Below are 57,671 nucleotides of genomic sequence, written 5' to 3'. Positions count from 1 at the left end.
AGTAGACGACCGCGTCGACGCGCACCGTCACGTTGTCCCGGGTAATGCCCTCCTGCGCCGGCACGGGCGCGGTGACGATCTGCATATTGACCTTCTGGAGCCGGTCGACACCGGGCACGATCATCGTGAAGCCAGGGGTCCGCACCCCCTCCCGCAGCCGCCCCAGCCGGAAGACGAGCCCCCGCTCGTACTGCCGCACGATCCGCGCGCTCGCGAGGGCGTACAGGACGGCGAACGCGAGCACTGCGGCAATCACTTCGATGACCATGGGGAACCTCCTGCCGCGCGGAACCGCACGGCCGTCCGACGGGCTTCCGGGGAGCTGCGTCAACCACCCCTGAACCAGGAGATACCGGGCATCACGGGGCGAACGCGGCTCACGGTAACCCCGTACCGCACCGCTCCCCGGCCCGGCTCGCCCTGACCCCCGCTCACCACCCCCGCCCCGCCCCCGCGGCCCTCACCCGTCGGACCGGACGGCCCGCTCCCCGGCCGGGACCCCGAACGGCAACCGGTTCCCCGGCGGCGGGAAAGGACACAGGAAGTGGTCGGTGAACGCACACGGCGGCAGCACCAGCCGGTTGAAGTCCACCGTGACGGCCCCCGCCGCATCCGGGGCCCGGGTCTTCAGAAAGCGGAAGCGGTAACTGCCCTCGCTGCCCTCGACCCCGCTCGTCCGGTCCGCGAGCACCGCCCACAGCCCGCCGTCGTGCTCCACCGCCACCTGGAGCGCCGCCTCCTGCTCCTCGTGCCCCGGCGCCGTGAACGCCAACTCCCCGGAGAGCCCCAGCCCGCGCTCCCGTCCGTCCGCGTTGCCGACCAGCACGCTGCGCTCCCCCTCGCCGTAGGGACGGAACAGCCCCGCGCGCACCCACTCCTGGTCGTACGGGAAGACGTCGATCCCGGTGAAGCCCTCCCGGGCCGGCGCGGCCGGATCGAAGACCCGCACCGCCCACTGGCCGTCCCGCCGCAACAGCACCAGCCGGCGCTGCCCGTGCGCCGCACGCGAGGCGCCCGGATAACCCTCGTCGTCCTCCCCCAGCGCCGTCCTGCCGTCGAGCACCGCACCGTCGACGGTGACGCCCTCCTCCGCCGACGCCGCCAGCAGCACCTCGTCCGTGCCCGGGGTCAGCGACCAACTGCCGGGCAGCCCCTCGACACGTCCGCCCGTGCCCGCCTCGGCGAGCCAGTGAGTGCCCGTCACCGAGAGCGGCCCGTAGGGAGCTTGGACGGTGCGCTCCCGCCGCCGGCACCAGCTCTCCCACTCGCCCCTGTCGTACGCCGCGCCCGCCGGGCCCGCTGTCGTATCCGTCATACCGGTCAACCTACGAGCGGGCCGGATGCCCCCGACGGACGGGAAAGGGGCCGAGGGCGCTCACTCACTCGGATGTCGTCGGCGGCCACCCGTCCGGACGGAACGGGGCAATACGGCTCATCCGTCACACCGTCACCGCCCAGGCAGGGCAAGCTCCCTGATCGTGCGCCACATGTTCTGCACCAGTCCCGTCACGAATCCCCTGCGCGACGGGTATCCGCTTGGCGCATCATCAGCATCATGGACGACCATAGGGTTTGCGGACCCGACGCGGAGCGCTGAACGGAAGAACGTGTGGGAACCCGCGCAGAGGAGAGGAGGCGTCCATGGGATCGGTGCGCAAGGCGAGTGCCTGGCTGGGCCTCGTCGACGACAGCGAGATGCGTTACTACGACTATGCCGACGGGCCGGATGACGGGCCCGGAGGGCAGGAACCCGCAGACGCCGCGCGCGACCCGTGGGTCACCGACCCCCGGGTGCGGGTCACGGCCGAGACGGCCCAGGACCAAGGCACCAAGATCGCGACGGTCACCCCGGACTGCTTCCGGGACGCCCGCGGCATCGGCGAGCTGTTCCGGGACGGCGTCCCGGTCATCGTCAATCTGACCGCCATGGAGTCCGCCGACGCCAAGCGCGTCGTCGACTTCGCCGCGGGGCTCACCTTCGGGCTGCGCGGCTCCATCGAGCGGGTGGCGAACCGGGTGTTCCTGCTCACGCCTCCCGACTACAAGATCGTGAGCAACGAGGAGCGCCGGGAGCCCGGCGGCTTCTTCAACCAGAGCTGACGGAGGGGTGTGGGGCAGGTCCGGAACCTCCCCACACCCCTCCGCGGCGACGGCCACGGCCCGCCGCCCGGTCCACGTTCAGCCGCGGAAGGCGTCCAGGCCGGTCAGGGCCTTCCCCAGCACCAGCTGGTGCATCTCGACGGTGCCCTCGTAGGTGAGCACCGACTCCAGATTCGTGGCGTGCCGCATCACGGGATACTCCAGGGAGATCCCGTTCGCGCCCAGCACGGTGCGCGCCGTGCGGCAGATCTCCATCGCCTCCCGCACGTTGTTCAGCTTGCCGAAGCTCACCTGCTCGGGACGCAGCCGACCGGCGTCCATCCGCCGCCCCAGATGGTGCGCCAGCAGGATCCCCTTGTGCAGCTCGACCGCCATGTCGGCGAGCTTCGCCTGGGTCAGCTGGAAGCCGGCGACGGGACGGCCGAACTGCTCGCGTTCCTTCGCGTAGCCGAGCGCCGACTCGAAGCAGGAACGCGCCGCGCCCATCGCGCCCCACACGATCCCGTACCGGGCGTGGTTGAGGCAGCTGAGCGGGCCGCGCAGCCCGGACACCTCCGGCAGTACCGCGTCGGCGGGCAGCCGCACCTCGTCCAGCACCAGCTCGCTGGTGACCGAGGCACGCAGCGACCACTTGTGCTTGATCTCCGGCGCCGAGAAGCCGGGCGCGTCGGTGGGGACGACGAAGCCGCGGACGCCCTCGTCGGTGCGGGCCCAGACCACCGCGACGCCGGCCACCGAGCCGTTGGTGATCCACATCTTGCGGCCGGTCAGCACCCAGTCGCCGCCGTCGCGGCGGGCCCGGGTGCGCATCCCGGCCGGATCGGAGCCGTGGTCCGGCTCGGTCAGCCCGAAGCAGCCGATGACCTCGCCGGCGGCCATCGCCGGCAGCCACCGCTGCCGCTGCTCCTCGCTGCCGAACCGGTGGATCGCGTACATCGCGAGGGAGCCCTGCACGGAGACCAGCGAGCGGATGCCGGAGTCGGCGGCCTCCAGCTCCAGACAGGCGAGCCCGTACTGCACGGCGCTCGCACCGGCGCAGCCGTAGCCGGTCAGCGGCATGCCCAGCGCGCCGAGGGAGCCCAGCTCCCGGGCCAGCTCGCGGATGCCCGGCAGCTCCCCGTTCTCGTACCACTCGGCGATGTGCGGCAGGACGCGGTCGGCGGCCCAGGAGCGGACGGTGTCGCGGACGGCGCGGTCCTCGTCGCCGAGCAGGTCGTCGATCCCCAGCGGGTCGGACGCGTCGAACGCGGGCAGCGGGCTCATCGGGGCGCCTCCGGCGGTGGAACGATCACGGCAGTGCGCCTGACGCTACGACTGGGTAACGCCCCGCGACAAGAGCTGCCCCGAGCCGCCGTGCCCCTCCGGACCGGTGGGGCGCTCCGCGCCGTCCGGCTCCTGCGGCTGGCCGTCCATCCGGCGCGGCAGACGCAGCGCCGCCAGCGCACCGACCAGCAGCAGACCGGCGCTGACCAGCAGCGTCGCATGCAGCCCGGAGACGAACGCGCCGCGCGCCGCCTGCCGCAGGGCCTCGCCGGAGGGCCCGCCGTACTGCGCGGCGACCTCGTACGCCTCGCCCAGCGAGTGGCTGGCGTCGTCGCCCGCGGTACTGGGCAGCCCGGAGTCGCCCGCAGCGCCGCGCACGCCCGGCCCGTAGGCCGCGTTCATGACGCTGCCGAGCAGCGCGATGCCGATGCCGGCACCGAGCTGGTAGGCGGTCTCGCCGACGGCGGCGGCACCGCCGGACTGCTCCGGCGGCGCCTCGCTGAGCATCGACTCGTAACAGCCGAACAGCGTGGTCTCCAGGCCGAAGCCGAGCAGGACGAAGCCGCCGATCAGCAGGCCGGGGCGGTCCTCCTCGCCGACGCCGGTCAGACACAGCACGGCCAGCGCGGTGACGACGAAGCCCAGCGAGACCATCGCCCGGGGCCCCATCAGCGCCAGCAGCCGGGAGCCGGCCAGCCCGGCCGCGATCGCCGCGACGGACAGCGGCAGCAGCCGCATACCGGTCTGCAACGGGGAGAGCCCCAGCACGAGCTGGAGGTACTGGGCGGCGATCAGCGCGAGCCCGACGAGCGCCAGCACGGTCAGCACGATGCAGCCGACGGAGGTGCCGAAGCCGGCCCGGGTGAGGGTGCCGACGTCGACCAGCGGGTGCGGGCGGCGGCGCTGGCGGCGGACGAACCAGGCGATGAGCACGATCCCGGCCAGCAGCGGCAGCCAGGTGCCGACCGAGAGCAGCTCCCCGCTGCCCGCCCGCTTGACGCCGAAGATCGCCCCGCACAGCCCGGCGGCGGCCAGGACCGCGCCGAACACGTCCCAAGGCCCCTCGGCGTCGCTGACCGACTCCGGCAGCAGCCAGCGGCCGATCGGCAGGCTGGCCGCCATCAGCGGAATGTTGATCAGGAAGACCGCGCCCCACCAGAAGTGCTCCAGCAGCAGCCCGCCCACCAGCGGGCCGACCGCGGCGCCCACGGCGGCGACGGCGCTCCAGATGCCGACGGCCAGGGCCCGCTCGCGCCGGTCGGGGAAGACCTGCCGCAGGATCGAGAGCGTCGCGGGCATGATCATCGCGCCGCCGACGCCGAGCAGCGCGCGGGCACCGATGAGCACGGCGGCCGAGGGCGCGTACGCGGCGACCGCGGAGGCGACGGCGAACAGCGTGTACCCGAACAGCAGGACCCGTCGTCTGCCGACGCGGTCGCCGAGCGTGCCGAAGAGGATGAGGAGCGAGGCACACATCAGCGGATAGGCGTCGACGATCCACAGCAGCTGGATCGACCCGGGCCGCAGATCCTCGGTGACGGCGGGGACCGCGACGTGCAGCACCGTGGCGTCGATCGCCACCAGGAGCAGACTCGCGCACAGCACCGTGAGCACGACCCAGCGGTTGACGTGCGCGCCCCCGGAACGCCGGCCGGGTACGGGCGCGTCCGCCTGCTGCGACCCGGCAGTGGTCGTCCCGGACATCTACGCACCTCCTCTTGCTCTCGCACCCGCGGGCCGCATCGGGGGAGTGGGAGGCCGCGGGGAGTCCGGCGGCCGGAGCGGTGTTCGGCCCGGTTCACAGGGGGCGAGTGGGCGCTAGCGTACGCGAGTCGTCGGGGCGTCCGGCCCGGCCCCGTCACACGGAAGCGCAGTTCACCGGCCATATGTCCGATACCTCCCGGACTTCGGCGGAGGGGCTCGCCCCGCTTGTCCCGGGGCCGGTCCGGTGCCCAATAATCGGCCGGATGACCGGCTCCGCCTCGCCCCACGACGCGCCCCCCGCGACCGACCCCGGCCCGCCGTCCCCCGCGGACACCGGCCGGCCGGCCTGGCGCCGGGCCGCGCCCGCGCTGCTGGCGTACGCCGGGGTGCGGGCGCTCGGGCTGGTGGTGCTGGCCGTCTGGAGCGCGGCAGCCGGGAAGAGCGCACACCAGCTGCTGACGGCCCGGTGGGACTCGCTCTGGTACGCACGGGTCGCCGAGGGCTGGTACGGCTGGTCGGTCCGGCTGCCGGATGGCACGGTCCACTCGGACATGGCCTTCTTCCCGCTGCTGCCCGCGCTGGAGCGGGCCGGCTCGGAGCTGCTGCCGCTCTCCCCGGGCGAGGCCGGAGCCGCGGCCGGCTGGATCGCCTCGCTCGGCGCGGCCTGGGCGCTCTTCCTCGTCGGGGAGCGGCTCGGCGGACGCCGGGCCGGGATCTGCCTGGCCGTGCTGTGGGCGGCCGTGCCGGTCGGCATCGTGCAGTCGATGGCGTACAGCGAGGCGCTGTTCACCGCGCTCGCCGCTTGGGCGCTGTGGGCACGGATGAACGGCCGCTGGGTGTGGGCCGGGACGCTGGCCGCCCTCTCCGGACTGACCCGCCCGGTGGGCGCGGCCGTCGTCGCCGCGCTGTGGATCTCGGCCCTGTGGGAGTGGCGCCGCACCCGGAACCGGCCGGGGTGGCGCACGGTCGCGGGACTGCTGCTCGCCCCGCTGGGCTGGTTCGGCTACGTCGCCTGGGTCGGGGTGCGCACCGGCAGCGTCACCGGCTATCTGGACGTCCAGGGGCAGTGGGGCAACGGCTTCGACGGCGGCTGGGCCTTCGCGGGCTTCATCTGGCAGAACCTGACCGGTTCGGTGATCGGCGGGCTGGGTCTGCTCGCCGGGGTGGCACTGGTGATCTGGCTGTGCGTGCTGTGCGTACGACAGCGGCAGCCCGCGGAGTTGCTGGTGTACATGGGCGTCGTGGTGGTGCTGGCGCTGTGCGCCAAGGGCTATTTCGGCTCCAAGCCGCGCCTGCTGCTGCCGGCCTTCCCGCTGCTGCTGCCGCCCGCGGCCGCGCTCGCCCGCCGCTCCCCGCTGCGCGCCGGGATCGTGCTCGGCGCGCTGGCGGTGGCCTCGGCGGTGTACGGCGCCTGGTGGCTGAACGGCTCGGGCCCGCCGTGATGTTCACCACCCGCGTCCCGCGCCTCCGGGGGCCGGAATACGCGGCGGCGGCCAACAACGGCACGGAAATGGGGAAATCGTCTCGCGCACCGGGACGGCCTTTCGGACGAGTCGCCGCACCGCGGTAGGGAGACCGCCGTTGGGACGGCGTTATCCGGGCGGCCCCGGCAACCGCCGCAATGAGCGCAATGACGGTGTGGACTTCCGGTGCGGAATCGGTCGTGATAAACACCGGTCGCGGGCGCCGGAAGTGCATTTGTACATCACATCGCCATCACGAAGACGGCGCCATCGACGGACGCGGTCTTCACGCGCGGTAATCTCGATTGGGTGCGTACCGACCGAATCTTCTCCCGGCTGGAGCAGGAGCCGCACCGCCCGTGCCTCCCGCCCCCGCGGATGAGCCGAACGCGGCTCGGCCTGTTCGGCGTCACGGTCGCCTTCTATGTGGCGATCGTGGTCGCTGTCCTGGGCACGAGCTGGCTCGTGCGGCTCGACTGGCAGGTCATGCTCTTCCGTCCGTACAAGCAGTGGCCCGACATCCACGGCTTCCTGGACATGTTCGTCGTTCTCGGGCAACGAGGCCCCACGGCGGTGCTGGTGGCCGCCTGGCTGGGCTGGCGCTCCTGGCGTCAGCGCACCCTGCGCCCGCTGCTGGCACTGGGGTTCTCGCTCCTGCTGCTCAACGCCACGGTCGGCGCCGTCAAGATCGGCCTGGGGCGGCTCGGGCCGCACTACGCGACGGAGGTCGGCTCGGCCGAGCTCTTCGCCGGCGGCGATATATTCCCTTCGGGTCACACCGCCAACGCCGTGGTGACCTGGGGGATTCTCGCCTATCTGGCCACCACGCCGCGGGCCCGCCGGGTGCTGTCGATCGTCTCCGGCGTCTTCGCGCTCGGCGTCGGGGCCACCACCGTCTATCTGGGTACGCACTGGGTCAGCGACGTACTGCTGGGCTGGGCAGCGGGGTTGCTCATCCTGCTGGGGCTGCCGTGGTGCGAGCCGGCCATCGCACGCTCCGAAGCCTTCATCTTCGCGCTGCGTGAACGGTTCACCACCGAGGGCTCGTTGCTCGCCCCCAAGCCCGCCGGGACGACGGCCTCCTCCCGGCATCCGCTCGTTCCCCCGCGCTCGGCGAGCCCCGAGAGGACGGCCTCCGGCGCCGCGTATCCCCCGGCGCAGCGCACACCGGACGAGGCGCGGACGTCCGGTGACACGGTCGTCTCCCGCGCCACCGGCTCGGCCTCCCGGCACACGTGGGCCCCCAGCTCCCGGTACTGAACGGCCCGTCAGCGAGCGGCCCGTCCGGCCGGGCCGTCCGCCACCGGGTCCGCCACCGGGCCTTCCGCTCCGGCCACGGGACCGACCGGCCGCGGGACGGCCGGGAGCCGTGCCCTCCGCGCCCGCCGTGCGGCGGGCCGCCGGGAGCGGCCCCGGCGGCCGTGACCGCCGGGTTCAGCCCTTCCAGCAGCGCACGACCTCACCCGCGTCGACCGCGAGGTTCAGCCGGCCTGCCACGTACTCCATGGTGATCACCGCGTCCGGTGCGAGCCGGCGCACGGTGTGCCATCCCTGCTCGCGGGCGCGCTGTTCGGCGTCGTCCGCCGCGAGCCCCACATAGCGCGCGGGCTCGTCCTGTTCGCTCTGTCCTTCGGGGGATTCGGGTGCCATGCGCCCCACCGTAGGCCGCGGCTCCGCACCGCCGGAAGCCGCGCCGTCCGGGGCCGGCACGGCTCGCACACCCTGGCGTCCGCCGCGCTCCTGCCGCAGGCCCGCGGCAGTTCCACCGCGGTGCGGTTGCGCCCGTCGCATCCCGGTGTCCGGGGCGTACGGCAGCCCCGTCACACTTGTGTCACAACGCTCGGTGCACGACGCACGACCCGGGCCTCACTCTTCCGTGGCTTCCGGACGGCGTGAATTCGACGGTCGGACGGATTTCCCCCGGGCCCGTGAATTCCCCCTCGGCGGGCCCGGCGACGAAATGCGCGGCAGAATACCGGCGCCGCCCGAATTCCCCCTCAAGGCCGCCTTAAGAGAGCCGTAACAACGGCTGAACATCCGTCTGTTTCCGGCCGCGGTGCGCCAACTGCGGGGATCTGCCGGACCGTCCGTGATGCACCGCCCCGGGCACCCGGTACGCGAGGGAATTGGCGGGCCGTCCGCATCTCGTCGCACCGTGGGCCGGCGCCTCCCGGCGTCTCGGAGCGACGCCGGGTTCGCGCTCACGCGGACACGGGGTCGACGCGTACGGCCAGATCGTTGTTGAGCGTGTAGTACGGCGTCGCCGTGCACGGCTCCGGCTCCTCGGCACCGGGCGGCAGCTCGATGCGCTGGGCGGGGTAGGTGAATATCCGCTTCTTGTCCGGGATGTCGTCCAGGATCCTGGCGACCCGTACCGCGTCGACGCCCTCGGCCGGGCGCAGCCACAGGTCCCACAGCCGGTGCGCGGCCAGCGGTGGATACGGCAGCTCGGCCGTGAACTCCTCGCCGTCGACGGCGACCTCGACGTGCACCGTCCCGGCGGCACCGCCGGCGCGCCGGGGCCGGGCCTCCAGCCGGGCGCCGGTGTCGAGCCGGGCGCCGTGCAGCCGGCCGTTGAGCACGAGGCCGTTGTCGACCACCCGCAGGGTGCCGGCCTCGGCGTGCGGCCAGCGCTGCCAGGCGCGGACGCTGAGATTGCCGTGCTTGGTGGCGTACGGGATACGCACCCCCAGCCAGGTGCGTCCCTCGCGCGGTGTGCGGTCGACCAGCGAGCGCAGATCGTTGAGGCCCGGGGCGAGCCGGCGCGGCTCCTGGCCCTCCAGGGCGAGGAAGACGTTCCAGCGCCCCTCGGTCATCTGCACGGTGCTGGGCAGCGCGGCACGCAGGACGAGGCCGGTGCCCTCGCGCGCGGGCCGGGCGTCCTCGACGGGGGCGAGGGGCAGCCGTATCTCCTCCGTCTCGCCGGAGAGGTCCGGGCGCCGGCGCAGCAGCAGGCCGGGGGACTCCTGCCCGGCCGCGGCGTCGTCGGAGAGCCGGACGTCGAAGGTGAGCCCGCCGGCGATGTCCGCGGTGCAGTCGGCGGTGGGCCCGCGGCGGTCCTGGGAGGCGGTGGAGATGCGGGGCTCCTTTCGGGGCCGGTGCGGTGCGGTGGTGCTCGATGCGGCCGGCTGTGTGGCCACGGGGGTCCCGGTGATGCCGCTCATGCTGTCCGTCCTGACTGGAGAGCTCCGTGTGCGGTGTTCCTGAGTGCGTCCTTGACGGCGTACGCGCCGCTGAGCAGCGAGCCGCGGGTGCGGTGCAGACCGCGCCCGGTCCGGCCCGTCAGCTCCTGCATCAGCGACTCGTACCGGGCGCCCACGTGTGCGGGGTCGAAGCGCGCGGCGTCGGCGAGCGCGGCGCGGCCCATGCGCCGGCGCAGCTCGTCGTCGTTGATGAGCGTGAGCAGGGCCGAGGCGACGGCGTTCTCGTTGCCCGTCGGGACGAGGGTGCCGTCGACGCCGGACCGGATGATCTCGGCGGGGCCGTGCGGGCAGTCGGTCGCGACCACGGGCAGTCCGCAGCGCATGGCCTCGACGATGGTCATGCCGAACGACTCCAGGCTGGAGGTGACGGCGCCGATGGAGCCCTTGGCCCACTCGGGCTCGATCGGGTGCGTGGGCCCCATCAGGAAGACGTGGTTGTAGAGCTTCCGTTCGTCGATGAGGGCACGGAGCTTGTCGTGCTCGCGCCCGCCGCCGTATATCCGCAGCCGCCAGTCCGGACGCTCGGCGACGACCTGGGAGAAGGCCCGTATGAGCAGGTCGTACCGCTTGGCCGGGGCGAGCCGGCCGGCGGCGACGACCCACTTGCTGGTGCCGTCCGAGGGGCTGACGTCCGGCTCCGGCACGCTGTTGGGCACGGACTCGACGTGCACGCCGGGGAGCCGGAACAGCCGCCGGTAGTCGCGGGCGTCCGCCTCGGTGACGGTGGTCAGCGCGTCGAGCTTGGGATAGGCGGCCCGCAGCACCAGCTTGAGCCGGCGCGAGTGCGTGGCCAGGGTGAGGTGTTCCTGGCCGAGCCGGGCCGGGCCGCGCCGGGTCTGGCGGGCCAGGTGGATGTTGAGGCCGGGCCGGGTGCCGATGACGACGTCGGCGTCGGTGGTGGCCAGGTGTTCCCCGATGAGGCGGTCGGTCAGCTCGCTGTACATCGGGTACTTGCCGTCGGCACGGGGGAAGACCTGTGCGGGCAGGGCGTGTTCGGGCGCGATGTCGGTCGGCGCCCGCATACCACGGGTGTCCACAAGGTGGCGCAACCGTACGCCCGGTCCCGGATCGAAGACGGGCCGCTCCCGCGTCCGGAAGACGGAGACGACCTCGACGTCGTGCTGCTCGGCCAGGCAGCGCGCCAGGTTGTAGGTGGTACGGACGGTTCCCCCGATGGCGTACCCGTTGTGAAGCAGAAACGAAATGTGCATTTTTCCCCGAGTTTCACGGAGTCCCGCGGGTCCTTGCGGTCAGTCCCCCTCTGTCCGCCTGTCACCTACGTAGACCCTTATCGACCGGGGAGGGTTGGGTGTCGTGCGCATCTTGTTTCAGAAGAGTTCTGAAGAGTTTCACAATTGTGATGACTGAGCGGGAATAAGTCCGCGAGCCGTTCCGTTCTGGCCACCCCACGGACGCCCGCCCGCCCCAGGAACCTCCGTACACCCCGGGGAAGAGCGCGGAACCCCACGGGAGGGCGCACACGCGCACACGCACACGCACACGCGCACACAGCAAGGGCCCCGCCCCCGGCACACCGATGCGGTGCGCCGCGGACGGGACCCGAGGCCGCCTCGGCGGCGGCTCAGCCGAGCTGTAGCCGCTGCCCCGGCAGCAGAAGATCGGGATCGTCGCCGATCACCTGCTTGTTGGCCGCGTAGAGCGCACGCCAGCCGGTGCCGTGCGCATCGGCGATCGCGCCGAGCGTGTCACCGCTGCGGACGGTGTAGTCGCCCGTCCCGCGGCCCCCGTCCCGGTCGGCTCGCGGCGCAGGCCGCTCGTCGCCGCCCGGTGTCCGCGCCCCGTCCGGCTGCCCGGAGGACTGCGGCGCGGGCTCGGCGGCCGGCTGGGGCGTACCCGAGGCGCCCGCCTGCACCGAGCAGTTGGGCCAGGCACCCCAGCCCTGCGCGGCCTGCACCTTGGTGGCGACGGCGATCTGCTGCTCCCTGCTCGCCTTGTCGGCGGTCGGCGCATAGGCCGCACCGCCGTGCGCACGCCAGGTGGAGGCGGTGAACTGGAGCCCGCCGTAGAAGCCGTTGCCGGTGTTGATGTGCCAGTCGCCACCGCTCTCGCACCGGGCGATGCGGTCCCACACGTCACTCGAAGCGGCCGAGGCCGTCGGAGCCGTGGCAGCGAGCAGCGCGAGCGGAGCGACGAGGCCGGCGCCCGCGAGCACCGCTGCCGTACGACGGCTGGACCGGGTGGACCGGTCGGATCGGTCGGATCGATCGGACAAAGGAAACCCTCTCCACGCTCCCGGGAGCCCCCGTTCGTTCTCCCCCGTGCGGACGGGTCACGCTGCGCGTCCGGCGCCGTGCCCCGCTCCGCCTGTCCCGGGTGGTGCGCTGTGCACCGCCGGGGAATCTAGGAAGCGGCTCGCCCGGCTTTCAACCGAATCCCCGTCCTTCCAGGCCAGTTGCCGGTTACTCGCTATAACCGCACTTTCAGGACACCCCTCATAACGGCCTATGTCAGGACAACGCCGTGCGTCGAGCGCGCGCTCTGTGGCCCACCTCACGGGATCCAACTTCCGCCGCACGCCCCTTTATTGACGGAGCGTGAGAACTTTCTCGCTCCTGGTCACACCCCGTACACGGTGCGGAATGCCCCTGCCCGCCCCCGCGTGACCGTGACCACAACTCCTCCGTTGTCCACACGAACAGGAACCGAAAGCCAGGAGCCTTGCGTGTCCGTGTCCTCCACCTCCTCCACCCCTTCCGTCCCTCCCCTGCCGCCCTACCTCGACGTCAGCGACGCCGTGCGCGCCGAGATCGGCGACGAGGAGGCCGAGCGGCTGCTCGCCGGTGAGAACGCCCCCGGCCCCTACGACTGCACCTCGTGCCGCACCCCCGGCAACACCCACCAGGAACGCACCAGCACCGTGCTGTTCGTCGGCGAGGAGACGGCCGTGCTCGCCTTCGCGCACGCCGCCTGCATCCCGTCCCAGGTCGTCACCGTCTCCGAGGACCAACTCCAGGGCGCCGTCCGCACGATCACCGCGACGGAACCGCAGCAGCCGCAGCCCGTGCCCGCGCAGCAGACCCACGCGCCCGCCGGCCACACCCCGGCGGAACCCGGACCCCGCCAGGCCGTGCTCGGCGTCACCTGCGGGCAGGTCCTCATCGGCGACAGCCTCCAGGCCGCCGTGGTCGTCGAGCCCACCGGCCCCATCGCGCGCCCCGGCTCGGACGGCCCCGGCGACGACTTCCTGCCGCTGCTCATCGAGCAGGGCTTCATGCCGGTCACCGATGTGTCCCGGCAGCCGTCCCCGGTCACCGGCTGGTCCGTGCTGATGGCCATGGGGCAGCTGCACGCGATCCTCCAGCCGCCCACCGCGCCCGGCTCCCAGCCGGTGGCCTGGTGGCAGGCGCACCAGCCGCTCGTCGTCACCGACGGCTGGCGGCAGGCGGCCTCCCGGCACCACACCGTCATGGTGTACGCGGCGCCCGCCGGTTCGATCGGCCAGCAGCCGCGCGAGGATCTGCTGCGGGACGCGCTGGAGAAGGCCGCCGCGGGCGGTGTGCTGGTCGCCGCCGCGATGCCGCTGGCCGGCACCTGATCCGGCCGCGGCCGGTGGGCCCCCTGCCCGGCGAACCGCTCAACTCGCCGGTGCGGCCCGTGCGATCAGGTCAACCGGCGCACGGGCCCGCATCCGGTGCGCGGCTGGTTCGTTGGGCAGACGTGCAGCCTTACGATTCCTCCCGCGCCCACAACGCCCACCTCAACCAGGGGCAGATCCCCGGTATGCGACCGCCGCGCGGCGGCTCCTCCCACGGCTCGGCCACCCCGATCTACGACTCGCTGTACGCGGAGTACCGCCGGCTCTTCCGTGCGCTCCCCGGGGACCGCACGGGCGAGGAGGATCTGCGCTTCGTCGGCTTCGGCGTCGGCCACGGCGGCCCGGCCCACCCCATGGACGACCACCTCTCCGTGGTCGGCTCCTGGCAGATCCCCGCCTGGCACGTCCCCGCGCTGCCCCCCGCGCCCCGCGACGGACACGGCAGGCACTGAGCCGGGCCCGTCACCGCCGGCGCCGCCACCACGGGCGCCGACGCCGCGGCCCGGCCGCCCGGCTCACTTCTTCCTGCCGCGCTTCTCCCGCACCCGCACCGAGATCTGCACGGGCGTGCCCTCGAAGCCGAACTCCTCACGCAGCCGCCGCTCGACGAACCGCCGGTAGCCCGCCTCCAGGAAGCCCGAGGCGAACAGCACGAACCGCGGCGGCTTCGTGCCCGCCTGGGTGCCGAAGAGGATGCGCGGCTGCTTGCCGCCGCGCACCGGGTGCGGGTGCGAGGCCACGATCTCGCCGAGGAAGGCGTTCAGCTTGCCGGTCGGCACCCGCGTCTCCCAGCCCGCCAGCGCCGTCTCGATCGCCGGGACGAGCTTCTCCATGTGCCGGCCGGTGCGCGCCGAGACATTGACGCGCGGGGCCCAGCGCACCTGCTGGAGCTCCCGCTCGATCTCCCGCTCCAGGTAGTAGCGGCGCTCCTCGTCCAGCGTGTCCCACTTGTTGTAGGCCAGCACCAGCGCACGGCCGGACTCGACGGCCATCGTGATGATGCGCTGGTCCTGGACGCTGATCGACTCGCTCACATCCAGGAGCACCACGGCGACCTCGGCCTTCTCCAGGGCGGCCGCGGTACGCAGCGAGGCGTAGTAGTCGGCGCCCTCGGCCATGTGGACGCGCCGCCGGATGCCCGCCGTGTCGACGAACTTCCAGGTGCGGCCGCCGAGTTCGATCAGCTCGTCGACCGGGTCGCGGGTGGTGCCGGCGAGGTCGTCGACCACCACGCGGGTCTCCCCCGCCACCTTGTTGAGCATCGAGGACTTGCCGACGTTGGGACGCCCGATGAGCGCCACCCGGCGGGGGCCGCCCGGCGCACCGCCGAAGGTCTGCTCGGGCGCCTCCGGCAGGGCCTTGAGCACCTCGTCCAGCATGTCCCCGGTGCCGCGGCCGTGCAGGGCCGAGACCGGGTGGGGCTCGCCCAGGCCCAGGGACCACAGATAGGCGGCGTCGGCCTCGCCCGAGGGGCCGTCGACCTTGTTGGCGCACAGCACGACCGGCTTGCCGGCCCGGCGCAGCAGCTTCACGACGGCCTCGTCGGTGTCGGTGGCGCCGACCTGCGCGTCGACGACGAAGACGACCGCGTCCGCCGCCTCCACCGCGAACTCGGCCTGCGCCGCCACGGAGGCGTCGATGCCGAGCACGTCCTGCTCCCAGCCGCCGGTGTCCACGACCTTGAAGCGCCGGCCGGCCCACTCGGCCTCGTAGGTCACCCGGTCCCGGGTGACGCCGGGACGGTCCTCGACGACGGCCTCGCGGCGGCCGATGATCCGGTTCACCAGCGTCGACTTGCCGACGTTGGGACGGCCGACGACCGCCAGGACGGGCAGCGGCCCGTGGCCGGCGGCGTCCAGGGCGCCCTCGACCTCCTCCGCGTCGAAGCCCTCCTCCTCGGCCAGCTCCATGAACTCGGCGAACTCGGCGTCGCCCAGCTCACCGTGCTCGTGGCCGTCCCCGGCGGGGTGCATCTGGTCGTTCATGACGTCTCGTCCTCGTTCGTCGCGTTCGTTGGCGTGTGCTCGGCGTTCGCTGCGCGTGCGCCGGGCGTGCGCCGGGTTTCGGGCCTCGGGTCCGGCAGAGAACCGGTGGCCGGGGCGGTCAGCGGCCGGTGAGCCGTCTGGCCTCGGTCAAGTGTGCGGCAAGGCCCCGCTGGAGCTCCGTCGTCGCCTCGTCCAGCGCCTTCCGGGTGCGGCGCCCGCTGCCGTCGCCGACCGTGAGCGGATCGCCGAAGACGACGTCCACCCGGGACCGCAGCGGCGGCAGGCCCTTTATCAGCCGGCCCGGGCGGTCCGCGCTGCCCAGCACCGCGACCGGCACCACCGGTGCGCCCGCGCGGACCGCGAAGTAGGCCAGGCCCGCGCGCAGCGAGGCGAAGTCGCCCTCGCCACGGGTGCCCTCGGGGAAGATGCCGAGCACACCGCCGCGCTCCAGCACGCCCAGCGCACGCAGGATCGCGGCACGGTCGGCGCTGCCGCGGTCCACCTCCAGCTGGCCGATGCCGCGCAGGAACCGGCCGAGCGGCCCGACGAACGCCTCCCGCTTGATCAGGAAGTGCACGGGGCGCGGCGCCGTCCCCATCAGCATGGGTCCGTCGACGTTGTGGGTGTGGTTGACCGCGAGGATCACCGGGCCCGAGGCGGGCATCCGCCAGGCGCCGAGCACCCGCGGCCGGAACAGGCCGTACATGAGTCCGATGCCGATGCGGCGCCCGGTCGCCGCACCCCGCTCCGAGGGGAGCGGGCCGGTACTGCCGGTCACCGTGCCGCCTTCTCCATCCGCCCGGCCTTCTCGGCCGACGCCTTCTCGACCAGGGTCACGACGCACTCGACGACCTGCTCCAGCGTCAGCTCGGTGGTGTCGACCTCCACGGCGTCGTCCGCCTTCTTCAGCGGGGACGTCTTACGGCTGGAGTCGGCCTTGTCACGCTCCGTCAGCGCCTGCTGGGTGGCGGCCAGGCCGGTGGCGTCCTTGCCCTTCAGCTCCCCGGAGCGGCGGGCCGCCCGCGCCTCGGGCGAGGCGGTCAGGAACACCTTGAGGTCCGCGTCCGGCAGCACCGTCGTGCCGATGTCCCGGCCCTCGACGACGATGCCGCCCCGGGCCTCGGCTGCGATGCTCCGCTGGAGCTCGGTGATCCGGGCGCGCACCTGCGGCACCGCGCTGACGGCGCTCACCGCCGAGGTGACCTCCTGGGTACGGATCGGGCCCGCGGCGTCGGCACCGTCCACGGAGATGGCCGGGGCCTGCGGATCGGTGCCGGAGACGATCACCGGACGGTCGGCCTGAGCCGCGATGCGCTCGGGATCGCTCACGTCCACACCGTTGTTGAGCATCCACCAGGTGATCGCCCGGTACTGGGCGCCCGTGTCCAGGTACCGCAGCCCGAGCTGGGCCGCCACGGCCTTGGACGTGCTCGACTTGCCCGTGCCGGAGGGGCCGTCGATGGCGACAATCACTGCTGCCGGGGTTGCAGACACGGTGGGGAGCACCTTTCGTGGATCCGGGTTCGCGGCGCACGGCGCGCAGGGAGGGGCCGGGGCCCGCCCGGGGCCCCGCTCAAGGCTACCGGCTGCCGGGACAGGCCCGTGCCGCACGTCGGTCCCGCCCCCGCGCGGGCCCGGGATCAGGCCGCGCGCATCGCCCAGCCGCGCTCGCGCAGCTCCCGCTCCAGCGCCCGTACCGCGCCCGGCTCCACCATGAGCTGCACATATCCGGCCTGCTGACCGGTGGCGTGCTCGATACGGACGTCCTCGATGTTGACCCCGGCCGCCCCGGCGTCCGCGAAGATCCGCGCCAGCTCCCCGGGGCGGTCGCTGATCATCACTATCACCGACTCGTACACGGCGGGCGCCTGGCCGTGCTTGCCCGGCACCCGGACCCGCCCCGCGTTCCCGCGCCGCAGCAGCTCCTCGACGCCGGCGGCCCCCGCGGACCGCTCGCCCTCCTGCGCGGACTCCAGCGAGCGCAGCGCGCCGACGGTCCCCTCCAGATCCCGGGCGAGCGCCGCGAGGATGTCGGCCACCGGCCCGGGGTTGGCCGACAGGATGTCCACCCACATCCCCGGATCGGAGGCCGCGATCCGCGTCACGTCCCGGATGCCCTGGCCGCACAGCCGCACCGCTGTCTCGTCGGCGCTCTCCAGCCGGGCCGCCACCATGCTGGAGAGCAGCTGCGGCATGTGGGAGACCAGCGCGACGGCGCGGTCGTGCGCGTCGGCCTCCATCACGACGGGCACGGCGCCGCACAGCGCGATCAGCTCCAGGGCCAGGTTGAGGACCTCGGTGTCGGTGCCTCGGCCTCCCTGCGACCCGGCCCCCACGGGCGTGAGCACCCAGGGGCGGCCCTCGAACAGATCGGCCGAGGCGGCCAGCGGCCCGGACTTCTCGCTGCCGGCCATCGGGTGGCTGCCCAGATAGCTCGCCGGGTCCCCGCCCAGCCGGGCCAGCTCCCGGGCGGGCCCGCCCTTGACGCTGCCGACGTCGATGACACCGCGCGCCAGCCCCCGCCGCTGCACCTCTGCGACGGCCGAGGCGATATGGGCGGGCGGTACGGCGACGACGGCCAGATCCACCGTCCCCTCCGGCTCGCCCTCGGTGCCGGCGCCCAGCGAGGCGGCGGTACGCACCCGCTCCGGGTCCCGGTCGCCGAGGTGGACCCGGACGCCGCGGGCGGAGAGGGCGAGCGCGGCGGAGGTGCCGATGAGTCCCGTGCCGAGGACGAGTGCGGTGCGCATGGTCGTGCGGAGTCCTTGCGGGTGCGGCGGAAGCTGCGGGCGGAACGCCGGGAGGGCGCCGACAGCGCTCCGGCAGCGCTCCGGCAGGGGCTGTCGGGAACGCTGTCGGGAACACCGTCAGGGCGCCGGGGCGGCTCCGTCCGGCAGCTGTTCAGGTAGGGGCACCAGGATACGGACGGAGCCGGGGCCGGACTCCCCGGGCCGGGATCCGCTCGGAGCCCGCCCCGGCGCCCGCACCCCGGGGCGGGCGCGGGCTCGCGCGGATGTGCCGGGTGCCCGCGCGGTGAGGCGGTACAAGGGAGTCATGATCTACCACGTGGTCCCGCTGGACGACTGGCTGCTGGCTCCCGACCGCCCGTATGTGCCCCGCAGACCGGCCGAGGGCGGCTTCATCCCGTGCGCGGCCGACGAGGAGCAGGCGCTGAAGGTGGCGGACCGCCGGTTCCGGGAGACGGTCGGCCCCGTGATGGCGCTGATGATCGACGAGCACCGGCTGGACGCCCGCGTCCGCTGGGACCCCGCCCCGCAGATCCACGGCCGCGTCAACCGGTCCGCCGTCGCCGGGATGCTGGAGGTGCGCCGCGACAGCGAGGGCCGGGCGCTCTCCCTGGCGCTGTGGTCCTGACCACCCCGCCCGGGAACGCCCCGGAACGTACGCGGCGGCCGGCCCGGGGACCACCGCCCCGGACCGGCCGCCGCCGGACCGCAGAACCTCCGGGCCTAGAGCCCGACCTCCTTCATCAGCATGCCGACCTCGGTGTTGGTCAGCCGGCGCAGCCAGCCCGACTTCTGGTCGCCGAGCGCGATCGGGCCGAAGCGGGTGCGCACCAGCTTGTCCACGGGGAACCCGGCCTCGGCGAGCATCCGCCGCACGATGTGCTTGCGGCCCTCGTGCAGCGAGACCTCCACCAGATAGTTCTTGCCGGTGTTCTCGACGACCTTGAAGTGGTCGGCCCGTGCGTACCCGTCGTCGAGCCGGACGCCCTCCTTGAGGCGCTTGCCGAGATCGCGCGGCAACGGGCCCTCGATGGCCGCCAGATACGTCTTGGTGACGCCGTAGCGGGGGTGTGTGAGCCGGTGGGCCAGCTCGCCGTGGTTGGTGAGCAGGATGACGCCCTCGGTCTCGGTGTCGAGCCGGCCCACGTGGAAGAGGCGGGTCTCCCGGTTCTGGACGTAGTCGCCGAGGCACTGGCGGCCCTCGGGGTCCTCCATGGACGCCACGACACCGGCCGGCTTGTTCAGCGCGAAGAAGAGGTACGACTGGGTGGCGATCGTCAGCCCGTCCACCTTGATCTCGTCCTTCGCCGGGTCGACGCGCAGCCCCTGCTCCCGCACGATCTTCCCGTTCACCTCGACCCTGGCCCGGTCGATCAGCTCCTCGCACGAGCGGCGCGAGCCCATGCCGGCCCGGGCCAGCACCTTTTGCAGCCGCTCGCCCTCCTGCTCACCGAACGTCTTGGGCAGCTTGGCGGCCGGCCGGGTGTGCCGGGCCCTGTTCCGCTCCTCGATCTGCGCCTCGTACTCGCGCGGCCGCGCGGGCGCCGAGGGCTTGCGGGAGCGGGACTTGGGCGCCCCGGACCTGGTCACGTACTTGGTGACGTTCCGGTTGCCGCCCTTCTCGCCGCCCCCGGCGGCGGGCCGCCCGGCAGCGGGCCGTCCCGCGGCCTTGTCGGCGCCCCGGGCGGCGGGCCGCCCGCCCTTCTCGGCGCTCTTGGCCGGGGGCCGCCCCGCGCCCTTGGTGACGTTCTTGGCCGCCTTGGCCGCCCCCTTGCCCGGGCCCTTGGCCCCGGGCCGGGACCCGCCCGGGCGGCCGGCCGGCTGGTCGCCCCGGCCGCCCGCGCCGGACTGGTCGTAGCGGCGCTCCTCGGGACGGGGCCTGCCCGACCGCTGCTGCCGGGCCTGCTGGCGCCCCTTGGGGCCGCCCTGCTTGCCGCCTCGCTGTCCGCCGGTGTTCCTGCCGCTGCTTCGCATCAAAGTTCCGTCTGGGAGTCGCTGGAAAGGTCGTCTACGTCGAACGACGGCATGCTCTCCTGGGTCTCCCCCTCGACAGCCTCCGCCTCCGGCAGGAAGGGGGCCAGTTCCGGAAGCTCGTCCAGGCCGCGCAGGCCCATCCGCTCCAGAAAGTAATGCGTCGTCCTGTAAAGGATCGCACCTGTCTCGGGTTCCGTGCCCGCCTCCTCCACCAGACCGCGCTGGAGCAGGGTGCGCATCACGCCGTCACAGTTCACCCCGCGCACCGCCGAGACGCGGGAGCGGCTGACCGGCTGCCGGTAGGCCACCACCGCGAGCGTCTCCAGCGCGGCCTGGGTCAGCCGGGCCTGCTGGCCGTCCAGGACGAACCGCTCGACGGCGTCGGCGTACTCGGCGCGCGTGGAGAAGCGCCAGCCGCCGGCCACCAGCCGCAGCTCGAAGCCCCGGCCCTCGCGGGTGTAGGCGTCCGCCAGCTCGCGCAGCGCGTCCGAGACCTCGCGCGGACGCCGCTCCAGCACCTTCGCCAGATGCTCGGCCGTGACGGGCTCGTCGACGACCATCAGCACCGCCTCCAGCGCGGGCCGAAGCTCCAGCTCCGCGACGCCGAGGGCTCCCGCGGGCGACTGCGCCGACCGCGCGCCCGGGCCCGCCTCGGCCGCCGCCTCCTGCACCTCGTAGTCCACGGGGCCCACCCCGTCCGCACGGCTCCCGCTGTCCGTACGGCCCTCGCCGTCCAGGCGGTCCTCGCCGTAGGTCGTCTCACTCATCCGCTTCTCTCCCCGCGCGTTGCCGCTCCGCACCCGGCTCCTGGTCGAACTCGTCGGTCACCACCGGCGCCCCGTCACCGCTGCCGCACCACCGCACCAGCAGCGCCCCCAGCGCCTCCTCCTGCTCCAGCGCCACCGCCCGCTCCCGGTACAGCTCCAGCAGCGCCAGGAAGCGCGCGACGACGGTGAGGGTGTCCGGTGCGTCGGCGGTCAGCTCCTGGAAGGCGGCCTCGCCCCGCTCACGCAGCAGCGCGACGACGACCTCCGCCTGCTCGCGGACGCTGACCAGCGGGGCGTGGATGTGCTCGACATAGACCTGCGGCCTGGGCTTGGGCCGCATCGCCTTCACCGCGAGCTTCGCGAAGCCCTCCGGGCCGACGCTGAGCGCCACCTCCGGGAGCAACTCGGCGTGGTGCGGTTCGAGCCCCACGGTACGGGGGTACCGGCGGGCCTCTTCGTCCAGCCGGGCCGCGAAGATGCCGGCGATCTCCTTGTACGCGCGGTACTGCAACAGCCGGGCGAATAGCAGGTCCCTGGCCTCCAGCAGCGCCAGGTCCGCCTCGTCCTCCACCTCGGCCTGCGGCAGCAGGCGGGCGGCCTTCAGATCGAGCAGGGTGGCGGCCACCACGAGGAACTCGGTGGTCTGGTCGAGGTCGCCCTCCGGCCCCATGGCCCTGATGTACGCCATGAACTCGTCGGTGACCTTGGAGAGCGCGACCTCGGTGACGTCCAGCTTGTGCTTGGAGATCAGTTGGAGGAGAAGGTCGAAGGGCCCCTCGAAGTTGTCCAGCACGACCCGGAAGCGCCCGTCGTCCGCCCCGGCCCCGTCCTCCTCCTCGGCCGGTTCCGCACGCTCCTCCGGGGGAGACCCGAGCTCCTGCTCCGGCTGAAGCCGGGCCTCGGGCTCGGGCCGGCCCTCCGGGGGAGCCTGAACCTCCGGCTCGGACGGAAGCCGATCCGCCGGCGGCGGCTGAACCCCCGGCTCCGCTTCCGGCTGGGTCTCCGGCTCGGGCTGAAGCCGAACCTCCGGATCCCGCTGGGCCTCCGGCTCCGGCTCCCGCTCCTGCCGGGGCTCGGGCTCCGGCTCCGGACGGACCTCCGGCCGGAGCTCCCGCTCGCCGGATCCCGGCTCGGGAAGCTCCGGTTCGGGCCCGCGGCCCAGCGGGCGGCGGGCCCGGGGCGCGGGCGCACGGGCGCTGTCGGAGTCGTGCGGAGCGGAGGGGCTGGACATCGCAGGCAGCGTACTGGCACGGCGTTCAGCGCCCGCGCAACCGCCTCACGAGAATGCTCGCGTCCCCGCGGGATTCGAGGTCGGCCAGGACGACGGCGACGGCCTCGCGCACGATGCGGCCGCGGTCGACGGCCAGCCCGTGCTCGCCGCGCAGCACCAGCCGCGCGTGTTCGAGGTCCATCAGCTCCTCGGCGGAGACATACACCGTGATCTTCTCGTCGTGGCGTTCCCGCCCGCTGGGCCGGCGGTTGGCCCGCCCGCGCCGGGTGCCCGAACTCGCGGCAGCGCGGCCGCTCTTGGTGCCGCCGCCACGGGCCGCCGACCGCTCGGCGGTCGTACGCGACTGCTGTGCGGGCGGGGCCTGCCGCTCGGTGTCCTGCGCGGGGCGCCGCTCCCGGCCCTCGTGCTCACCGCCGGTGGCCGGCTCGTCCGACGCACCGCCGGAGGAGGCGTGTTCGGTGCCCGGCGTCTCGGCGGCGGGCTCGGGCGAGGGTGCGGGCACCTTGGGCTTCGTCCGGGACGAGGCCGGCGCGGCGGTCTCGCCGTTCACCTGGCCGCCCTGTGCTGCGGTCCCCTGCTGCGGTGCGGACGGCTGCACGGCCGACCCGCCGGTGGTACGGAACAGTTCGTCGGCTGCCGGCAGACTCACTCGGCGTGGCACCGGGCGAGCACCTCCCTGGCGAGCTGGCGATAGGCGGCGGCGCCCACGGAGTTGGACGCGTAGGTGGTGATCGGCTCGCCCGCGACCGTCGTCTCCGGGAAGCGGACGGTGCGCCCGATCACGGTGTGGTAGACGTTGTCGTCGAACGCCTCCACGACCCGCGCGAGCACCTCGCGGCTGTGCACGGTGCGCGAGTCGTACATGGTGGCCAGGATGCCGTCCAGCTCCAGCGCCGGGTTGAGCCGCTCCTGCACCTTCTCGATCGTCTCGGTGAGCAGCGCGACACCGCGCAGCGCGAAGAACTCGCACTCCAGCGGGACGATCACCTTGTGCGCCGCGGTGAGCGCGTTCACGGTGAGCAGGCCGAGCGAGGGCTGGCAGTCGATGACGATGAAGTCGTAGTCGTTCATCAGCGGCCCCAGCGCACGCTGGAGCGTGGACTCGCGGGCCACCTCGCTGACCAACTGGACCTCGGCGGCGGACAGGTCGATGTTGCTCGGCAGCAGATCCATGCCCGCGACCGCCGTCTTGAGCAGCACCTCGTCGGGCGCGAGGCCGCGCTCCATCAGCAGGTTGTAGACGGTGAGGTCCAGCTCCATCGGGTTCACGCCGAGGCCGACGGAGAGCGCGCCCTGCGGGTCGAAGTCCACGAGCAGGACACGGCGGCCGTATTCGGCGAGCGCGGCACCGAGGTTGATGGTCGAGGTCGTCTTGCCGACCCCGCCCTTCTGGTTGCACATCGCGATGATCTTGGCCGGACCGTGCTCGTTGACCGGTCCGGGGATCGGGAAGTACGGCAGCGGGCGCCCGGTGGGGCCGATGCGTTCGCGCCGCTGGCGGGCGGCGTCGGGGGCGAGGGTGGCGGCGTACTCCGGATCGGGCTCGTACTCCGCGTCCGGGTCGTAGAAGTGCCCCTCCGGCAGTTCCCCGTAGTTGGGGTCGTACTGGGGGTCGGTGTAGTCGGCGAATCGCTCGGCGGACTGGCCGTTCGCAGCGTCGCCGGCCGTGGCGTTCACGTCGTGGCCGTCCATGCTCTGGTGGGCTGTCATGCTCGGGGTCGGGTTCTGGTGTGCTGCGAAGGTGCGGACAGCGACGGAGCCGACACCCTCGGGCGCCAAGGGACCCGAGGCCCCCTGGCCTCGCACAGGCGCTCCTGGTTGACCACCCCCGGGAGAAAATGTCGACTCATTCACAAGTCGTCCTACCTCCTTGGTGACCAGGAAATTTCTAGACAGGTCAGCGTGACACCATGCCGACGGTTGGCGACTCTATGGCGTGTCGGCGGTCCGCAGCAACACAATCCGCCGGAGACGGCACGATGTGTCGGTAACCGAGTGGCCGGATGTCAAGAGGCCCCAGGTGTTCTTCGCGCCGTTTCCCGGTGTCACAAATCGGGTGGACGGTTGCGTACGGGGCGAGTTGAGGCTACGGACGGGCGCACACGCACACATCACCGGCCGGACCTCTGCCTCAAGGTCCGGCCGGTGACGTGACGTTGATGACGTTGACAGCGCCCGGCGGGCGAAGGAGGCGGCGCCGTCTGCCCGTCGGCACCGTTTCGCCCCTTTATTCGCCGTTATACGACGCCCCACCCGGCTTTGCCCGTTGTTCTCCCCGTTGGCGTACGGAGGTTGACCGGCGCACCGGCCGCCGGTCGGCCCGGCGTTCAGCCCAGCAGCGTCGCGACGTCGCGCACCGGCAGCCCGTGCGCCTCGCCGACGGAGCCGTAAGTCACCTCGCCGTCATGGGTGTTGAGGCCCTTCGCCAGGGCGGGGTCACGGCGCAGCGCGTCCCGCCAGCCACGGTTGGCGACCTCGACGATGTACGGCAGCGTCGCGTTGGTCAGCGCGTACGTGGAGGTGTTCGGCACGGCGCCCGGCATGTTCGCGACGCAGTAGAAGACGGAGTCGTGGACGTCGAAGGTCGGCTGCGCGTGCGTCGTCGGACGGGAGTCCTCGAAGCAGCCGCCCTGGTCGATCGCGATGTCGACAAGAACACTTCCCGGCTTCATGCGCGAGACCAGCTCGTTGTCGACCAGCTTCGGCGCCTTGGCACCGGGGATCAGCACGGCACCCACGACCAGATCGGCGTCGAGCACCGCGCGCTCCAGCTCGTAGGCGTTGGACGCGACCGTCCGCACCCGGTTGCCGAAGATGCGGTCGGCCTCGCGGAGCTTGTTGATGTCCTTGTCGAGCAGCGTGACGTGGAAGCCGAGGCCCACCGCGATCTGTGTGGCGTTCCACCCCGAGACGCCACCGCCGATGACGACGGCACGGCCCGCGTGCACGCCGGGCACCCCGCCGGGCAGCACACCGCGCCCGCCGGCCGAGGCCATCAGGTGGTAGGCGCCGACCTGCGGGGCGATCCGGCCCGCGACCTCCGACATGGGGGCGAGCAGCGGCAGGCTGCGGTTGGCCAGCTCGACGGTCTCGTAGGCGATGGCCGTGGTGCCCGACTTCAGCAGGGCGTCGGTGCACTCGCGGGAGGCGGCGAGGTGGAGGTAGGTGAAGAGCGTCTGGTCCTTGCGGAGCCGGTGGTACTCCTCGGCGACGGGCTCCTTGACCTTCAGCAGCAGGTCGGCGGCGGCCCACACCTCGTCGGCCGTGGGGAGGATCTCGGCGCCGGCGGCGCTGTACTCCTCGTCCGGGATGGAGGAGCCGGCGCCGGCCGAGCGCTCCACATGGACCTGGTGTCCGTTGCGGACCAGTTCGTGCACCCCGGCCGGGGTGATGGCCACACGGAACTCGTTGTTCTTGACCTCGCGGGGGATACCGACCTTCACGTCGATCACGGTCCTTCACTCAGGGGGTGCGGAAGGGGGTTGAGGCCGGGTCGCGCGCATGCTTGCAACAGCCGGGGTGACCACGGCTTCACCAGTCTAATGAAGGACCCTGAGCTGTCCAGCCTTACAAAGCGTCGATCTTTTTCGCCTTCTCTATATGTTTCGTAGGTGGCGGAGGGGTTACCCGCGGTGCAAGCGGAACCCGTGCCGCCGTCAGCCGGACCGGTACCGCCCGGCCGCGTCCGGCCCGGCATCCCCCGCCGCAGGCGCCTCCCCTGTCCCGTCCCCCGTCCCGTCCTCGCCGAGCGCGGCCAGCAGCCGGCGGCCCGCGGCGCGGTTGGAGCGGGCCGCGCGCCGGTCCCCCAGCCGTTCGCAGCCGTCCGCCAGCCGCATCCGCAACGCGGCCTGGAGCCGTACGTCCCCCGCGCGCCGGGCCGCCTCCAGCGCCTGTCCGCACAGCCGTACCGCGTCCTGCGGGCGGTCCGCCTCCTCCTGCACCCGCGCCGCCTCCGAGAGCGCCCGGGCGTGCGAGGCGGAGTCCCCGAGCCTGCGGAAGGCCGCGGCCGCCGCCTTCCAGCCGCGCAGCGCCTCGCTCCGGCGGCCCGCCCGTCCGTGTACGGCGCCGAGCCGCGCGTGCAGCCTCGCCACCGCCTCCCGGTCGGCGGGGGTGCTGCGGGTCAGCCGCAGGGCGAGCGCCCGGCCGTACCAGTCGGCGGCCCGCTCCCAGTCGCCCAGCTCCGCGTAGGTGCCGCCCAGCGACTCCAGGGCGCGGCCGGCGGCCACCGGGTCGTCGCCCGCGCGGGCCGAGTCCAGCGCGGTGCGGTAGCGGGCACGGGCCGTCTCCAGGCGCCGGGTGCCCGCGTCGAGATCGCCGAGGTAGAGCAGCGCCGCCGCCCGCTCCCGGTGCAGCCCGCCGCGCTCGGCGACGTCCAGCACCAGTTCGTGCAGCCGGTACAGCTCCGGGGCCGCTGCCTCGGGTTCCCGGTGCGCGTCCAGCGCCCTGGCCAGCCCGGAGACCAGCCGGCGGGCCAGGGTGTCCAGCCGGCCCTCGCTGTCGGCGACCGCGGCGCGGGCCGCCGCCAGCAGCTCGGGACGCCGCGCCTCCAGCCAGGTGCGTGCCTCGGTCCTGTGCGCGAAACGCAGCGCGCCCGGCATACCGGCCAGCCGCTTGCGCGCCGGGGAGCCGGACGGTTCGCACACCGCGCGGCACGCCTCCAGCCGGCGCACCGTGCGCTCCAGCAGCCGCGCCCTGGCCAGCAGCGCCTCGTCCGGGCGTTCGTGCTCCTCCAGCTCGGCACGCAGCAGCGGGTCGAGGCAGCCGGGCACCTCGTAGCGCGAGCCGCCGAGCGCACGCAGCAGACCGAGGCGGACGAACTCCTCCAGCGCGGCGTGTGCGGCGGCCACCGAGCAGCCGGCGAGGGCGGAGGCGCCGAGCGGGTCGACGGAGGCGGCGGGCGCCAGGGAGAGCAGCCTCAGCAGCCGGGCGTGCGAGCCGGTCAGCGAGCCGTTGACCAGCCGGAAGGCGCGTACGAGCGGCGCGGGCGGATACGGCGCCGGCGGTCCGGGCGGCGCCGGGTGCTCGTCCTCGGCGTCCGTCTCCGGGTCCGCCACGTCGCCGACGCCGACCGCACCGGCAGCGCCCTCGGCGTCCGCCGCGTGCTCCCCGTCCGGTGCGTCCGCTGCGTCCGCCGCATCCGCTGTGCCCGCTGCGTCCGTTGCATCCGTTGCGTTCCCTGCGTCCACCGCACCGTCCGCCTCGGCCGACGGCCCCGGCCGGCCGCGCGGGACGGGTGTGTCCGGCACCTGCCGCAGGAGTGCGACGGCGTCGGCCACCGACAGCTTGGGGCGGGCGCCGAACCAACCGCCGACCAGCGCGAGCGCGGCCGGCAGGTCACCGCACAGTTCGGCCAGCGTCTCGGCGCCGCGCGGGTCGACCGTCAGCCGCGGCGCCGAACCGGCCCGGCGGGCCAGCAGGGAGACGGCGGCTGCCCGGTCCAGCCCGCCGAGCGTGCAGGGGCGGACGTCGGGCACCTGGGTCAGCGGGCCGGAGGAGACGGCGACGACGAGGCAGTCCCGGCTCTCGGGAAGCAGATCGAGCACCTGCTGGGAGCGGGCGACATCGTCCAGCAGCAGCACCAGGGGGCGGCCGTCGCGCCCGGCGCGGTCCGCCAACTCGGCCCGCAGCGCGGCGGACAGGGCCTCCTCGTCGGCACCGGCCTGCGGGGTGCGGGAGGACTCCAGGGCGGCCAGCAGATCGCGCGCGGTCCGCTCGGTGGGGACGGCCGTGCCGCCCGGGTCGGTCAGCCGGGCCCGCAGCACCGTCCCGGGCGTGCGCGCGCACAGGCGGTGCACGAACTCCTCGGCCAGCGTGGTGCGTCCGGAGCCGGGCGCACCGGCGACGAGCAGCACCCGGCTGTACGGCGACGGATGGCCGGAGAGGGTGTGCAGACCGGCGCGGGTGGTGTCCTCGTCCAGGGCGCGCAGTTCGCGCTCGCGGCCGGCGAAGTGCGGGCGGGGCGGCCCGGGGGCGCGGGTCCCGGCTCCCTTACCTGCGGACTGCACCACCTGTTCCGTCACGGGCCACGCTCCCGTTCACCTGCGCCTGTGCGTGCTGACGTCCGAAGCGTAGTTCACCGTGCGGCGCCCGTAGCGGATCGAGGCGGACGCCGGACAGGACGGAGGCGCCGGAGCGCGTGCAGCGTGCACACGCTCCGGCGCCGGGGCCGGACGAAGGGCCGGCTCAGCCCTCGAAGGGGCGGGCGGGCCAGGGCGAGCCGGCGGGCCGCAGCGCGCTGAGGCCGCCACCGCCCTGCATCGCCGCGTTGAGCGCCAGCGAGCCCACCACCAGGGAGTTGTTGTGCAGCTCGCCGGCGAGCGCGCCGCGCACGATCTCCTCCAGCTGGACGCGGGCCAGCTCCATGTCCGCCTCCTCGTCGGAGACGGCGAACCGCTCGCCCTCGGCCTCGGACAGCTCCCGCGCGAGGAAGATCCGCACGGCCTCGTCGCTGCCGCCGGGCGTGGTGTAGACGTCGACGAGGACGCGCCAGTCCTCCGCCTTCACATGCGCCTCTTCGTACAGCTCGCGCTGGGCGGCGTGCAGCGGGTTCTCGCCCGGGACGTCGAGCAGCCCGGCGGGGATCTCCCACAGCTTCTGCCGCACCGGGTGGCGGTACTGGCTGAGCACCAGCACCCGGTCCTGGTCGTCCAGCGCGACGACGGCGACGGAGCCGGGGTGCGTCTGGTAGTCGCGGCGGGCGACCGAGCCGTCGGGCATGACGACGTCGTCGGTACGCACCCCGGTCTTGTTACCGGTGAACGGCGTCTCGGAGGCGGTGACCTGCCACTCCTGCGCCTCGTCGTAGATGCGCGTGGACATCCTCACTCTCCTTCGGGCGCGCTGTCGGCCGCGGCACCGGCGTCGGCGCCCAGCTGGCGCTCGACGGCGGCCTTCACCAGGCCGGCGAAGAGCGGGTGCGGGCGCGTGGGCCGGGAGCGCAGCTCGGGGTGTGCCTGCGTGGCGACCAGGAACGGGTGCACCTCGCGCGGGTACTCCACGTACTCGACGAGCGTGTTGTCGGGCGAGGTGCCGGAGAAGACCAGCCCGGCCTTCTTCTCCAGCTCGGCGCGGTAGTGGTTGTTGACCTCGTAGCGGTGCCGGTGGCGCTCCTCGACCTCGGGCTCGCCGCCGTAGGTCTCGCGGACGAGGGAGCCCTCGGCGAGCTTCGCGGGGTACATGCCCAGCCGCATGGTGCCGCCCATGTCGCCCTCGCCCGCGACGATCTCCAGCTGTTCGGCCATGGTCGAGATGACCGGGTGCGCCGTGGCGGCGTCGAACTCGGTGGAGTTGGCGTCCTTGATGCCGGCCAGGTTGCGCGCGCCCTCGATCACGATGCACTGGAGGCCCAGGCACAGGCCCAGCAGCGGGATGCGGTTCTCGCGGGCGTAGGTGATGGCCGAGACCTTGCCGTCGACGCCGCGGTCGCCGAAGCCGCCGGGGATGCAGACGGCGTCGCAGTCACCGAGCTGTTCGCGGGCGCCCTCGGGGGTGCGGCAGTCGTCGGAGGTGACCCACTTGATCTTCACCCGGGCCCGGTTGGCGAAGCCGCCGGCGCGCAGCGCCTCGGTGACCGACAGATAGGCGTCGGGCAGATCGATGTACTTGCCGACGAGCGCGACCTGCACCTCGTGGTCCGGCTCGTGCACCCGGCGCAGCAGGTCGTCCCACTGCGTCCAGTCCACGTCGCGGAAGGGCAGGTCCAGCTTGCGCACGACGTAGGCGTCGAGGCCCTCGGTGTGCAGCACCTTGGGGATGTCGTAGATCGACTTGGCGTCCCTGGCGACGGCGACGGCGTTGTCGTCCACATCGCACATCAGCGAGATCTTCTGCTTGATGGCGGTGGGCACTTCGCGGTCGGCGCGCAGGACGATGGCGTCCGGCTGGATACCGATGTTGCGCAGCGCGGCGACGGAGTGCTGGGTGGGCTTCGTCTTCAGTTCGCCGGAGGGGCCGATGTAGGGCAGCAGCGAGATGTGCACGACGAAGACGTTGTCCCGGCCGACTTCGTGGCGCACCTGGCGGACGGCCTCCAGGAAGGGCAGCGACTCGATGTCGCCGACGGTGCCGCCGACCTCGGTGATGACGACGTCCACGTCGTCGGTGGCCATGCGCCGGATGCGGCTCTTGATCTCGTTGGTGATGTGCGGGATGACCTGCACGGTGTCGCCCAGGTACTCGCCGCGCCGCTCCTTGGCGATCACCGAGGAGTAGACCTGCCCGGTGGTGACGTTGGCCGAGGCGTCGAGGTCGACGTCGAGGAAGCGCTCGTAGTGGCCGATATCCAGGTCGGTTTCGGCTCCGTCGTCGGTGACGAACACCTCACCGTGCTGGAACGGATTCATCGTGCCCGGGTCGACGTTGAGGTAGGGGTCCAGCTTCTGCATGGTGACCCGCAGGCCCCTGGCCTTGAGCAGGGCGCCCAGGCTGGAGGCGGTGAGGCCCTTGCCGAGCGAGGAGGCGACACCCCCCGTGACGAAGAGGTGCTTGGTCGTCATGGACGTAGGCGGCATGGCCAAGAGGGGGCTCCCGTGGTCGCGTGGTGGGGTGCGAAGCGGCATCCTGTCGGGGTGACCGAGGTGCCGTCGCTGCGGTTCGGGGGGCTGTCTCGAATGGATCTCGAATGAATCAGGTCGAACAGATCGCGTTCGCGTGCCCACCGCTCCACGGGCTACCAGCGTAACAGCGACCGGGGTGGGGTGCCGTCGGCGAGGGCGGGCACCCGGCCTTCCCCGGCACCGTGAGGAGCGCCACGACACCCCTCGGTGACAGGGATGTCGCAGCAGGTGAACGAGGGTGTGAAGCTCACCCCATCGGCGCAGACGGAGTCGGCCGACCGTCGGGCGGATCACATCACTGCGTCGTATCCTGCACGGACACTTGCCTGGGACAGGCAGAAGCACAGGTCATCCAGCACGTCCCACGGGGGCGTCACCGCAGTTCGTTCGACTGGAGATGCACGTGGCTGGGCGCATCGAGGATTACGCACTCATCGGGGATATGCAGACCGCCGCCCTTGTGGGCACGGACGGTTCCGCTGACTGGCTCTGCCTTCCCCGGTTCGACTCCCATGCGGTGTTCGCACGCCTGCTGGGCACGGAAGAACACGGTTTCTGGCGCATCGGCCCGGCGCACGCCGGGGGCGGCGACCCACCGGTCGCCGACCGCAGGCGCTACCGGGGCGACTCCCTCGTCCTGGAACAGGAGTGGGACACCCCGCGCGGCACCGTCCGCATCATCGATTTCATGCCGCCCCGCGAGGGGCACGCGCCCCAACTGGTGCGCCTCGTCGAGGGCGTGAGCGGCCGGGTGCCCATGCGCTCGACGCTGCGGATGCGTTTCTCCTACGGCTGGGTCGTGCCGTGGGTGCACAAGGCCGGGCAGCGCACCGTCGCCGTCGCCGGGCCCGACTCGGTCTGGCTGGACACGGAGGCCGACACCTACGGCGAGGACCTCACCACCTACGCGGACTTCACCATCGGCGCCGGCGACCGCGTCGCCTTCACCATCAGCTGGCAGGCCTCGCACCGGGAGCCGCCGCCCCTCCCGGAGCCGGAGGAGGCGCTGCGCAGCGCCGAGGACTTCTGGCGCGACTGGGTCGCCACCTGCACCTACCACGGCCCCTACCGGGAGGCCGTGGTCCGCTCGCTGATCACCCTCAAGGCGCTCACCTACGCGCCGACCGGCGGCATCGTGGCGGCGCCCACCACCTCGCTGCCGGAGTGCCTCGGCGGGATGCGCAACTGGGACTACCGGTTCACCTGGCTGCGGGACGCGGCGATCACGCTCTCCTCGCTGCTGCGCACCGGATACCGCGAAGAGGCCCGCGCCTGGCGGGAATGGCTGCTGCGCGCGGTGGCCGGCGACCCGGAGAACCTCCAGATCATGTACGGCATCGCCGGCGAACGCGAGCTGTCCGAGGCCGAGTTGAGCTGGCTGCCGGGGTACGAGAACTCCACGCCCGTCCGGGTCGGCAACGGCGCGGCGAACCAGCTCCAGCTCGATGTGTACGGCGAGGTCGTCGAGGCGCTGCATCTCGGCCATATGACGGGGCTTGCCCGCAACGACTACGCACAGCTCCTCCAGATCAAGCTCATCGGCTACCTGGAGGACCACTGGGACGAGCCGGACGAGGGCATCTGGGAAGTCCGCGGCCCCAGACGGCACTTCGTGCACTCCAAGGTGATGGCCTGGGTGGCCGTGGACCGCACCGTCAAGCTGATCGAGTCCGGTGAGGCCGAGGGGCCCGTGGACCGCTGGCGTGCGCTGCGCGACCGGATCCACCGCGAGGTGTGCGAGAAGGGCTACGACGCGGAGCGCAACACCTTCACGCAGTCCTACGGCTCGCAGGAGCTGGACGCCTCGCTGCTGCTCATCCCGCAGATGGGCTTCCTGCCGCCGGACGACAAGCGGGTGATCGGCACCATCGAGGCCATCCAGCGCGAACTGTCCACGGAGGACGGCTTCGTGATGCGCTACCCGACCAGCAGCGAGCAGGGCGAGGACGGCGAGATGGGGAACGTCGACGGGCTGGAGGGCGAGGAAGGCGCCTTCCTGGCCTGCTCGTTCTGGCTGGCCGACGATCTGGCGATGATCGGCCGCGTGGAGGAGGCACGCAAGCTGTTCGAGAAGCTGCTCTCGCTCCGCAACGATGTGGGGCTGCTCGCCGAGGAGTGGGATTCGACCACCCAGCGGCAGGTGGGCAACTTCCCGCAGGCGTTCAGCCATGTGCCGCTGATCGACACCGCGTTGCGGCTCACCGCCTCCGGCGCCTACGGGGTCTGAGAGCGCGGGGCCGCCCGACGACGGCGCCCGGCACGGGAGTTGCTCCGTGCCGGGCGCCGTGTGCGGGGAGGCGGGCCCGGGGAGGCGGGCGCCCTCAGTCGAAGGGCGTGAGGGTGAGCGTCATACCGGAGGCCGCGCCGTCCTCGATGTAGGAGGCGAAGCCGCCGACGTCGTCGAAGGCGAAGCCGTACGCCTTGCCGTCCTCGGTGGCCTCGTGCATGGCCTTGGCGTAGTGGTGTGCGCTGTCGCCCTGGTAGAAGCCGGCCGGGTCGTCGGTGGGCTGGTCGGCGGAGGCCGTCAGCGTGGTGCGGTTGAAGGCCGCGCCCAGGACGGCGGCGACCGGCCCGGTGGTGCCGTCGTTGGGTGCGGCCAGGGCTCCGTCGCAGAAGAGCACGTCCTTGGTGCTGGGCTTGTCGAAGGAGACCTCGGCCGGGCCCGTGAAGGCGAGCTTTCCGCCGGAGACCCGGCCGGTGAAGGTGCCGGCGTTGGTGGTGACCTTCAGGTCCTGGCCCTCGTAGCGGCTCCACACCTCGTCGATGTAGCCGGCGAAGTGGTCCTCGGCGAAGCGGCCGGCGCCGATGCCGTGGCCGGGCGCGATGACCCGCTTGTCCTCGACGACGAGGTTCTCGAACCCCTCGGCCGCGCCGACCTGTTCGAAGATCCTGGCGCGGGCGCCGGCCTTGAGCGTGCCCGTCGTCTGGTCCTTGTCACCGGTGAGGTGGATCGACAGCGGGACGCTGAACATGTCGACCATCGTGGTGTTGCAGTACATGGCGCCGCCCTTGAAGGTGAATTCGGCGCAGTCGTGCACGATCGGGTAGTTGGGGTCGGACTCCACCCAGGCCGCCGGGTAGGCCAGCGCGGCTCCGCCGTCGGCCTCGACCGCCTTGAACTTCAGCTTCTCCCCGCAGGCCACGTACACCCGCCCCGACATCTCGGGCAGTTGCAGCGCGGTCTCGTTGCCGGTGAGGGGGATGGCGTAGTCGGTGTAGCCGTCTCCCCCGTTGTCGGAGAGCTGGACGGGCTTGAGCTGTCCGTCGGGGGTGACCCAGCACTGCTGCTTGCCGTCGTTGCCGACGATGTAGACGTGCACCGAGCCGTTCTCGTACGCGCCCGAGTTGTTGACGATCTTCAGCGGGAGACCGGCGGCCTTGCGGCGGGCCGAGTTGCCGGCGTCGGCGTGTGCGGCGAGCAGTCCGGCGGCCGGCAGGGCGACGGCGGCACCGGCCGCGCTGCGCAGCAGGGTGCGGCGGCTGAGGCGGCTCACTGTGCGGCACCTCCCGTCGTGGAGACCGCGACGTGGTCGACGAGGAGCGAGGCGCCGGGCTTGGTGGTCTCGGTGGGCGTGGCCCGGCCGGCGGCGCCGTCCGGGAAGGCGCCGCCCATGGCCAGGTTGAGCAGGATGAAGTGGCCGTGGTCGGTGGCCTGTTTCCAGGTGTCGGCGCCGACCTGCTCCTCGGTGACGGTGTGGATCACCTTGTCGTCCTGGTACCAGCGCAGTTCCTCGTTGGCGCCGGTGCGGTCGAGTTCCACCGCGTAGGTGTGGAAGCCGTCCTTGCAGCTGCCGCCGCAGTCGCCCTGGCCGCCGATGCCCTGCGTCTCGTTGCAGGGGCCGCCGGGGTTGACGCCGCAGTGCAGCACACCGTGCGCCACGTTCTCGCCGTTGACGTTCTCCATCACGTCGAACTCGCCCACGCCGGGCCAGTTCTGGTAGTTGCCGCGGAAGTCGGCGCCCAGCGTCCAGAAGGCGGGCCAGTAGCCGAGCGCCTCGTCGCCGGAGACCTCGGGGAGCTTCAGGCTCGCCTCGATGCGCAGGGTGCCGCCCTCGGGAGCGGCGAAGTCCTTGCGCTGGGTCTCGATGCGTGCCGAGGTCCAGGTCTCGCCGTTCTTCAGGGCGGTGATCTTCAGATGGCCCTCGCCGTCCAGGGACAGGTTGGCAGGGTCGCCGGTGTACTCCTGCACCTCGCCGGTGCCCCAGTTGGGCGGGCCGCCGGGGTAGCCGTGGCCGGTGTCGGTGATCCAGTCCTCGGCGGAGGGCGGGGAGCCGGCCGCGCCGTCGAAGTCGGTGCGCCAGACCTCCTGGAGGGCGCCCGGCCCGGAGCGTGCGGTGTCCGGCCCGGCGTCGGCGGCCTGTGCGGCCGGCACCGCGGCGGTGACCCCCGCCAGCGCGAGGCCGGCGAGCGCCACGAGGGGGCGGGGAATGCGGCGGGCCCGTCCGGAACCGCTGTCCGGTGCCCGGTGCGTAGCGATTTTTCTCATGGGGTGCGCCTCTCGGTGTGTGGGGGGGATTGAGAGCGCTCTCACGTCATGGGCATGCACAGTGCCGTGCCCGCGGGGTAGCGTCAAGAGCCCGCGGACGAAGAGGAGTTGAACAGGTGCCCACGGCCCGCCCGACCCGCCCCACGCTGGAGGCCGTCGCCGCGCACGCCGGCGTCTCCCGCGCCACCGTCTCCCGCGTGGTCAACGGGGGTGCCGGCGTACGGGCCGAGGTGCGCGAACGCGTCCGGCGCTCCGTACGGGCGCTGGGCTACGCCCCGAACATCGCGGCGCGCTCCCTGGTCACCCGCCGCACCGGTGCGGTCGCCGTCGTCATCGCCGAGCCGGAGAGCCGGGTGTTCACCGACCCGTTCTTCTCCCGGCAGCTGCGCGGCATCGGCCGCGAACTCGCCCGGCACGACACCCAGTCGCTGCTCATGCTCCAGGAGCGCGACGAGGACCACGAGCGCATCGGGCGCTATCTGGCGGGCGGCCACGTCGACGGCGCGCTGATGTTCTCGCTGCACGGACCGCCGCCGGGCGCCGCCGCCGTACGCGCCGGGCTGCCCACCGTCTACGGCGGACGCCCCGGCTGGCCCGGGGCCGACGCCGACCCCGGCCTGTCCTACGTCGACGCGGACAACGCGGGCGGGGCCCGGCTGGCCGTCACACATCTGCTGGCCGCCGGCCGCCGCCGCATCGCCGTGCTCACCGGGCCGCTGGACCAGACCTCGGCACAGGACCGGCTCGCCGGGTACCACGAGGCGCTGCGGGCCGCCGGGCTGGAGCCGGAGCCCTCGCTCGCGGAGAACGGCGGCTTCACCGTGGAGGGCGGCGCCCGGGCGATGGCCCGGCTGCTGGAGCGCGAGCCCGCGCTGGACGCCGTGTTCGCCGGATCCGACCAGATGGCCGTCGGCGCGCTGCGCTCGCTGCGGGAGGCGGGCCGCCGGGTGCCCGGGGACGTGGCCGTCGTCGGCTTCGACGATCTGGAGTCCGCCGCCTGGACCGACCCCCCGCTGACCACCGTGCGGCAGGACGTCGAGGGCATGGGCCGGCTCATGGCCCGTCTCCTGCTGCGCCGGATCGCCGCCGGCGGGGCCGCACCCGGGCCCGGGGAGCCCGAGCCCGAGCCCGGGCCCGCCGGACCGGCCGAGGCGGACACCGGCCCGGTGATCACCGAGGCACGGCTGGTGCTGCGGGAGTCGGCGTGAGCGCAGCGGAGGCGGACCGGGCCCGGGGAACGGCGGAGCGCACGGGCCGGCGGGCACAGAGGAGGCGGGCGGAACGGGCGGTGCGGGCAGGAGTCAGGCCACGCCGGTCAGTTCGTCGTAGACGCTGAGGACCTGGGCGACGGTGTCGTCCTCGGTGGGCAGTTCGGCGGCGCGGGCCCGGCCGGCCGCCGCCAGCCGGGCCCGCCGGGCCGGGTCGGACAGCAGTGCGGCCACGGCGTGCGCCAGCGAGTCGGCGTCGCCGTAGGGCACCAGCACCGCGGCGTCACCGACAAGTTCGGGAATGCCGCCCACCTCGGTGGCGACCAGCGGGACCCCCGCCCGCAACGCCTCCTGCGCGGGCAGTGAGCGCCCCTCCCAACGCGCCGACAGCAGCGCCAGATCCGCACCGGCGAGCAGCCGCAGCGCATCGTCCCGCCGCCCCAACAGCCGTACGGGCAGGGCCTCTTCGTCGATCCGGCGTTGCAGTCGGGCGCGCTCGGGGCCCTCTCCGGCGACGGCGAGCAGCGGCGGCGGGTCCAGCCGCAGCCAGGCACGGGACGCGGTGAGCGCCGTGTCGAAGCCGTGCCGCGCGTCCAGCCTGCCGACGGCGACGATCAGCGGGCGGTCGACGGCCCCGATGTCGGCGCGCAGCTTGTGCCGGCCCGTCTCCTCCGGGCCCTCCCCCGCCTCCGCGGCCGTTCCCTGGCCGGGTGGGCCGGGCGGAGCGGACAGCACGGGCAGGGCGGGCAGGAAGGGCGCCACCCACGGGCCCTCGGCGGGCGACGGGCGGTCGGATACGGGCGGGCCGGGCAGGGCGACGGGGGCGAGCCGGGCGTCGCGGGCGCCGCTCCGGCGGGCCCGCTCGACGAGGTCCGAGGTGGCGCCGAGGACGACCCAGGCGGCGCGGACCACCCGGCGCACGAGCACGCGCAGCAGCAACTCCCGCGCCCCGTCCGCGCGCCCGCCGTCCGGCTCCGTGGCCGGCGGGGCGTGCCAGGTGACGACGAGCGGCACCTCGCGCCGCCGGCGCAGGGCGAGCGCGGCGAGCAGCCCGGCGCGCAACCCGTGCGCGTGCACCAGATCGGCGTCGGCGCACAGCGCGCGCAGCGAGGCCACCGCCTCCGGTTCGGTGCGTGCCGAGGTGCTCACGAAGTCGGCGCCGGCCTCGGTGAACGTGCCGCGCAGCTCACCGTCCTGGCCGTCACCGCCGGCGCAGACCGTCACCCGCACCCCCCGTGCGACCAGCCCCTGGGCCAGCGACCGCACATGCGCCACCGTCCGGGCTGCGGGCGCACCGCCGCCGAACGGGGAGCCGGCACCACCGAGCACCTGGACGGCGTGCAGCGGCTGTGTGCCGACGGGCGGCCGGTGCGGAAGGGCGGAACGGCTCACGGAAGGTCGGACTCCTGGTTCACGGCGGGGCGGGGGACCGTGCTCAGGATGCCAGCTCGCACCGGACCGCGGCACCGCGGTCCGGCGAGGGCCGCAGGCCGGCACCGTGGCCACCGCGGCGTATCACTCACTCGGGTGAGACCGGGCCCGTGGCGCCGCCCGAGCGGGCGCGCCCCGGCGCACACCGCGGCGGCCGGGCGCCGCCGCTCAGCCGCCCACGCGGGCCGCTTCCAGCAGCTCCTCGGCGTGTGCGCGGGCCAGTTCGGAGTCCTCCTGCCCGGCCAGCATCCGGGACAGCTCCCGCACCCGGTCCTCGCCCTCCATGGCCTTGACGCCGCTGTGCGTGACCGAGCCGTCGTCGGTCTTCTCGACGACGAGATGCCGGTCGGCGAAGGCCGCGACCTGCGGCAGATGTGTGACGACGACGACCTGCGCCGACCTGGCCAGCCTGGCCAGCCGGCGCCCGACCTCGACGGCGGCCTTCCCGCCGACACCGGCGTCCACCTCGTCGAACAGATAGGTGGGCACCGGGTCCGAACCGGCGAACACGACCTCGACGGCCAGCATCACCCGGGACAGCTCACCGCCCGAGGCGCCCTTCGCGACGGGGCGGGGCTGCGCCCCGGGGTGCGGGGTGAGCAGCAGTTCGACCTCGTCGGTGCCGTGCGGGCCGAACGCGAGGGTACGGCCGTCCACTTCCAGGCCGTCCGGGTCCTCGGTGTGCTTCAGCTCGAAGGAGACCCGGGCGTGCGGCATGGCCAGCTCGGCCAGCTCCTCGGTGACCGCGTCGGCGAACCGCTCGGCGGCCTCCGCCCGCGCCCGGCTCAGCTGCCCGGCCAGCTCGGCCAGTTCGGTGCGCAGCGCCTCGCGCTCGGCGGTCAGCTCGCCGAGCCGCTCGTCGTCGCCGTCCAGCTCGGCGAGACGGCCCGCGCTCTCCTCCGCCCAGGCGAGCACCGCGGTGATGTCCTCGCCGTACTTGCGGGTGAGCTGGGCCAGGGTCGCCCGGCGCTCCTCGACGGCGGCCAGGCGGATCGGGTCGGCGTCCAGGTCGTCGGCGTATCCGGCGAGTTCGCCCGCCACGTCCGACAGCAGGATGTGCACCTCGGAGAGGCGGTCGGCGAGCGCGGCCAGCGCCGGGTCGTGCGCGCGGACGGCCTCCAGCGAGCGGTGCGCCCCGGCCACGAGGGTGGCGGCGTCCACGCCCTCGGGGTCGGCCGGGTCGCCGGCGAGCGCGCCGTGCGCCACCGTGGCGGCCGAGGCGAGGGCCTCGGCGTGGCCCAGGCGCTCGGCCTCGGCGGCCAGTTCGGCGTCCTCACCGGGCTGGGGTTCGGCGGCCTCGATCTCCTGGAGGCCGAACCGCAGCAGATCGGCCTCCTGGGCGCGCTCGCGGGCGCGGGTGGTCAGCTCCTCCAGCGTGGCGTCCACCTCGCGCAGCCTGCGGTAGGCGTCGCGGTAGGCGGACAGCGGGGTGCGGACGGCCTCGCCGGCGTACCGGTCGAGGGCCTCGCGCTGGCGCGCCGTGCGCAGCAGGCCCTGCTGGTCGGTCTGGCCGTGCACGGCGACCAGGTCGCCGCTCAGCTCGGACAGCAGGCCCACCGGGACGGAACGGCCGCCGACGTGGGCGCGGGAGCGGCCCTCGGCGGAGAGGGTGCGGCTGATGAGCAGCGCGCCGTCGTCGAGTTCGGCGCCGGCTTCCTCGGCGCGGCGGGCGGCCCGCGCGTCGGGGGGTACCACGACCCGGCCCTCGACGACGGCGGCCTTGGCGCCGACCCGGACGAGCGCCGCGTCGGCCCGCCCGCCGAGCAGCAGCCCGAGGCTCGTGACGACCATGGTCTTGCCCGCACCGGTCTCGCCGGTCACCGCGGTGAAGCCGGGGGACAGCTCGACGACGGCGTCGTCGATCACGCCCAGGGCCTTGATCCGCATCTCCTCCAACACGGATACGACCATACGAGGTTCCGGGGGCGGCCCCCACCCCCGGTCCGAGTGGAAACCGGGCGCACCGGACATACCGGAGCGGCACGGTGCCGCTGTGCGGGCCCGGACGTCCGTGCGAGCACCGCGCGGGAGCCGGGGCCGGTGCGGCACCGGGCCGCCGCCGACGGTCAGTGCGGGGCGCCGCGCCAGCCGGAGACGGGAAGCGCGAACTTGGCCACCAGCCGGTCGGTGAACGAGGCGTGGTGCAGCCGCGCCAGCCGCACCGGGACCGCGCCGCGGCGCACCTCGACCCGCGCACCGGCCGGGAGTTCGACGCTGCGCCGGCCGTCGGCCCACAGCACCCCGTGCGGGGTCTGCGGCTGCACCTCCACGGCGAGCACCGAATCGGGCGCCGTGACCAGGGGCTTGGCGAACAGCGCATGGGCGCTGATGGGCACCATCAGCAGCGCCTCCACCTCCGGCCACACCACCGGGCCGCCGGCGGAGAAGGCATAGGCCGTCGAGCCCGTGGGCGTCGCACAGACCACGCCGTCCCCTCCGAAGCTGGAGACGGGGCGGCCGTCGACCTCGGTGACGACCTCCAGCATCCGCTCCCGGGCCGCCTTCTCGACGGAGACCTCGTTCAGCGCCCAGTCCGCGTGCACCACGTGCCCGTCGTTGCGGACGACGATGTCGAGGGTCATCCGCTCCTCGACCTCGTAACTGCGGGTGACCACGCGGTCGACGACCTTGTCCAGATCGTCGCGCTCCGCCTCCGCCAGGAAACCGACCCGGCCGAGGTTGACGCCCAGCATCGGCACCCCGGAGGCACGGGCGAACTCCGCGCCGCGCAGCAGCGTGCCGTCGCCGCCGAGCACGACGATCAGCTCGCAGCCCTCGGCGGCGTCCGGCTCGGGCGCCACCGTCTCCACCGGATCCGGCAGCGGCAGATCGATGGCCTCCTCCGTCAGCACGCGGACGCCGATACCGCAGCGCAGCAGCCCCTGCACGACCAGCTCGGCGCTGCGCACGGCCGCCTGTCTGCCGGTGTGTGCGAGCAGGAAGACGGTGCGCTCGCCGCGCTCCTGGGGGGCGGGGGCGCCCCGCTCGACAGCCGCCGTCTCCAGGCTCACCTGTGTCACTTGGGCCCCTCCGCCACCGCTCGTTGGACATCGGCCGCGTCGAGAGCGGGCGCTCCCGCACGCAGCCACAGGAAGTATTCGACGTTCCCCGAAGGGCCGGGCAGCGGGCTCGCGGTGACGCCCAGCGCCCCCAGCCCCAGCCCGGCCGCCCGGTCGGCCACCGCCCGCACGGCCTCGGCACGCAACTGCGGGCTGCGGACGACTCCGCCGCTGCCCAGCCGCTCCCTGCCCACCTCGAACTGCGGCTTGACCATCAGCACCAGATCGGCGTCCGGCGTGCAGCAGCGGACGAGCGCGGGCAGCACCAGACCGAGCGGAATGAAGGAGAGATCGCCGACGACCAGCTCCACCGGTTCGCCGTCCAGATCGGCGAGGGTCAGCTCGCGGACGTTGGTGCGGTCCTTGACCGTCACCCGGGAATCGCTGCGCAGCGACCAGGCGAGCTGTCCGTAGCCCACGTCCGCCGCGACCACATGGCCCGCGCCGGCCCGCAGCAGCACATCGGTGAAGCCGCCCGTCGACGCGCCGGCGTCCAGGGCGCGGCGGCCCTCCACACGCAGCCCGCGCGGGACGAAGGCGTCCAGCGCGCCGGCCAGCTTGTGGCCGCCGCGCGAGACGTAGTCCGGATCGTGCTCGTCGTCCTTGACGACCACGGCGGCGCTGGTCTCGACCTGCGTGGCCGGCTTGCCCGCCGTCAGGCCGCCGACCGTCACCCGGCCCGCGGCGATCAACTGGCTTGCGTGCTCACGGGAACGGGCGAGGTTGCGGCGCACCAGCTCCGCGTCGAGTCGGCGTCGTGCCACGGGTCAGCTCCGGGGGGTGGGGTGGGGACGGTCCAGGGCGGCCAGCGTCTCCCGCAGGGCGCCATGGACATCTTCGTACACCTCCAGATGTCCGGAAACGGCGAGGTGGTCGGCGTCTTCCAGGCGGCGCAGCCGGGCGTCCAGCGGGGCGTGGCCCGTGGGCCGGACACCGATACCGAGCGGGCGGGGTCCGTCGTCCTCCACCGCGTCCGTACCGGCCTCCGCCGTGTCCGTACCGGTCTCCGCCGTGTCCGCACCGGTCTCGCCCGCGTCCGCCTCGCTCGCGGGCCCGGACACCGCTGCGTCCGGCGGGCCGGTGGGCGCCGCCGACGGTTCGCGGGGCGCCTGGCCGGGCGCGGTCTCCCGGGACGGGCCCGGGACCGCCCCGGCGGGCGCGAACCGGCCCTCGTCCGGCGGGGGTTGCGCACCGGGGACGGCGGGCCCGCCCGCCGCGCCGCTGCCGTCCGGCCCTGCGCCCTGGCTGCCGATGCCGCCGGATCCGGTGAGCCCGGCCCGGGGTTCCCGCGCGATCTCGCTCATGCCCCGACGCTACCGCGCCGGTCCGACAGTCAGCGCCTGGCCGCGGGCACCACCAGCGGGGTTCCGGTCTCCGGATCGTCGATGACCCGGCACGGCATCCCGAAGACCTCCTCGACCAGTTCGGCCGTGACCACCTCGCCGGGGGCGCCCTCCGCGACGATGCGGCCGTCCCGCATGGCGATCAGATGGGTGGCGTAGCGCGCTGCGTGGTTGAGGTCGTGCAGCACGGCCACGAGGGTGCGGCCCTCCTCCTCGTGCAGCCGCGCGCACAGGTCGAGGATCTCTATCTGGTGGGCGATGTCGAGGTAGGTGGTCGGCTCGTCCAGGAGCAGCAGGGGCGTCTGCTGGGCCAGCGCCATCGCGATCCAGACGCGCTGCCGCTGGCCGCCGGAGAGTTCGTCGACGAACCGGTCGCCCAGCTCCTCGACGCCGGTGGCCTCCATCGACTCGCGGACGACCCGCTCGTCGTCCCGCGACCACTGCCGCAGCAGCCCCTGGTGCGGATACCGGCCGCGGGCGACCAGGTCGGAGACGGTGATGCCGTCCGGCGCGATGGACGACTGGGGCAGCAGCCCGAGCGTGCGGGCCAGCGCCTTGGCGTGCATGCCCGAGATGTCGGCGCCGTCCAGCAGCACGGTGCCCCGGGCCGGCTTGAGCATCCGGGAGAGGGCGCGCAGCAGCGTGGACTTGCCGCAGGCGTTGGGCCCGACGACGACCGTGAAGGAGCGGTCGGGCACCGCGACGTGCAGGTCCTGCGCGATGGTGCGCTCGTCGTAGGCGAGGGTCAGCTCCTGGCCGGTCAGCCGGGGATCTCCGGCACCACCGGCACCGTCGGTCCCGTCGGCCGCACCAGCGCCTGGGTGCGGGCCCGGAGCGGTCCTCTGCCCGGTGGCCGGCCGGGATGCCGACGGGTTCGCCGACCGGGTGGCCGTCTGCGTGTCCATGCTGGTCTCCGCCTCCGTGTTCGCCTTCGCCGCTTCGGTCGTCCCTGCCGTACGGGCCGTGCCCGCTGTGACTGCTGTGCCCGCCGGGTCCGCTGTGCCTGTCGTGCCCGCCGGGTCCGCCGTGCGCGCTCTCGCCCCGCTCATATCCGTCCGGCCCTCCGCTCGGTGGCCAGCAGCCACACCAGATAGCCGCCGCCGAGGACGCCGGTGACGACGCCGACCGGCAACTGGTGGTCGCCGAACGCGCGTTGGGCCACCAGATCCGCTGTGACCAGCAGGGCGGCACCCATGCACAGCGCCGGCACCAGGTTCGGCCCGGGGGTGCGGGTCAGCCGCCGCGCGAGCTGCGGTGCGGTCAGCGCCACGAAGGCGACCGGGCCGGCAGCGGCCGCCGCGAGGCCGACGAGCAGGACGGCGGCGGCGAGCAGCGTCAGCCGGGTCCGCTCCACGCGTACGCCGAGCGCGTTGGCCGCGTCGTCGCCCATCTCCATCATCCGCAGGCCGCGGGCGCAGCCGAACAGGATCAGCGGGACGAGCACCACCATGCCGAGGGCCAGCGGCAGCACATTGCTCCAGCCGCGGCCGTCCAGGCTCCCGGTCATCCACAGCACCGCGCGGGAGGCGTCCTCGATCCGGGCGCGGGTGATCAGGTAGCTGTTGAGCCCGGTGAGGATCGCGGTGGCGCCGACGCCGACGAGCACCAGCCGGTAGCCGTGCACCCCGCGTTTCCAGGCCAGCGCGTAGACGAGCGTCCCGACGACGACGGCGCCGATCACCGCGCCCCCGGCGAGCGCCGCGCTGGAGCCGCCCACGACCACCACGGCGACCAGCGCGCCCGCGCTGGCCCCGTTGGTGAAGCCGAGGATGTCGGGGCTGCCGAGCGGGTTGCGCACCACGGCCTGGAAGACCGCGCCGGCCAGCCCGAGCGCGGCCCCCACCAGCAGCGCGGCGCAGGTGCGCGGCAGCCGGAGTTCGTTGACGATGAAGGCGTCGGCGGGGTCGCCCTGGCCGATCAGGGTGCGCACCACGTCGCCGAAGCCCATGGGGTACTCGCCGCTGCCGATCGCGAACACGGCCGCCACCAGGGCCAGTACGAGGCAGCCGAGGCCGACGAACAGCGCGCGCGGCCGGTAGCTGACCGACAGTCCGCCGGCGGTACGTATGACGCTCATGCCTGTGCCACCCTCCGGCGCCGCACGAAGTAGAGGAAGACGGGACCGCCGAGCACCACCGTCACGATGCCGACCTGGAGTTCACCGGGCCGCCCCAGGACGCGGCCGATCACATCGGCGCCCAGCAGCAGCACCGGCGAGAGGACCGCGCAGTACGGCAGCATCCAGCGCTGGTCGGGCCCGGTGAACGCGCGCACCATGTGCGGCACCATCAGCCCGACGAAGACGATCGGCCCGCAGGCCGCGGTCGCCGCCCCGCACAACAGGGTGACGGCGACGATGGCGCCGCCACGGGTGCGGCCGGGCCGGGACCCGAGGGCGCGGGCGGCGTCGTCGCCCAGCGCGAGGGCGTTCAGCGGCCGGGCCAGCGCCAGCGCGACGAGCGCACCGGCGGCGATGAACGGCAGCGCGGCGACGACGGTGGACTCCTGGGCGCGGGAGAGCGAGCCCACCATCCAGAAGCGCATCCGGTCCAGCGAGGCCGTGTCCAGCAGCTGGACGGCGTTCACATAGGAGATGAGCGCGGCGTTCAGCGCCGTACCGGCGAGCGCGAGCCGCGCCGGGGTGGCACCGCGCCCGCCGCCCACCGCGTAGACGAGCACCGAGACGGCGGCGGCGCCGAGGAACGCGAAGCCGATGTAGCCGGTGTACCCCGCGACGCCGAAGAAGGAGATCGCGGTGACGACGGCGGCAGCGGCACCGGCGTTGATGCCGAGCAGCCCCGGATCGGCCAGCGGGTTGCGGGTGAGCGCCTGCATGACGCCGCCGGCGAGTCCGAGCGCGACACCGGCGAGCAGCCCGAGCAGGGTGCGCGGCAGCCGCATCTCGTGGACCACGGTCCAGGTGGCCGATCCGCTGTCGACCAGTCCCGACCAGGCCTCGCCGAGCGAGAGCTGGCGGGCGCCGACGGCGAGCGAGAGCACGACGACGAGCAGCAGCAGGAGCACGGCGGCGAGCAGCCCGGCGGCCCGGGCCAGTGGTGGCCGCGCGCGGGCCGGCTGGTCCTGACCGGCCGCCGATTCCCCGTGCTCCTGCGCGGACTTGGTGAGCGTCTTGGTGAGCGTCACGTACGGGCTCCGGTCGGGGCCGGAGAAGCGATCCCCCCGGCCACTGGACAACGAATACTTTGGTTAGGTTAGCCTAACTGCAACTTCGGCCTTTGGGCCGCCCCGTCGTTCCGTCGAAAGAAGGCCCCGCACGATGTCCAGCCCGACCCCGCTGCCCCAGCTCTCCCGCCGCGGCCTCCTCGCCGCGGGCGGCGCCCTCGGCCTCGGTGCCCTGCTCACCGCATGCGGCAGCGACGAGGGCTCCGGCAGCGGCTCCCAGGGCGACGGCTGGTCCTTCACCGACGACCGCAAGAAGAAGGTCAGCCTGGACGCGGTTCCCGAGCGCATTGTCGCCTACACCGGAACCGCCGCCGCCCTGTGGGACTACGGCGTCCGCGACCAGATCGCCGGCGTCTTCGGCCCGACGAAGCTCAAGAACGGCAAGCCCGATGTGATCGCCGGCGACATGGACATCTCCAAGGTGGAGATCATCGGCAACGCCTTCGGCGAGTTCGACATCGAGAAGTACGCCAAGACCCGGCCGCAGCTCCTCGTGACGAACATGTACACCAAGAACGCGCTGTGGTACGTGCCGGACGAGAGCAAGAGCAAGATCCTCAAGCTCGCTCCCGCCGTGGCCATGACCGCGGCCAAGGTCCCGATGATCGAGCCGATCCGGCGGTTCGCCCAGCTGGCCGAGTCGCTGGGCGCCGATATGAAGGCCGGCTCCGTCACCGAGGCCAAGAACCGCTTCGAGAAGGCGTCCGAGCGGCTGCGCAAGGCCGCCAAGAGCGGCATCCGCGTCATGGCCGCCGCCGGCGCCGCGGACCTGTTCTACGTCTCCGACCCGAACGCGAACGCCGACCTGAAGTACTTCAAGGACCTCGGCGTCGACTTCGTCGTCCCCGAGAAGCTCAGCTCCCAGGGCTTCTTCGAGGAGCTGAGCTGGGAGAACGCCGACAAGTACAAGGCGGACGTGATCATTCTCGACAGCCGCACCCAGTCCCTCCAGCCCCCGGCGCTGAAGTCCAAGCCGTCCTGGAACGACCTGCCCGCCGTCAAGGCCGGACAGGTCAGCGGATGGATGGCCGAACCCCGCCTCAGCTACAAGGGCGCGGCCCCGCTCGTCGAGGACCTGGCGAAGGCCATCGAGAAGGCCAAGAAGGTCCGCTGATCCCCGGTGCGGCGCGTCCGGGCAGACGCGCCGCACCACCACACCGACCGGAGGAGCACAACGATGAGCGCCACGGTTTCCGAGGCACCTACCGCCCCCGCCGTCCCCTTCGAGTTCTTCGAGCTGCATGTCGTCCGGACCCGCGAACTCGGCCCCACGATGATGCGCATCACCCTCGGCGGTGCCCGTCTGAACGCCTTCGCCTCCGGCGGCCGTGACCAGCGCTTCAAACTCTTCCTCCCGCAGCCCGGCCAGGACACCCCGGTCGTACCCGCGCACGCCGGCGCCGACTGGTTCCCCGCCTGGCGCGCCATGGACGAGAACGTGCGCGCCATCATGCGCTCCTACACCGTCCGCGCCTTCCGCCGCGGCAGCGAGTACGGCGCCCAGGACGAGCTGGACATCGACTTCGCGCTGCACGGCGACCTCGGCCCCGCCTCCCGCTGGGCCCGGCGCGCCCGCCCCGGCGACCGCGTCACCCTGCTCGGCCCCGTCGTCGAGGACAACGGCGGCGTCGACTTCCGGCCCCCCGAGGGCACCGACTGCGTGCTCCTCGCCGGCGACGAGACGGCCCTGCCCGCGATCGGCGCCATCCTGGAGTGGCTGCCCACCGGCATGCCCGTACGGGTGTGGGCCGAGGTCCCGCACGCCGAGGACATCCAGGACCTGCCGACCCTGGCCGACGCCCACATCACCTGGCTCGTCCGCGACGAGGCCGCCCCCGGCCTGTCCCGCGCCGACCGCGCCGTCGCCGCCGTCCGCGAGGCGGACCTGCCCTCCGGCACCCCCTACGCCTGGCTCGCCGGCGAGGCCGGCACCGTCAAGGCCCTCCGCCGCCACCTGGTCCGCGACCGCGGCCTCGACCGCCGCGCCGTCAAGTTCACCGGCTACTGGCGCCTGGGCGCGACGGAGGAACAACTCGTAGCAGAGGCCCTCGCCACAACCCGATGAACAAGGCCCCCGGCCCACCCTTTGAGGACGAGCGCACCCTTCAGCCCGTCCGGCGTTCGAGGACGAGCGCACAAACCAGCCCGTCCGGCGCTTGATGACGAGCGCACTCTTCAGCCCGTCCGGCGCTTGAGGACGAGCGCGAGCGATCAACGGAAAGGGGGGCCCGGGGCGCACTCCCCCGAAAACGGGAAGGGGCGGGACCGGGGCACACCCCGCCGAAGGCGAAAAAGAAACCCCGGCCCCACCAGCCCGGCCGGCTAGAGCCCGAGCCGCTCCACAACCTCCCCCACATCCCCACCGAACCCCTCGTCCCCGGCAACCCCCCACACCGCCGCACACACCACCCGCAACCCGTCGACCGCCTCCCCGCCCCCCTCCAACCGCACGGCCCCACCCCGCACCACCGCACTCCACCCCCCGCACCGGAACCCCTCCTCCGCATCCCCCACGACCTCGGGATGCACCTCCAGCAACCCCCGCAGATCACGCGCCACATAGGTCGGCCGCCGCTCGGCCGGCGCGGCGAGCAGCTGTGCGGCGTCGGTCACCCCGGTCAGCACGAGCAGCGAATCCACGCGCCCCGCGTGCGCCCCCTCGATGTCGGTGTCGAGCCGGTCGCCGACGACGAGCGGCCGTCGTGCCTCCGTCCGCAGGATGGACTCCCTGTGCATGGGCGGCAGCGGCTTTCCCGCCACGGTCGGCTCGGGCGGCCGGCGCATCCAGCGGGTGGCGAGCCGGACGACCTCCACGGCGGCACCGTTGCCCGGCGCGATGCCGCGGGCGCTGGGGATGGTGATGTCGGTGTTGGAGGCGAACCACGGCACGCCGCGCTGCACCGCGAGGGCGGCTTCCATCAGCCGGTCCCAGGTCATCTGCGGCCCGCCGTAGCCCTGGACGACCGCGGCGGGCTCCTCGTCGGCCGAGTCGACGACGGTCAGCCCGCGTTCGGCCAGCGCGACCCGCAGCCCCTCGGCGCCGACGGCCAGCACCGGCGCACCGGCCGGCACCTGTTCGGCGACGAGCCGGGCGACGGCCTGCGCCGAGGTGATGACCTCCTCCGGCCGGGCGGGCACGCCGAGTTCGGTCAGATGCTCGGCGACGGTCTGCGGGGTCCGGGCCGCGTTGTTGGTGACGTAGGCGAGGCGCAGGCCGGCCTCGCGTGCACTGCGCAGCGCGCCCACGGCGTGCGGGAGGGCCTCGCCCCCGGCGTAGACGACGCCGTCGAGGTCGAGCAGTGCCGTGTCGTACGCCGTGTGCAGCGCCTGCTCGCTGGCGCGGGGGCCGGCCGGCGGCCGGGGCCGTCCGCCGTCGGTCGAGACGGGGGTGTGCGGCATGGGTCTCGCTCCTCGGAGGTGCTCACGGCTGGGTGTGGTGGCGGGACGCCGTGGGGCCGTCCCCGGGTGTCGCCGCCTCGTCCGTGATCCTCTCGCACCGCACGGTGCGGACGGCGGGGCGGACGGCGGAGCCGACGGCGCGCCCCCACGGGCACCGCAGGACCCGCGGACCGCAACGGCCCCGGCAGCCCCGCGGATCCCGGGAACCCCGCGCACCCCGGGGCCCCCAGGGCCCACGGGCACAGGTCAGGACCCGGCCGGTTCCGTGCGCTGCGGGGCAGTGCGCCCGACTCCCTGCGCCCCCTGTGCCCCGTTCCACGCCCCCTGTTTCGCGGGCATACCATGCACGGATGACCGACGAGGGCCTGAGACTCGCTCCGTTCCGTGGGCTGCGCTACGCGCCCGGGAGGGTCAGCAGCCTCGCCGCCGTGACCTCCCCGCCCTACGACGTGGTGGTCCGGCCCGACGGGCTGCGCCATCTGGAGACGGCCGACCCGTACAACATCGTCCGGCTGATCCTTCCGCAGGCGGAGGACCCGGCGGACCCGGCCGCCCGGCACCGCAGAGCGGCGGAGACGCTGCGCCGCTGGCGTGCCGACGGAGTGCTGGCCCACGATCCCGAACCCGCCGTCTACGTCTACGAGCAGCGCAAGGGCGAGCTGCTCCAGCGGGGCGTGATCGGCGCGCTGTCCCTGTCCCCTCCCGAGGCCGGCATCGTGCTGCCGCACGAGGAGGTGATAGCTGAGGTCGTCGAGGACCGCGCAGCCCTGATGCGCGAGACCGCCGCCAATCCCGAGCCGCTGCTGCTCTCCTACCGCGGCAGCGGCACCCGCACCGGAGCCACCGCCGTCATCGAACGCACCATCGCACGGCCCCCGTTGGTGGCGACGACGACGGAGGACGGCTTCGCACACCGGCTGTGGGCGGTGACGGACGCCGCCGAACTGGCGGAGATCGACGCGGACCTCTCCCGGCACCGCGCACTGATCGCCGACGGCCATCACCGCTGGGCCACCTATCTGCGGCTGCGCGAGGAGCACTCCGGGCCCGCCGCGAACGGCGCGGTGAACGGCTCGTCCCCGTGGAACTACGGCCTGGTCCTGCTGGTGGACACCGCGCGCTACCCGCTCCAGGTGCGGGCGATCCACCGCGTGCTGCCCCGGCTGCCGCTCAAGCAGGCGCTCGATCTGCTCGACCGCGCCGAAGAGGGCTTCCGCGTACGGAAGTTCGAGGCCCCGCTGGACGAGGCGCTGGAGGAGCTGGCGGACACCCCGGGCAACGCCTTCCTGCTGACCGAGGGCGACGGCGTCTTCCATCTGCTCGACCGGCCGTCCCCGCGGCTGCTGGAGCGCACCATCGCGCACGACCGGCCGTGCGCCTGGCGGGAGTTGGACGCGACGGTCCTCCACCACGCGCTGCTGGACGGTCTCCTCCGGGTGCCGGACAGGCCGGACACGATCGGTTATCTCCACCACACCGAGGCGGCGGTGGCCCAGGCGGCCACACACGGCGGTACGGCCGTCCTGATGCGGGCCGTCCCCGAGGAGACCGTCCGCTCCCTGGCCGAGCAGGGCGTGACGATGCCCCGCAAATCCACCTCCTTCGGCCCGAAACCGGCAACGGGCCTCATCCTGCGCACAGTCGACACCCCGTCCTGACCGCCGGGCCGCCTTTCCGACGGGCCGGGCGAACCCGGGCGACTCCTGGCGGGCGAGTCTCTCGCCCCATGGAGCCGGGCCGTGACGTTTCCCACGGCACCCCGCGCTCCCTCCCCACACGTGCGCCTCGTGCCCCGCACCGGAGCATCCGCACACCAACCACCGACATCTTCTTCACAGTTCATCCACATACTCCTCACGGGAGCCCGCAGGCCCCCTTGCACGGCGCCACACGGGCGAGGTTAGGCTTGCCTTACCTAAAGCGACGGCTGTCCCCGGCCGCGCTGCACCCCCACCTTCCGCCCGTGCCAGGAGGACACCTTCATGAGCAGCAGGTCACACCTGCTCAACAACAGGACAGCGGAGCGCTACCGGAGCCTGCTCGGCCACGGCATCGAACGCGTGGCGGACAAGATCGCCACCACCGAGCGGCCGTGCACCGGCGTCACCCCGGACGAACTCCGCCCGGAGGTGGAGGCCGTCGACCTGGAGCGCCCGCTCGCGGACCCGAGAGAAGCCCTCGACGAGCTGGAACGCGTCTATCTGCGCGACGCCGTCTACTTCCACCACCCGCGCTACCTCGCGCACCTCAACTGCCCCGTGGTGATACCCGCGGTCCTCGGCGAAGCCGTACTGGCCGCCGTCAACTCCTCACTGGACACCTGGGACCAGAGCGCGGGCGGCACCCTGATCGAGCGCCGGCTGGTGTCCTGGACGGCGGGCCGGATCGGCTTCGGCAAGGCCGCGGACGGCATCTTCACCAGCGGCGGCACCCAGTCCAACCTCCAGGCGCTGCTGCTGGCCCGCGAGGAGGCGTGCCGCCTGGTGCGCAAGAACGCGGCCACCCCGCTCGACACCTGCGAGATCCTGCCGCGGCTGCGCATCCTCACCTCCGCGTGCAGCCACTTCAGCATCGAGAAGGCCGCCACCCTGCTGGGCCTCGGCCCCGAGTCGGTCGTCGCCGTCCCCTGCGACGACGCCCGCCGGATGGACACCGACGCGCTCGCCGACGAGCTGGAGCGCTGCACCCGCGAGGGCCTGACCGTGATGGCCGTCGCCGCCACCGCCGGCACGACGGACTTCGGCAGCATCGACCCGCTGCCCCGGATCGCGGACCTGTGCGAGGCGGCCGGCACCTGGCTGCACGTCGACGCCGCCTACGGCTGCGGGCTGCTCGTCTCCCGCCGCCACCACATGCTGGAGGGCATCTCCCGCGCGGACTCGGTCACCGTCGACTACCACAAGTCCTTCTTCCAGCCGGTCAGTTCGAGCGCGGTCGTCGTCCGGGACGGCAGCACGCTGCGGCACGTCACCTACCACGCCGACTATCTGAACCCGGCCCGCGCCGCGGAACAGAGCGTCCCCAACCAGGTCGACAAATCGATCCAGACGACCCGGCGCTTCGACGCGCTGAAGCTGTGGATGACGCTGCGCATCATGGGCCCCGACGCCGTCGGCGAACTCTTCGACGAGGTCGTCGACCGCGCCGCCGACGCCTGGCGCCTCCTGGACGCCGACCCCCGCTACACGGTCGTCACCGAACCCCAGCTGTCCACCCTGGTCTTCCGCTACGAACCGCAGGACGCCGCGGTCCCCCAGGACGCCGTCGACCAGGCCAATCTGCACGCCCGCGAGGCCCTGTTCGCCTCGGGTGAGGCCACCGTCGCCGGCACCGTCGTCGACGGCCGGCACCACCTCAAGTTCACCCTGCTCAACCCGGAGACCACGCTGGAGGACATCGCCACCGTCCTCGACCTGCTCGCCGGCCACGCCCAGCAGTACCTCGCCGTCCACTCCCCCCTCAGCACCGCCCAGGCGTGCTGACCGACCCTCCCAGGAGCCCCGACGTGTCCCACTCCCCCCGGCCGACCGGCGAGGCGGCGCCCACCGAGGAACCCGACTTCGTCGCCATCGGCGTCGGCCCCTTCAACCTCGGCCTCGCCGCGCTCACCGACCCCATACCCGGCCTCGATGGCCTGTTCCTGGACGACAAACCGGACTTCACCTGGCACCCGGGCATGCTCCTGGAGGACAGCACCCTCCAGACGCCCTTCATGTCCGACCTCGTCACCCTCGCCGACCCCACCTCGCCGCTCTCCTTCCTCAACCACCTCAAGGAGACCGGCCGGCTCTACCCCTTCTACATCCGCGAGAGCTTCTATCCGCTGCGCGCCGAATTCAGCGACTACTGCCGCTGGGCCGCCCGGAAACTCGGCGACACCGTCCGCTTCGGCCACCGCGTCACCTCCGTCGAGTACGACGAAACCGACCGCCGCTACCTCGTGCACGCCGAACGCACCGCCGACGGCGCCCGGTTCACCTTCCGCACGCCCAAGCTCGTCCTCGGCACCGGCACCCCGCCGCACATCCCCGAGCCCTGCCGCGGCCTCGGCGGCGACCTGCTGCACAACTCCGGCTACCTCGACCACAAGGAAGCCCTCCAGCGCAAGAAGAGCATCACGATCGTCGGCAGCGGCCAGAGCGCCGCGGAGATCTACTACGACCTCCTCCAGGACATCGACGCACACGACTACGCGCTCACCTGGATCACCCGCTCCCCCCGCTTCTTCCCGCTCGAATACACCAAGCTCACGCTGGAGATGACCTCGCCCGAGTACGTGGACTACTTCCACGCGCTCCCGCCCGGCACCCGCGACCGGCTCGTCGCCTCCCAGAAGAACCTCTACAAGGGCATCAACTCCGAGCTGATCGACGCCATCTTCGACCTGCTCTACCGCAAGAACCGGGTACGCCGCTGCCCCACCCGGCTGATGACCAACACCGCGCTCACCGACGCCTCCTGGGACGAGACCAGCGGCGCCTACACCCTCGGCCTGCGCCACGAGGAGCAGAAGCAGGACTTCACCCACACCACCGAGGGCCTGATCCTGGCCACCGGCTACCGCTACCAGCGCCCGGCCTTCCTCGACCCCGTCGCCGACCGCATCGCCTGGGACCCGCAGGGCCGCTTCGACGTCCGCCGCGACTACAGCATCGACGCGGCCGACCGCGGCGAGATCTACGTGCAGAACGCCGAACTGCACACCCACGGCTTCGTCGCCCCCGACCTGGGCATGGCCGCCTACCGCAACTCCTGCATCATCCGCGAGCTCCTCGGCCGCGAGTACTACCCGATCGAGAAGGCCATCGCCTTCCAGGAGTTCGGCGCCCCGCACACCTCCCCCGAGGAGGCGGCGCTGTGACCACCGACCCGCACACCAGGGCGACCGCGCACGAGACCGTCTTCACCCGCACCGACCCGCACCTGGGCACCTTCAGCCTGCGCCCCGTCGACCCGCTCACCGACGCCCGCCTGCTGCACACCTGGGTCACCCACCCCAAATCGGTCTTCTACCTGCTCCAGGACGCCACCCTCCCGGACGTCGAGCGCGAGTTCATGGGCATCGCCGCGCACCCCCACCACGACGCCTTCCTCGGCCACCACGACGGCGAACCCGCGTTCCTCATGGAGCGCTACGACCCCGCACACGTCGAACTCGCCGGCCTGTACCCGCACGAACCGGGCGACGTCGGCATGCACTTCCTGTGCGCCCCCAGCGACAAGTCCGTGCACGGCTTCACCCGCGCCGTCCTCACGACCGTCATGGCGATGCTCTTCGCCGACCCCGCCACCCGGCGCGTCGTCGTCGAACCCGACGTCCGCAACACCGCCGTGCACGCCCTCAACGAGGCGGTCGGCTTCCGCGTCGAGCAGACCCTCACCAAACCGGAGAAGGAAGCCCTGCTCAGCTTCTGCGACCGAGAGCAGTTCCGGACCGCCACAGGAGTGACCCCCGCATGACCACCCCCCGACTCTCCCCCGCCGAGGCCGTAGCCCACCTCACCCCCGAGCGCTGGGCACAGGCCACCCGCCTGCTCGTCCGCAAGGCGCTCGCCGAGTTCACCCACGAGCGCCTGTTCGCCCCCGAGCCGCTCGGCGACGACCGCTACACCGTCCGCTCCGACGACGGCCGGACCACCTACCGCTTCACCGCCCGCCGCTTCGCCCTCGACCACTGGCAGGTCGACGCCGACAGCATCACCCGGCACCGCGACGGCGCCGAACTCCCCCTGGACGCGCTCGCGTTCATCACCGAACTCCGCGACTCCCTCGGCCTGAGCGAACAGATACTCCCCGTCTATCTCGAAGAGATCAGCAGCACCCTCGCCAGCACCGCCTACAAACTGGCCGCCCCGCCCGTCGACGCCGCCGACCTCGCCGCGGCGGACTTCCAGTCCATCGAGTCCGGCATGACCGAGGGCCACCCCTGCTTCATCGCCAACAACGGCCGCCTCGGCTTCGACATCGCCGAATACCGCGCCTACGCGCCCGAGACCGGCACCCCGGTACGCCTCCTGTGGGTCGCCGCGCACCGCGACCGCGCCACCTTCACCGCCTGCACCGACCTCAGCTACGACCAGCTCCTGCTCACCGAGCTGTCCGGCCCCACCCTGCGCCGCTTCTCCGACACCATGGCCGAGCTGGGCCTCGACCTCGACGACTACTACCTCATCCCCGTCCACCCCTGGCAGTGGTGGAACAAGCTGTCCGTCACCTTCGCCGCCGAGGTCGCCCAGCGCCACCTCGTCTGCCTCGGCCAGGGCGACGACGACCACCTCGCACAGCAGTCCATCCGCACCTTCTTCAACACCACCAGCCCGCACAAGCACTATGTGAAGACCGCGCTCTCCGTCCTCAACATGGGCTTCCTGCGCGGACTCTCCGCGAACTACATGCAGGCCACCCCGGCCATCAACGACTGGCTGGCCGACCTCGTCGCCGGCGACGAGATACTGCGCTCCACCGGCCTCGGCGTCCTGCGCGAACGCGCCGCCATCGGCTACCACCCCGCGCCCTACGAGGCCGCCGCCCCCAAGGGCTCCCCCTATCTGAAGATGCTGGCCGCACTCTGGCGCGAGAGCCCGATCCCCACCCTCGCCGACGGCGAGAAGCCCGCCACCATGGCGTCCCTCCTGCACGTCGACCGCGCGGGCAACTCCTTCGCCGCCGCCCTCATCGCACGCTCCGGCCTGGCCCCCACCGACTGGCTGCGCCGCTACCTCAACGCCTATCTGACCCCGCTGCTGCACAGCTTCTACGCCTACGACCTGGTGTTCATGCCGCACGGCGAGAACGTCATCCTCGTCCTGGACGAGCACGGCGTCCCCCAGCGGGCCCTCTTCAAGGACCTGGCCGAGGAGATCGCGGTGATGAGCGACACCGCCGAACTGCCGCCCGAGGTGGAACGCATCCGCGCCGACGTCCCCGAGGACATGAAGCTCCTGTCCCTCTTCACGGACGTCTTCGACTGCTTCTTCCGCTTCCTCGCCCCGCTCCTGGACACCGCCGGCGTGCTCGACGAGGACACCTTCTGGGCCACCGTCGCCGACTGCGTCACCGCCTACCAGAAGGCCACCCCGCACCTCGCCGACCGGCACGCCCGCTACGACCTGTTCGCCCCGGAGTTCGCCCTCTCCTGTCTCAACCGGCTCCAGCTGCGCAACAACCAGCAGATGGTCGACCTCCAGGACCCCGCGGGCGCCCTCCAGCTCCAGGGCAACCTCGCCAACCCCCTGGCAGCCCACGCCGGCGACCGCCCCTGACACAACCGGCCACACACCGGCCGCACACACAGCAGAAGGGGCGGACCCGACCGGGCCCGCCCCTTCACTCATCGCTCATCCACCGCGCCCGTCCCCGGACGCGTGGGCTCACTCACCACGCCCGGAAGCGGAAGAACCGTCGTCCTCCTCGCCTTCCTCCTCGTCCAGCGCGTCGATGAACTCCACACCGTCCAGCTCCGCCAGCCGGTCCGACGCATCCGTCGTCCCCTGCTGATCCGACTCCAGCGCCTTCGCGAACCACTCCCGGGCCTCGTCCTCACGCCCGACGGCCAACAGCGCGTCCGCATACGCGTACCGCAGCCGTGCCGTCCACGGCTGCACCGAGTTCGACGCCAACTCCGGGCTCTGCAACGTCACCACGGCCGCGTCGGCCTGCCCCATGTCCCGGCGCGCCCCCGCGGCCACCAGCCGCATCTCGACCTGCCCGGCCTTGTCCAGCTTGCGCACCTCGGGCTCACCGGCCATCGCCAACGCCCGCTCCGGACGCCCCAGACCACGCTCGCAGTCCGCCATCACCGGCCACAGATGCTGCAACCCCGTCATCCGCCGCGCCGCCCGGAACTCCGCCAGCGCCTCCGCGTACTTCTCCACGCCGTACGCCGCGAACCCGGCCGCCTCCCGGACGGACGGCACCCTCGACGCCAGCCGCAACGCCACCTTCGCGTACCCGTAGGCCCGCTCCGGCTCCTCGTCCAGCAGCCGCGCCACCATCACCAGGTTCCGCGCCACATCACCGGCCAGCGTCTTCGGCAGGCTCATCAGCTCCTGCTTGACGTCCTTGTCCAGCTCCTCACCGGTGACGTCCTCGTCGATCGGCAGCCGGCGCAGCGGCTCACGGTCCTGCCGCTCACCACCACGGCCCCGACCCCGGTCCCGGTCCCGCTCCGGCCCTCGCCGGAACCCTGGTCCGCCCCGGCCGCCACCGTCACGCCGGAACCCCGGCCCACCACGGCCGTCCTCCCGCCGCGGCCCGGAGCCCCCACGCCTCTCGTCCCTGCGGAAGCCGCCGCCGCGCTCATCCCTGCGGTCACCACGGCCACGGCCGGCACCCCCGCCCTGCCCATGAGGCCGCCGCCCGCGCTCGCCCTGCCCGCGCTCGAACCGCTCATCCCCCCGAGGACGCTCCCGCCCGTGCTCCCGATCACGGTCCCGCCCGAACTCCCGGCCCCGATCACGGTCCCGGTCCCGGCCGAACTCACGCCCCCGATCCCGATCACGATCCCGACCGAACTCCCGGTCACGCTCACGCCCCCTGTCCCGGTCCCTGCCGCGGTCGTCCCGGTCCCTCTCACGGCCCCGGTCCCTGTCACGGTCACGCCCGCGCTCGTCCCGCCAGGACCGCTCGCCCCGGTAACCGGCCCCCCGGTCCTCCCGGCCGCGGCCGTCCCGATTCCGCTCATCCCGACGCGGCCGCTCCCGATCACGGTCGCGGTCCTCACGACGGAACCCACCACGGGCATCGCCCCGGCCGTCACGCCGGGGCCCCTGCTGCCGGCCCCCCTCGCCACGACGCGGACCGGACGGGCGGGAACGACGCTCAGGACGATCGTCGGACGGATTCGGGGACATCGGCGTTACTCCTGTCTGCGGCGGCTGCCCACAATTGTCGCGCAGCCCTACTCCCGGCGCTCTCCGCAGCCGGGACCTTCGGAAAACCCGGCGCTCACGCACCGGACAAAAACAAAAAAGCCCTTGGCCTTCAGCGCATGCACGCTGAAGGCCAAGGGCCTC

General features: G+C 73.3%; 48 protein-coding genes (1 of these 48 running past the window's edge). 15 read left to right on the top strand and 33 right to left on the bottom strand.

The genetic code is table 11. From position 1 onward, the window contains the following. On the bottom strand, nt 1-268 hold the start of the coding sequence (locus tag SCA03_RS27440; protein WP_141275718.1) for a slipin family protein. It extends 908 nt beyond the left edge of the window; only the first 268 of its 1,176 coding nucleotides appear in the window; it begins with the start codon at nt 266-268; the stop codon falls past the left edge of the window. Between the two features lie 192 nt (nt 269-460). Beyond that, a complete protein-coding gene (locus SCA03_RS27435; RefSeq protein WP_086817791.1) occupies nt 461-1,315 on the bottom strand; it encodes a DUF1684 domain-containing protein in 855 nt (284 codons plus the stop codon). A 326-nt stretch (nt 1,316-1,641) separates the two neighbouring features. Between SCA03_RS27435 and SCA03_RS27430 the strand changes: the two genes are divergently transcribed. Next, entirely contained in the window at nt 1,642-2,100 is a 459-nt protein-coding gene (locus SCA03_RS27430; protein ID WP_030876617.1) for a cell division protein SepF, read from the top strand. Nucleotides 2,101-2,178: 78 nt separating this feature from the next. On the opposite strand, the gene SCA03_RS27425 is transcribed toward SCA03_RS27430, so the two are convergent. After that, nucleotides 2,179-3,363 carry an acyl-CoA dehydrogenase family protein gene (locus tag SCA03_RS27425; protein WP_030876614.1) on the bottom strand — a complete coding sequence of 395 codons (1,185 nt, stop codon included), beginning with the start codon at nt 3,361-3,363 and terminating at the stop codon, nt 2,179-2,181. Between the two features lie 45 nt (nt 3,364-3,408). Further along, complete coding sequence (locus SCA03_RS27420) at nt 3,409-5,067, bottom strand: MFS transporter (protein WP_030893475.1); 1,659 nt, start codon at nt 5,065-5,067, stop codon at nt 3,409-3,411. A 263-nt stretch (nt 5,068-5,330) separates the two neighbouring features. Between SCA03_RS27420 and SCA03_RS27415 the strand changes: the two genes are divergently transcribed. Together SCA03_RS27415 and SCA03_RS27410 are read left to right on the top strand one after the other, a co-directional pair. Then, nucleotides 5,331-6,509 carry a putative hexosyltransferase gene (locus tag SCA03_RS27415; RefSeq protein ID WP_030876609.1) on the top strand — a complete coding sequence of 393 codons (1,179 nt, stop codon included), beginning with the start codon at nt 5,331-5,333 and terminating at the stop codon, nt 6,507-6,509. Nucleotides 6,510-6,839: 330 nt separating this feature from the next. Further along, the gene (locus SCA03_RS27410) at nt 6,840-7,790 is read left to right on the top strand and encodes a phosphatase PAP2 family protein (protein ID WP_107429158.1); all 951 of its coding nucleotides are present in this window, start codon (nt 6,840-6,842) and stop codon (nt 7,788-7,790) included. 174 nt (nt 7,791-7,964) lie between these two features. Here SCA03_RS27410 and SCA03_RS27405 read toward each other — a convergent pair whose 3' ends face one another. The 4 genes from SCA03_RS27405 to SCA03_RS27390 form a co-directional block, all read right to left on the bottom strand. Next, nucleotides 7,965-8,180 carry an I78 family peptidase inhibitor gene (locus SCA03_RS27405; protein WP_030876601.1) on the bottom strand — a complete coding sequence of 72 codons (216 nt, stop codon included), beginning with the start codon at nt 8,178-8,180 and terminating at the stop codon, nt 7,965-7,967. Nucleotides 8,181-8,731: 551 nt separating this feature from the next. Further along, the gene (locus SCA03_RS27400) at nt 8,732-9,694 is read right to left on the bottom strand and encodes a hypothetical protein (protein ID WP_030876598.1); all 963 of its coding nucleotides are present in this window, start codon (nt 9,692-9,694) and stop codon (nt 8,732-8,734) included. Then, nucleotides 9,691-10,944, bottom strand: coding sequence for a glycosyltransferase family 4 protein (locus SCA03_RS27395; RefSeq protein WP_030876597.1), 1,254 nt, complete (start codon nt 10,942-10,944; stop codon nt 9,691-9,693). The genes SCA03_RS27400 and SCA03_RS27395 overlap by 4 nt, the downstream gene beginning before the upstream one ends. Before the next feature lie 371 nt (nt 10,945-11,315). Beyond that, the gene (locus SCA03_RS27390; RefSeq protein ID WP_141275717.1) at nt 11,316-11,966 is read right to left on the bottom strand and encodes a LysM peptidoglycan-binding domain-containing protein; all 651 of its coding nucleotides are present in this window, start codon (nt 11,964-11,966) and stop codon (nt 11,316-11,318) included. A 492-nt stretch (nt 11,967-12,458) separates the two neighbouring features. On the opposite strand from SCA03_RS27390, the gene SCA03_RS27385 reads away from it, so the two are divergent. Next, nucleotides 12,459-13,289, top strand: a complete 831-nt coding sequence (locus SCA03_RS27385) for a DUF8842 C-terminal domain-containing protein (protein ID WP_086813951.1) — start codon at nt 12,459-12,461, stop codon at nt 13,287-13,289. Between the two features lie 122 nt (nt 13,290-13,411). Beyond that, the gene (locus SCA03_RS27380) at nt 13,412-13,741 is read left to right on the top strand and encodes a hypothetical protein (RefSeq protein ID WP_030876589.1); all 330 of its coding nucleotides are present in this window, start codon (nt 13,412-13,414) and stop codon (nt 13,739-13,741) included. Nucleotides 13,742-13,804: 63 nt separating this feature from the next. Here SCA03_RS27380 and der read toward each other — a convergent pair whose 3' ends face one another. The 4 genes from der to SCA03_RS27360 form a co-directional block, all read right to left on the bottom strand. Further along, a complete protein-coding gene (gene der / locus SCA03_RS27375; protein WP_030893468.1) occupies nt 13,805-15,274 on the bottom strand; it encodes a ribosome biogenesis GTPase Der in 1,470 nt (489 codons plus the stop codon). Nucleotides 15,275-15,392: 118 nt separating this feature from the next. Next, complete coding sequence (locus tag SCA03_RS27370; RefSeq protein ID WP_086813953.1) at nt 15,393-15,980, bottom strand: lysophospholipid acyltransferase family protein; 588 nt, start codon at nt 15,978-15,980, stop codon at nt 15,393-15,395. Between the two features lie 68 nt (nt 15,981-16,048). Further along, on the bottom strand, nt 16,049-16,768 hold the full coding sequence (gene cmk / locus SCA03_RS27365) for a (d)CMP kinase (RefSeq protein ID WP_230988940.1): 720 nt from the start codon (nt 16,766-16,768) through the stop codon (nt 16,049-16,051). A 146-nt stretch (nt 16,769-16,914) separates the two neighbouring features. Next, nucleotides 16,915-18,024: a prephenate dehydrogenase gene (locus SCA03_RS27360; protein WP_086813944.1), complete on the bottom strand. Its 1,110-nt coding sequence runs from the start codon at nt 18,022-18,024 to the stop codon at nt 16,915-16,917. A gap of 304 nt (nt 18,025-18,328) precedes the next feature. Here SCA03_RS27360 and SCA03_RS27355 point away from each other — a divergent pair, with 304 nt between their 5' ends. Beyond that, nucleotides 18,329-18,649, top strand: a complete 321-nt coding sequence (locus SCA03_RS27355; protein ID WP_030876574.1) for a DUF952 domain-containing protein — start codon at nt 18,329-18,331, stop codon at nt 18,647-18,649. A 95-nt stretch (nt 18,650-18,744) separates the two neighbouring features. Here the strand turns inward: SCA03_RS27355 and SCA03_RS27350 are convergent, their stop codons facing one another. From SCA03_RS27350 to pyrG, 9 genes are all read right to left on the bottom strand, one after another. Continuing rightward, nucleotides 18,745-19,995, bottom strand: a complete 1,251-nt coding sequence (locus SCA03_RS27350; RefSeq protein WP_086813946.1) for a pseudouridine synthase — start codon at nt 19,993-19,995, stop codon at nt 18,745-18,747. Beyond that, entirely contained in the window at nt 19,995-20,762 is a 768-nt protein-coding gene (gene scpB / locus SCA03_RS27345; protein WP_230988939.1) for an SMC-Scp complex subunit ScpB, read from the bottom strand. Before scpB ends, SCA03_RS27350 begins: the two co-directional genes overlap by 1 nt. Beyond that, nucleotides 20,755-21,993, bottom strand: a complete 1,239-nt coding sequence (locus SCA03_RS27340) for a segregation/condensation protein A (RefSeq protein ID WP_086813947.1) — start codon at nt 21,991-21,993, stop codon at nt 20,755-20,757. Before SCA03_RS27340 ends, scpB begins: the two co-directional genes overlap by 8 nt. 25 nt (nt 21,994-22,018) lie before the next feature. Further along, nucleotides 22,019-22,654 (bottom strand): hypothetical protein, encoded by a 636-nt coding sequence (locus SCA03_RS27335; RefSeq protein ID WP_030893462.1) that lies wholly within the window; start codon nt 22,652-22,654, stop codon nt 22,019-22,021. Continuing rightward, nucleotides 22,639-23,703, bottom strand: coding sequence for a ParA family protein (locus SCA03_RS27330; protein WP_230988938.1), 1,065 nt, complete (start codon nt 23,701-23,703; stop codon nt 22,639-22,641). The genes SCA03_RS27335 and SCA03_RS27330 overlap by 16 nt, the downstream gene beginning before the upstream one ends. Before the next feature lie 617 nt (nt 23,704-24,320). Beyond that, a complete protein-coding gene (gene ald / locus SCA03_RS27325; RefSeq protein WP_037865649.1) occupies nt 24,321-25,436 on the bottom strand; it encodes an alanine dehydrogenase in 1,116 nt (371 codons plus the stop codon). A 213-nt stretch (nt 25,437-25,649) separates the two neighbouring features. Beyond that, entirely contained in the window at nt 25,650-28,013 is a 2,364-nt protein-coding gene (locus SCA03_RS27320) for a tetratricopeptide repeat protein (protein WP_086813949.1), read from the bottom strand. Between the two features lie 163 nt (nt 28,014-28,176). After that, on the bottom strand, nt 28,177-28,812 hold the full coding sequence (locus SCA03_RS27315; protein WP_030876551.1) for an NUDIX domain-containing protein: 636 nt from the start codon (nt 28,810-28,812) through the stop codon (nt 28,177-28,179). A gap of 2 nt (nt 28,813-28,814) precedes the next feature. After that, entirely contained in the window at nt 28,815-30,503 is a 1,689-nt protein-coding gene (pyrG, locus tag SCA03_RS27310; protein ID WP_030876548.1) for a CTP synthase, read from the bottom strand. Nucleotides 30,504-30,945: 442 nt separating this feature from the next. Between pyrG and SCA03_RS27305 the strand changes: the two genes are divergently transcribed. Beyond that, a complete protein-coding gene (locus SCA03_RS27305) occupies nt 30,946-32,775 on the top strand; it encodes a glycoside hydrolase family 15 protein (protein WP_037865639.1) in 1,830 nt (609 codons plus the stop codon). 94 nt (nt 32,776-32,869) lie between these two features. On the opposite strand, the gene SCA03_RS27300 is transcribed toward SCA03_RS27305, so the two are convergent. Together SCA03_RS27300 and SCA03_RS27295 are read right to left on the bottom strand one after the other, a co-directional pair. Beyond that, nucleotides 32,870-34,042 carry a beta-1,3-glucanase family protein gene (locus SCA03_RS27300; RefSeq protein WP_030876540.1) on the bottom strand — a complete coding sequence of 391 codons (1,173 nt, stop codon included), beginning with the start codon at nt 34,040-34,042 and terminating at the stop codon, nt 32,870-32,872. Further along, nucleotides 34,039-35,034 carry a glycoside hydrolase family 16 protein gene (locus SCA03_RS27295; RefSeq protein WP_051847203.1) on the bottom strand — a complete coding sequence of 332 codons (996 nt, stop codon included), beginning with the start codon at nt 35,032-35,034 and terminating at the stop codon, nt 34,039-34,041. Before SCA03_RS27295 ends, SCA03_RS27300 begins: the two co-directional genes overlap by 4 nt. A gap of 116 nt (nt 35,035-35,150) precedes the next feature. Between SCA03_RS27295 and SCA03_RS27290 the strand changes: the two genes are divergently transcribed. Then, nucleotides 35,151-36,242: a LacI family DNA-binding transcriptional regulator gene (locus tag SCA03_RS27290; protein WP_141275716.1), complete on the top strand. Its 1,092-nt coding sequence runs from the start codon at nt 35,151-35,153 to the stop codon at nt 36,240-36,242. 93 nt (nt 36,243-36,335) lie between these two features. Here SCA03_RS27290 and SCA03_RS27285 read toward each other — a convergent pair whose 3' ends face one another. From SCA03_RS27285 to SCA03_RS27245, 8 genes are all read right to left on the bottom strand, one after another. After that, the gene (locus tag SCA03_RS27285; protein ID WP_086814515.1) at nt 36,336-37,634 is read right to left on the bottom strand and encodes a glycosyltransferase family 4 protein; all 1,299 of its coding nucleotides are present in this window, start codon (nt 37,632-37,634) and stop codon (nt 36,336-36,338) included. Between the two features lie 207 nt (nt 37,635-37,841). Further along, the gene (gene recN / locus SCA03_RS27280) at nt 37,842-39,584 is read right to left on the bottom strand and encodes a DNA repair protein RecN (protein ID WP_030876530.1); all 1,743 of its coding nucleotides are present in this window, start codon (nt 39,582-39,584) and stop codon (nt 37,842-37,844) included. A 155-nt stretch (nt 39,585-39,739) separates the two neighbouring features. Then, complete coding sequence (locus tag SCA03_RS27275; RefSeq protein WP_051847204.1) at nt 39,740-40,678, bottom strand: NAD kinase; 939 nt, start codon at nt 40,676-40,678, stop codon at nt 39,740-39,742. A gap of 11 nt (nt 40,679-40,689) precedes the next feature. Continuing rightward, nucleotides 40,690-41,496, bottom strand: a complete 807-nt coding sequence (locus SCA03_RS27270; RefSeq protein WP_030876524.1) for a TlyA family RNA methyltransferase — start codon at nt 41,494-41,496, stop codon at nt 40,690-40,692. Nucleotides 41,497-41,499: 3 nt separating this feature from the next. Then, on the bottom strand, nt 41,500-42,036 hold the full coding sequence (locus SCA03_RS37340; RefSeq protein WP_371863993.1) for a hypothetical protein: 537 nt from the start codon (nt 42,034-42,036) through the stop codon (nt 41,500-41,502). Between the two features lie 29 nt (nt 42,037-42,065). Beyond that, nucleotides 42,066-42,980, bottom strand: a complete 915-nt coding sequence (locus SCA03_RS27260) for an ABC transporter ATP-binding protein (protein WP_230988937.1) — start codon at nt 42,978-42,980, stop codon at nt 42,066-42,068. Nucleotides 42,981-43,120: 140 nt separating this feature from the next. Further along, the gene (locus SCA03_RS27250; RefSeq protein ID WP_030876516.1) at nt 43,121-44,152 is read right to left on the bottom strand and encodes a FecCD family ABC transporter permease; all 1,032 of its coding nucleotides are present in this window, start codon (nt 44,150-44,152) and stop codon (nt 43,121-43,123) included. Beyond that, entirely contained in the window at nt 44,149-45,219 is a 1,071-nt protein-coding gene (locus SCA03_RS27245; protein ID WP_030876513.1) for a FecCD family ABC transporter permease, read from the bottom strand. The genes SCA03_RS27250 and SCA03_RS27245 overlap by 4 nt, the downstream gene beginning before the upstream one ends. A 133-nt stretch (nt 45,220-45,352) precedes the next feature. On the opposite strand from SCA03_RS27245, the gene SCA03_RS27240 reads away from it, so the two are divergent. Beyond that, the gene (locus SCA03_RS27240; RefSeq protein ID WP_030876511.1) at nt 45,353-46,372 is read left to right on the top strand and encodes an ABC transporter substrate-binding protein; all 1,020 of its coding nucleotides are present in this window, start codon (nt 45,353-45,355) and stop codon (nt 46,370-46,372) included. Between the two features lie 63 nt (nt 46,373-46,435). Continuing rightward, the gene (locus SCA03_RS27235; protein WP_030876508.1) at nt 46,436-47,323 is read left to right on the top strand and encodes a siderophore-interacting protein; all 888 of its coding nucleotides are present in this window, start codon (nt 46,436-46,438) and stop codon (nt 47,321-47,323) included. Nucleotides 47,324-47,580: 257 nt separating this feature from the next. On the opposite strand, the gene SCA03_RS27230 is transcribed toward SCA03_RS27235, so the two are convergent. Next, entirely contained in the window at nt 47,581-48,657 is a 1,077-nt protein-coding gene (locus SCA03_RS27230; protein WP_141275715.1) for an HAD hydrolase-like protein, read from the bottom strand. 350 nt (nt 48,658-49,007) lie between these two features. On the opposite strand from SCA03_RS27230, the gene SCA03_RS27225 reads away from it, so the two are divergent. The 5 genes from SCA03_RS27225 to SCA03_RS27205 all read left to right on the top strand — a co-directional run bounded on the left by SCA03_RS27225 (nt 49,008) and on the right by SCA03_RS27205 (nt 55,919). Then, the gene (locus SCA03_RS27225; RefSeq protein WP_086818349.1) at nt 49,008-50,315 is read left to right on the top strand and encodes a DUF1015 domain-containing protein; all 1,308 of its coding nucleotides are present in this window, start codon (nt 49,008-49,010) and stop codon (nt 50,313-50,315) included. A gap of 324 nt (nt 50,316-50,639) precedes the next feature. Then, on the top strand, nt 50,640-52,139 hold the full coding sequence (locus SCA03_RS27220; RefSeq protein WP_086818350.1) for a pyridoxal phosphate-dependent decarboxylase family protein: 1,500 nt from the start codon (nt 50,640-50,642) through the stop codon (nt 52,137-52,139). Nucleotides 52,140-52,162: 23 nt separating this feature from the next. After that, complete coding sequence (locus SCA03_RS27215; RefSeq protein WP_037853363.1) at nt 52,163-53,518, top strand: lysine N(6)-hydroxylase/L-ornithine N(5)-oxygenase family protein; 1,356 nt, start codon at nt 52,163-52,165, stop codon at nt 53,516-53,518. Continuing rightward, nucleotides 53,515-54,117: a GNAT family N-acetyltransferase gene (locus SCA03_RS27210; protein ID WP_030876492.1), complete on the top strand. Its 603-nt coding sequence runs from the start codon at nt 53,515-53,517 to the stop codon at nt 54,115-54,117. The genes SCA03_RS27215 and SCA03_RS27210 overlap by 4 nt, the downstream gene beginning before the upstream one ends. Continuing rightward, nucleotides 54,114-55,919, top strand: coding sequence for an IucA/IucC family protein (locus SCA03_RS27205; RefSeq protein ID WP_141275714.1), 1,806 nt, complete (start codon nt 54,114-54,116; stop codon nt 55,917-55,919). Before SCA03_RS27210 ends, SCA03_RS27205 begins: the two co-directional genes overlap by 4 nt. 108 nt (nt 55,920-56,027) lie before the next feature. On the opposite strand, the gene SCA03_RS35820 is transcribed toward SCA03_RS27205, so the two are convergent. After that, nucleotides 56,028-56,759, bottom strand: a complete 732-nt coding sequence (locus SCA03_RS35820; RefSeq protein WP_030876486.1) for a tetratricopeptide repeat protein — start codon at nt 56,757-56,759, stop codon at nt 56,028-56,030. Nucleotides 56,760-57,671 lie beyond the last annotated feature (912 nt).

Origin of the sequence: Streptomyces cacaoi (assembly GCF_006539165.1) — a bacterium.
GTDB classification, from domain to species: domain Bacteria; phylum Actinomycetota; class Actinomycetes; order Streptomycetales; family Streptomycetaceae; genus Streptomyces; species Streptomyces cacaoi.
This window is presented reverse-complemented; position numbering and strand designations above follow the sequence as displayed.

Excerpts from the sequence above, each read along its gene's own strand:
- SCA03_RS27435 (WP_086817791.1), bottom strand. The coding sequence starts at position 1,315 with ATGACGGATACGACAGCGGGCCCGGCGGGCGCGGCGTACGACAGGGGC.
- SCA03_RS27430 (WP_030876617.1), top strand. The coding sequence starts at position 1,642 with ATGGGATCGGTGCGCAAGGCGAGTGCCTGGCTGGGCCTCGTCGACGAC.
- SCA03_RS27425 (WP_030876614.1), bottom strand. The coding sequence starts at position 3,363 with ATGAGCCCGCTGCCCGCGTTCGACGCGTCCGACCCGCTGGGGATCGAC.
- SCA03_RS27420 (WP_030893475.1), bottom strand. The coding sequence starts at position 5,067 with ATGTCCGGGACGACCACTGCCGGGTCGCAGCAGGCGGACGCGCCCGTA.
- SCA03_RS27415 (WP_030876609.1), top strand. The coding sequence starts at position 5,331 with ATGACCGGCTCCGCCTCGCCCCACGACGCGCCCCCCGCGACCGACCCC.
- SCA03_RS27405 (WP_030876601.1), bottom strand. The coding sequence starts at position 8,180 with ATGGCACCCGAATCCCCCGAAGGACAGAGCGAACAGGACGAGCCCGCG.
- SCA03_RS27400 (WP_030876598.1), bottom strand. The coding sequence starts at position 9,694 with ATGAGCGGCATCACCGGGACCCCCGTGGCCACACAGCCGGCCGCATCG.
- SCA03_RS27395 (WP_030876597.1), bottom strand. The coding sequence starts at position 10,944 with ATGCACATTTCGTTTCTGCTTCACAACGGGTACGCCATCGGGGGAACC.
- der (WP_030893468.1), bottom strand. The coding sequence starts at position 15,274 with ATGAACGACCAGATGCACCCCGCCGGGGACGGCCACGAGCACGGTGAG.
- SCA03_RS27370 (WP_086813953.1), bottom strand. The coding sequence starts at position 15,980 with ATGTACGGCCTGTTCCGGCCGCGGGTGCTCGGCGCCTGGCGGATGCCC.
- SCA03_RS27360 (WP_086813944.1), bottom strand. The coding sequence starts at position 18,024 with ATGCGCACCGCACTCGTCCTCGGCACGGGACTCATCGGCACCTCCGCC.
- SCA03_RS27355 (WP_030876574.1), top strand. The coding sequence starts at position 18,329 with ATGATCTACCACGTGGTCCCGCTGGACGACTGGCTGCTGGCTCCCGAC.
- SCA03_RS27350 (WP_086813946.1), bottom strand. The coding sequence starts at position 19,995 with ATGCGAAGCAGCGGCAGGAACACCGGCGGACAGCGAGGCGGCAAGCAG.
- scpB (WP_230988939.1), bottom strand. The coding sequence starts at position 20,762 with ATGAGTGAGACGACCTACGGCGAGGACCGCCTGGACGGCGAGGGCCGT.
- SCA03_RS27340 (WP_086813947.1), bottom strand. The coding sequence starts at position 21,993 with ATGTCCAGCCCCTCCGCTCCGCACGACTCCGACAGCGCCCGTGCGCCC.
- SCA03_RS27330 (WP_230988938.1), bottom strand. The coding sequence starts at position 23,703 with ATGACAGCCCACCAGAGCATGGACGGCCACGACGTGAACGCCACGGCC.
- SCA03_RS27315 (WP_030876551.1), bottom strand. The coding sequence starts at position 28,812 with ATGTCCACGCGCATCTACGACGAGGCGCAGGAGTGGCAGGTCACCGCC.
- pyrG (WP_030876548.1), bottom strand. The coding sequence starts at position 30,503 with ATGCCGCCTACGTCCATGACGACCAAGCACCTCTTCGTCACGGGGGGT.
- SCA03_RS27305 (WP_037865639.1), top strand. The coding sequence starts at position 30,946 with ATGCACGTGGCTGGGCGCATCGAGGATTACGCACTCATCGGGGATATG.
- SCA03_RS27295 (WP_051847203.1), bottom strand. The coding sequence starts at position 35,034 with ATGAGAAAAATCGCTACGCACCGGGCACCGGACAGCGGTTCCGGACGG.
- recN (WP_030876530.1), bottom strand. The coding sequence starts at position 39,584 with ATGGTCGTATCCGTGTTGGAGGAGATGCGGATCAAGGCCCTGGGCGTG.
- SCA03_RS37340 (WP_371863993.1), bottom strand. The coding sequence starts at position 42,036 with ATGAGCGAGATCGCGCGGGAACCCCGGGCCGGGCTCACCGGATCCGGC.
- SCA03_RS27260 (WP_230988937.1), bottom strand. The coding sequence starts at position 42,980 with ATGGACACGCAGACGGCCACCCGGTCGGCGAACCCGTCGGCATCCCGG.
- SCA03_RS27250 (WP_030876516.1), bottom strand. The coding sequence starts at position 44,152 with ATGAGCGTCATACGTACCGCCGGCGGACTGTCGGTCAGCTACCGGCCG.
- SCA03_RS27240 (WP_030876511.1), top strand. The coding sequence starts at position 45,353 with ATGTCCAGCCCGACCCCGCTGCCCCAGCTCTCCCGCCGCGGCCTCCTC.
- SCA03_RS27235 (WP_030876508.1), top strand. The coding sequence starts at position 46,436 with ATGAGCGCCACGGTTTCCGAGGCACCTACCGCCCCCGCCGTCCCCTTC.
- SCA03_RS27230 (WP_141275715.1), bottom strand. The coding sequence starts at position 48,657 with ATGCCGCACACCCCCGTCTCGACCGACGGCGGACGGCCCCGGCCGCCG.
- SCA03_RS27225 (WP_086818349.1), top strand. The coding sequence starts at position 49,008 with ATGACCGACGAGGGCCTGAGACTCGCTCCGTTCCGTGGGCTGCGCTAC.
- SCA03_RS27220 (WP_086818350.1), top strand. The coding sequence starts at position 50,640 with ATGAGCAGCAGGTCACACCTGCTCAACAACAGGACAGCGGAGCGCTAC.
- SCA03_RS27205 (WP_141275714.1), top strand. The coding sequence starts at position 54,114 with ATGACCACCCCCCGACTCTCCCCCGCCGAGGCCGTAGCCCACCTCACC.